This window comes from Chryseobacterium carnipullorum, assembly GCF_003815695.1.
Taxonomy (GTDB): domain Bacteria; phylum Bacteroidota; class Bacteroidia; order Flavobacteriales; family Weeksellaceae; genus Chryseobacterium; species Chryseobacterium carnipullorum.
This window is the reverse complement of record NZ_CP033920.1, coordinates 3,024,198-3,081,868: the sequence shown is the minus strand read 5'-3', so window position 1 is coordinate 3,081,868 and position 57,671 is coordinate 3,024,198. Positions and strand designations below refer to the sequence as shown.

The 57,671-nt window shown below is 35.9% G+C and carries 55 protein-coding genes (2 of these 55 cut by a window edge); 18 read left to right on the top strand and 37 right to left on the bottom strand.

The annotated features are described in order from the left end of the window. The 8 genes from EG346_RS14125 to EG346_RS14090 form a co-directional block, all read left to right on the top strand. Positions 1–292, top strand: partial view of a glycoside hydrolase family 43 protein gene (locus tag EG346_RS14125; RefSeq protein WP_123879392.1) — the 3' portion only. 1,349 nt of this gene lie to the left of the window's left edge; 292 of the gene's 1,641 nt are visible here — the last part of the coding sequence; the start codon falls outside the window, past its left edge; the stop codon is at positions 290–292. A 75-nt stretch (positions 293–367) separates the two neighbouring features. Beyond that, the gene (locus tag EG346_RS14120) at positions 368–1,213 is read left to right on the top strand and encodes a rhamnogalacturonan acetylesterase (RefSeq protein WP_123879390.1); all 846 of its coding nucleotides are present in this window, start codon (positions 368–370) and stop codon (positions 1,211–1,213) included. 1 nt (position 1,214) lies between these two features. After that, positions 1,215–2,882 (top strand): glycoside hydrolase family 28 protein, encoded by a 1,668-nt coding sequence (locus EG346_RS14115; RefSeq protein WP_123879388.1) that lies wholly within the window; start codon positions 1,215–1,217, stop codon positions 2,880–2,882. A 95-nt stretch (positions 2,883–2,977) separates the two neighbouring features. Then, complete coding sequence (locus EG346_RS14110; RefSeq protein WP_123879386.1) at positions 2,978–3,892, top strand: alpha/beta hydrolase; 915 nt, start codon at positions 2,978–2,980, stop codon at positions 3,890–3,892. A gap of 147 nt (positions 3,893–4,039) precedes the next feature. After that, positions 4,040–5,008: a pectinesterase family protein gene (locus tag EG346_RS14105; protein ID WP_123879384.1), complete on the top strand. Its 969-nt coding sequence runs from the start codon at positions 4,040–4,042 to the stop codon at positions 5,006–5,008. Between the two features lie 149 nt (positions 5,009–5,157). Continuing rightward, positions 5,158–5,895 carry a rhamnogalacturonan acetylesterase gene (locus EG346_RS14100; RefSeq protein ID WP_123879382.1) on the top strand — a complete coding sequence of 246 codons (738 nt, stop codon included), beginning with the start codon at positions 5,158–5,160 and terminating at the stop codon, positions 5,893–5,895. A 140-nt stretch (positions 5,896–6,035) separates the two neighbouring features. Next, complete coding sequence (locus EG346_RS14095; RefSeq protein ID WP_123879380.1) at positions 6,036–6,377, top strand: cupin domain-containing protein; 342 nt, start codon at positions 6,036–6,038, stop codon at positions 6,375–6,377. Between the two features lie 515 nt (positions 6,378–6,892). Next, the gene (locus EG346_RS14090) at positions 6,893–8,008 is read left to right on the top strand and encodes a pectate lyase family protein (RefSeq protein ID WP_123879377.1); all 1,116 of its coding nucleotides are present in this window, start codon (positions 6,893–6,895) and stop codon (positions 8,006–8,008) included. Between the two features lie 256 nt (positions 8,009–8,264). On the opposite strand, the gene pelA is transcribed toward EG346_RS14090, so the two are convergent. The 19 genes from pelA to EG346_RS13995 form a co-directional block, all read right to left on the bottom strand. Continuing rightward, positions 8,265–9,284: a pectate lyase gene (gene pelA / locus EG346_RS14085; RefSeq protein WP_123879375.1), complete on the bottom strand. Its 1,020-nt coding sequence runs from the start codon at positions 9,282–9,284 to the stop codon at positions 8,265–8,267. 10 nt (positions 9,285–9,294) lie between these two features. Beyond that, positions 9,295–10,473 (bottom strand): BT3233 family polysaccharide utilization protein, encoded by a 1,179-nt coding sequence (locus EG346_RS14080; RefSeq protein ID WP_123879373.1) that lies wholly within the window; start codon positions 10,471–10,473, stop codon positions 9,295–9,297. A gap of 189 nt (positions 10,474–10,662) precedes the next feature. Then, positions 10,663–11,199 (bottom strand): hypothetical protein, encoded by a 537-nt coding sequence (locus tag EG346_RS14075; RefSeq protein WP_073334683.1) that lies wholly within the window; start codon positions 11,197–11,199, stop codon positions 10,663–10,665. Between the two features lie 43 nt (positions 11,200–11,242). Further along, complete coding sequence (locus tag EG346_RS14070; protein ID WP_123879371.1) at positions 11,243–11,929, bottom strand: hypothetical protein; 687 nt, start codon at positions 11,927–11,929, stop codon at positions 11,243–11,245. A 95-nt stretch (positions 11,930–12,024) separates the two neighbouring features. Continuing rightward, positions 12,025–12,882: a tetratricopeptide repeat protein gene (locus EG346_RS14065; protein ID WP_123879369.1), complete on the bottom strand. Its 858-nt coding sequence runs from the start codon at positions 12,880–12,882 to the stop codon at positions 12,025–12,027. Between the two features lie 140 nt (positions 12,883–13,022). Then, entirely contained in the window at positions 13,023–13,967 is a 945-nt protein-coding gene (locus tag EG346_RS14060) for a hypothetical protein (RefSeq protein WP_123879367.1), read from the bottom strand. A gap of 135 nt (positions 13,968–14,102) precedes the next feature. Then, positions 14,103–14,639, bottom strand: coding sequence for a hypothetical protein (locus tag EG346_RS14055; protein WP_123879365.1), 537 nt, complete (start codon positions 14,637–14,639; stop codon positions 14,103–14,105). Continuing rightward, a complete protein-coding gene (locus EG346_RS14050; protein WP_123879363.1) occupies positions 14,608–15,975 on the bottom strand; it encodes a hypothetical protein in 1,368 nt (455 codons plus the stop codon). Before EG346_RS14050 ends, EG346_RS14055 begins: the two co-directional genes overlap by 32 nt. Beyond that, complete coding sequence (locus EG346_RS14045) at positions 15,963–16,622, bottom strand: hypothetical protein (protein ID WP_123879361.1); 660 nt, start codon at positions 16,620–16,622, stop codon at positions 15,963–15,965. The genes EG346_RS14050 and EG346_RS14045 overlap by 13 nt, the downstream gene beginning before the upstream one ends. A 57-nt stretch (positions 16,623–16,679) precedes the next feature. After that, positions 16,680–18,314 carry a phospholipase effector Tle1 domain-containing protein gene (locus EG346_RS14040; RefSeq protein ID WP_123879359.1) on the bottom strand — a complete coding sequence of 545 codons (1,635 nt, stop codon included), beginning with the start codon at positions 18,312–18,314 and terminating at the stop codon, positions 16,680–16,682. A 2-nt stretch (positions 18,315–18,316) separates the two neighbouring features. Continuing rightward, complete coding sequence (locus tag EG346_RS14035) at positions 18,317–19,438, bottom strand: DUF2931 family protein (RefSeq protein WP_123879357.1); 1,122 nt, start codon at positions 19,436–19,438, stop codon at positions 18,317–18,319. Between the two features lie 93 nt (positions 19,439–19,531). Beyond that, the gene (locus EG346_RS14030; RefSeq protein ID WP_123879355.1) at positions 19,532–20,614 is read right to left on the bottom strand and encodes a DUF2931 family protein; all 1,083 of its coding nucleotides are present in this window, start codon (positions 20,612–20,614) and stop codon (positions 19,532–19,534) included. A 209-nt stretch (positions 20,615–20,823) separates the two neighbouring features. Continuing rightward, positions 20,824–22,683, bottom strand: a complete 1,860-nt coding sequence (locus tag EG346_RS14025; RefSeq protein ID WP_228425917.1) for a type VI secretion system Vgr family protein — start codon at positions 22,681–22,683, stop codon at positions 20,824–20,826. 260 nt (positions 22,684–22,943) lie between these two features. Then, on the bottom strand, positions 22,944–23,351 hold the full coding sequence (gene tssD, locus EG346_RS14020) for a type VI secretion system tube protein TssD (RefSeq protein WP_073334677.1): 408 nt from the start codon (positions 23,349–23,351) through the stop codon (positions 22,944–22,946). A 212-nt stretch (positions 23,352–23,563) separates the two neighbouring features. Next, positions 23,564–25,129 (bottom strand): ABC transporter permease/substrate-binding protein, encoded by a 1,566-nt coding sequence (locus tag EG346_RS14015; RefSeq protein WP_073334676.1) that lies wholly within the window; start codon positions 25,127–25,129, stop codon positions 23,564–23,566. Next, positions 25,126–26,046 (bottom strand): ABC transporter ATP-binding protein, encoded by a 921-nt coding sequence (locus EG346_RS14010; RefSeq protein ID WP_123879353.1) that lies wholly within the window; start codon positions 26,044–26,046, stop codon positions 25,126–25,128. Before EG346_RS14010 ends, EG346_RS14015 begins: the two co-directional genes overlap by 4 nt. Positions 26,047–26,055: 9 nt before the next feature. After that, entirely contained in the window at positions 26,056–27,228 is a 1,173-nt protein-coding gene (egtB, locus tag EG346_RS14005; protein WP_123879351.1) for an ergothioneine biosynthesis protein EgtB, read from the bottom strand. Positions 27,229–27,548: 320 nt separating this feature from the next. Further along, a complete protein-coding gene (egtD, locus tag EG346_RS14000; RefSeq protein ID WP_123879349.1) occupies positions 27,549–28,532 on the bottom strand; it encodes an L-histidine N(alpha)-methyltransferase in 984 nt (327 codons plus the stop codon). A gap of 237 nt (positions 28,533–28,769) precedes the next feature. Continuing rightward, on the bottom strand, positions 28,770–29,870 hold the full coding sequence (locus EG346_RS13995) for a calcium:cation antiporter (protein WP_073334672.1): 1,101 nt from the start codon (positions 29,868–29,870) through the stop codon (positions 28,770–28,772). 799 nt (positions 29,871–30,669) lie between these two features. On the opposite strand from EG346_RS13995, the gene EG346_RS25360 reads away from it, so the two are divergent. Further along, positions 30,670–30,801 carry a hypothetical protein gene (locus EG346_RS25360; protein ID WP_262484531.1) on the top strand — a complete coding sequence of 44 codons (132 nt, stop codon included), beginning with the start codon at positions 30,670–30,672 and terminating at the stop codon, positions 30,799–30,801. A gap of 157 nt (positions 30,802–30,958) precedes the next feature. Here the strand turns inward: EG346_RS25360 and EG346_RS13990 are convergent, their stop codons facing one another. Together EG346_RS13990 and EG346_RS13985 are read right to left on the bottom strand one after the other, a co-directional pair. Then, entirely contained in the window at positions 30,959–31,228 is a 270-nt protein-coding gene (locus EG346_RS13990) for a heme oxygenase (protein WP_073334671.1), read from the bottom strand. A gap of 322 nt (positions 31,229–31,550) precedes the next feature. Then, positions 31,551–32,111, bottom strand: coding sequence for a helix-turn-helix domain-containing protein (locus EG346_RS13985; RefSeq protein ID WP_228425915.1), 561 nt, complete (start codon positions 32,109–32,111; stop codon positions 31,551–31,553). 308 nt (positions 32,112–32,419) lie between these two features. Here EG346_RS13985 and EG346_RS13980 point away from each other — a divergent pair, with 308 nt between their 5' ends. After that, on the top strand, positions 32,420–32,860 hold the full coding sequence (locus EG346_RS13980) for a hypothetical protein (RefSeq protein ID WP_123879347.1): 441 nt from the start codon (positions 32,420–32,422) through the stop codon (positions 32,858–32,860). Positions 32,861–32,931: 71 nt separating this feature from the next. On the opposite strand, the gene EG346_RS13975 is transcribed toward EG346_RS13980, so the two are convergent. The 3 genes from EG346_RS13975 to EG346_RS13965 form a co-directional block, all read right to left on the bottom strand. Continuing rightward, positions 32,932–34,068 (bottom strand): 1-acyl-sn-glycerol-3-phosphate acyltransferase, encoded by a 1,137-nt coding sequence (locus EG346_RS13975; protein WP_123879344.1) that lies wholly within the window; start codon positions 34,066–34,068, stop codon positions 32,932–32,934. Positions 34,069–34,292: 224 nt separating this feature from the next. Next, positions 34,293–34,838 carry a hypothetical protein gene (locus EG346_RS13970; protein ID WP_123879342.1) on the bottom strand — a complete coding sequence of 182 codons (546 nt, stop codon included), beginning with the start codon at positions 34,836–34,838 and terminating at the stop codon, positions 34,293–34,295. Between the two features lie 373 nt (positions 34,839–35,211). Next, the gene (locus tag EG346_RS13965) at positions 35,212–35,712 is read right to left on the bottom strand and encodes a hypothetical protein (RefSeq protein WP_123879341.1); all 501 of its coding nucleotides are present in this window, start codon (positions 35,710–35,712) and stop codon (positions 35,212–35,214) included. A gap of 261 nt (positions 35,713–35,973) precedes the next feature. Here EG346_RS13965 and EG346_RS13960 point away from each other — a divergent pair. After that, positions 35,974–37,331 (top strand): IS3 family transposase gene (locus tag EG346_RS13960; RefSeq protein WP_394343264.1). Its coding sequence is split into 2 segments (ribosomal slippage): positions 35,974–36,309 and positions 36,312–37,331, totalling 1,356 coding nucleotides; the frame shifts between segments, so codons are not numbered across the junction. A 342-nt stretch (positions 37,332–37,673) separates the two neighbouring features. On the opposite strand, the gene EG346_RS13955 is transcribed toward EG346_RS13960, so the two are convergent. From EG346_RS13955 to EG346_RS13900, 12 genes are all read right to left on the bottom strand, one after another. Then, a protein-coding gene (locus tag EG346_RS13955; RefSeq protein ID WP_394343264.1) for an IS3 family transposase occupies positions 37,674–39,031 on the bottom strand; the annotation gives its coding sequence in 2 pieces (ribosomal slippage) (positions 37,674–38,693 and positions 38,696–39,031; 1,356 coding nt in all). Positions 39,032–39,103: 72 nt separating this feature from the next. After that, positions 39,104–40,912: an AAA family ATPase gene (locus tag EG346_RS13950; protein WP_123879339.1), complete on the bottom strand. Its 1,809-nt coding sequence runs from the start codon at positions 40,910–40,912 to the stop codon at positions 39,104–39,106. Next, positions 40,905–41,435 carry an ABC-three component system middle component 1 gene (locus tag EG346_RS13945; protein ID WP_123879337.1) on the bottom strand — a complete coding sequence of 177 codons (531 nt, stop codon included), beginning with the start codon at positions 41,433–41,435 and terminating at the stop codon, positions 40,905–40,907. The genes EG346_RS13950 and EG346_RS13945 overlap by 8 nt, the downstream gene beginning before the upstream one ends. Further along, positions 41,422–42,282 carry a hypothetical protein gene (locus EG346_RS13940; RefSeq protein ID WP_123879335.1) on the bottom strand — a complete coding sequence of 287 codons (861 nt, stop codon included), beginning with the start codon at positions 42,280–42,282 and terminating at the stop codon, positions 41,422–41,424. The genes EG346_RS13945 and EG346_RS13940 overlap by 14 nt, the downstream gene beginning before the upstream one ends. Positions 42,283–42,390: 108 nt before the next feature. After that, positions 42,391–43,748 (bottom strand): IS3 family transposase gene (locus EG346_RS13935; protein WP_394343263.1). Its coding sequence is split into 2 segments (ribosomal slippage): positions 42,391–43,410 and positions 43,413–43,748, totalling 1,356 coding nucleotides; the frame shifts between segments, so codons are not numbered across the junction. Between the two features lie 248 nt (positions 43,749–43,996). Then, positions 43,997–44,797, bottom strand: a complete 801-nt coding sequence (locus tag EG346_RS13930) for a hypothetical protein (protein ID WP_123879333.1) — start codon at positions 44,795–44,797, stop codon at positions 43,997–43,999. After that, complete coding sequence (locus EG346_RS13925; protein ID WP_123879331.1) at positions 44,794–45,933, bottom strand: site-specific integrase; 1,140 nt, start codon at positions 45,931–45,933, stop codon at positions 44,794–44,796. The genes EG346_RS13930 and EG346_RS13925 overlap by 4 nt, the downstream gene beginning before the upstream one ends. A 169-nt stretch (positions 45,934–46,102) precedes the next feature. Next, on the bottom strand, positions 46,103–47,488 hold the full coding sequence (gene mnmE / locus EG346_RS13920; protein WP_123879329.1) for a tRNA uridine-5-carboxymethylaminomethyl(34) synthesis GTPase MnmE: 1,386 nt from the start codon (positions 47,486–47,488) through the stop codon (positions 46,103–46,105). A gap of 284 nt (positions 47,489–47,772) precedes the next feature. Next, entirely contained in the window at positions 47,773–48,351 is a 579-nt protein-coding gene (locus EG346_RS13915; RefSeq protein ID WP_123879327.1) for an NAD(P)H-dependent oxidoreductase, read from the bottom strand. Then, entirely contained in the window at positions 48,348–49,373 is a 1,026-nt protein-coding gene (locus EG346_RS13910; protein WP_123879325.1) for a saccharopine dehydrogenase, read from the bottom strand. Before EG346_RS13910 ends, EG346_RS13915 begins: the two co-directional genes overlap by 4 nt. A 113-nt stretch (positions 49,374–49,486) precedes the next feature. After that, complete coding sequence (locus tag EG346_RS13905; protein WP_123879323.1) at positions 49,487–50,053, bottom strand: Crp/Fnr family transcriptional regulator; 567 nt, start codon at positions 50,051–50,053, stop codon at positions 49,487–49,489. Positions 50,054–50,514: 461 nt separating this feature from the next. Continuing rightward, the gene (locus EG346_RS13900; RefSeq protein WP_123879321.1) at positions 50,515–52,284 is read right to left on the bottom strand and encodes an aminopeptidase P family protein; all 1,770 of its coding nucleotides are present in this window, start codon (positions 52,282–52,284) and stop codon (positions 50,515–50,517) included. Between the two features lie 461 nt (positions 52,285–52,745). Between EG346_RS13900 and EG346_RS13895 the strand changes: the two genes are divergently transcribed. From EG346_RS13895 to EG346_RS13885, 3 genes are read left to right on the top strand one after another with little or no spacing between them, the layout of a single operon-like run. Beyond that, positions 52,746–53,183, top strand: coding sequence for a DUF6526 family protein (locus EG346_RS13895; RefSeq protein WP_073332808.1), 438 nt, complete (start codon positions 52,746–52,748; stop codon positions 53,181–53,183). A gap of 21 nt (positions 53,184–53,204) precedes the next feature. After that, the gene (locus EG346_RS13890) at positions 53,205–53,372 is read left to right on the top strand and encodes a phosphatidate cytidylyltransferase (RefSeq protein WP_073332811.1); all 168 of its coding nucleotides are present in this window, start codon (positions 53,205–53,207) and stop codon (positions 53,370–53,372) included. Between the two features lie 9 nt (positions 53,373–53,381). Beyond that, positions 53,382–54,488, top strand: coding sequence for a DNA topoisomerase IB (locus EG346_RS13885; RefSeq protein ID WP_123879319.1), 1,107 nt, complete (start codon positions 53,382–53,384; stop codon positions 54,486–54,488). A gap of 8 nt (positions 54,489–54,496) precedes the next feature. Here the strand turns inward: EG346_RS13885 and EG346_RS13880 are convergent, their stop codons facing one another. Further along, a complete protein-coding gene (locus EG346_RS13880) occupies positions 54,497–54,766 on the bottom strand; it encodes an integrase core domain-containing protein (protein ID WP_164466137.1) in 270 nt (89 codons plus the stop codon). Positions 54,767–55,392: 626 nt separating this feature from the next. Between EG346_RS13880 and EG346_RS13875 the strand changes: the two genes are divergently transcribed. The 4 genes in view from EG346_RS13875 to EG346_RS13860 are tightly spaced (at most 56 nt apart) and all read left to right on the top strand, a layout consistent with a single transcriptional unit that may run on beyond the window. Continuing rightward, complete coding sequence (locus EG346_RS13875; protein WP_123879315.1) at positions 55,393–55,593, top strand: hypothetical protein; 201 nt, start codon at positions 55,393–55,395, stop codon at positions 55,591–55,593. A 14-nt stretch (positions 55,594–55,607) separates the two neighbouring features. Further along, entirely contained in the window at positions 55,608–55,820 is a 213-nt protein-coding gene (locus tag EG346_RS13870; RefSeq protein WP_123879313.1) for a hypothetical protein, read from the top strand. 56 nt (positions 55,821–55,876) lie between these two features. Continuing rightward, positions 55,877–56,656: a GLPGLI family protein gene (locus EG346_RS13865; RefSeq protein ID WP_123879311.1), complete on the top strand. Its 780-nt coding sequence runs from the start codon at positions 55,877–55,879 to the stop codon at positions 56,654–56,656. Then, positions 56,649–57,671 carry the start of a carboxypeptidase-like regulatory domain-containing protein gene (locus EG346_RS13860; protein WP_123879309.1) on the top strand. 1,611 nt of this gene lie beyond the right edge of the window, so only the first 1,023 of its 2,634 coding nucleotides appear in the window; the start codon lies at positions 56,649–56,651; its stop codon lies off the right edge, out of view. The genes EG346_RS13865 and EG346_RS13860 overlap by 8 nt, the downstream gene beginning before the upstream one ends.

Here is a 57,671-nt window from a genome sequence, read left to right as displayed (position 1 = left end):
ACAGTTAAGAAGAGCTGAAAAAGCAGATAAAGGAGGTGAGGAAAAAATCTTATTTGAAACAAAATTAAAAGGAAACGAAGTTTATTTAAAAGTAAATATAAATGAGCCCAATGGCTTGTGCCAGTTCAGCTATAGTGAAAATGGGAAAAGCTTTATCAAAGCCGGCGACGTTTTTCAGGCAAAACCCGGGAAATGGATTGGAGCTAAAGTCGGGCTGTATAGCATAAGTACGGCGAAAGCACCCCGTGGCGGATATGCTGACTTTGATTGGTTTAGAATTACAAAAAATTAGATTAAAAAAATGATGGTGGCCATCACATATTTAAAAAGCTTTCTGCCTTTGCGATGACCAACAAATATATAAGTCATGAAAAAAAGAACATTTAAAATAGTTTCATTTTTATTCAGCGTTTTGCTGTTATCTGCCTGCCAGTCACAAAGCAATGTGCAACAGACGACAGCGAAACAGAATAAGAAAGTTACTCATATTTATCTTATCGGAGATTCTACCATGGCAGATTACACCGGAGATTATGATCCCGGAAAAGAGTATATGAAAGTCCGTTACCCCATCACAGGTTGGGGCCAGGTTTTTCAGCCATTTTTTGTCAAAGACAGTCTGGCTTCTCTGAAACCTGCGATGACCACAGATTCTGTAGCTGTCATCGACAGGGCCCACGGCGGAAGAAGTACGCGAACATTTTTTCAGGAAGGAAGATGGAGATCTGTGTACGATCATTTACAACCCAAAGATTATGTCATCATGCAGTTTGGCCACAATGACGGTTCGGAAAAACATCCTGAACGGTATATCAACATTCAGGGGTATAAAGAATTTTTAAGGTTATTTGTATCGCAGACAAGACAAAAAGGAGGAAACCCAGTTATTGTGACTCCTGTTGCCCGAAATTACCCATGGAAAGATGGAAAACTGGAAAATGTACATGGAGAATATGCGCAGGCCCCGATTGACATTGCTAAAGAAATGAATGTTCCTTACATTGATTTAAACAAATTATCAATGGAGTATTTTACCCAAAAGGGACAGGATTTCACTACCAATCATTATTTCATGAATCTTCCTGAAAACGTTTATGAAGCCTATCCTAAAGGGCAGAAAGACAACACCCATTTTCAGCCGGAAGGAGCGAAAGCGGTAGCCGCGATGGTCTATAAAGAATTTAAAAATGTAATTAAAACTCAAAAAAAATAAAATGAAGACGTCTCTTACAATTATCGGTTTAGCAGCAATGATGATCTTTTCAGGGCAAATCCAAGCTCAGAATCTGGATATTTACAGAAATATTGAGTTTAAAATGCCTCAGGTCGCAGAAACTTCTTTTGCCGCCAATACGGTTTCTATCACCCAATATGGTGGAATTACAGGAGGAAATGTGAAAAACACAGAGGCCTTTAGAAAAGCCATTGAAGACCTTAGCAAAAAAGGCGGCGGAAAACTGGTAGTTCCCCGCGGAATGTGGCTGACCGGTCCTATCGAATTGAAAAGCAACATCAATCTTCATGTAGAAGAAGGAGCATTCATTCTATTCAGCAAAGACAAAGAAGATTATCCTCTGGTGGATGTGAGTTTTGAAGGCTTAAATACCATTCGCTGCCAGTCTCCGATTTCTGCAAAAAATGCAAGCAATATTGCGATTACAGGAAAAGGGGTGATAGACGGAAGCGGCGATGCGTGGAGAGCGATTAAAAAGAGTAAGGTGGCAGAATCAGAATGGAAAGGAATTGTTTCTTCAGGCGGAATATTATCTTCTGACGGAAAAACATGGTATCCTTCTGAAAGTTACAAAAAAGGATTTGAAAGCAGTTCCAGCTTCAATGTTCCTGATAAAATCTCTAAAGACGATCTGAAAACCGTTAAAGATTTCCTTCGTCCCGTTATGGTAAGTCTGGTAGGCTGCGACAAAGTTCTGCTGGATGGCCCTACTTTCCAGAATTCACCAGCATGGAATCTTCATCCGCTGATGTGTACGAATGTCATCTTGAGAAATCTTACAGTAAGAAATCCCTGGTTCTCTCAAAACGGGGATGGTGTTGACCTGGAATCGTGTAAAAATGTTCTGATCTACGATAATACTTTTGATGTGGGTGACGATGCAATTTGTATTAAATCAGGAAAAAATGAAGACGGAAGAAAAAGAAATAGACCTACGGAAAATGTAATTATTAAAAACAATGTTGTCTATCACGGTCACGGAGGTTTTGTGGTAGGAAGTGAAATGTCGGGAGGAGCCAGAAATATCCATGTTTCCGACTGTACTTTCATCGGAACAGACATCGGTCTTCGTTTTAAAACAACCCGAGGAAGAGGCGGAATTGTTGAAAATATTTACATCAAAAATATCGATATGATTAATATTCCAACGCAGACGATTGGTTTCAATATGTTCTACGAAGGAGCATCGCCTGTTTTGGAGGAGGGACAGAAAAAAGAAGGCAATCAGGCTCCGGAAAAGGTATATCCTGTGACCGAAGAAACGCCTGTTTTCAGAAATATTTATTTTAAAAACATCAATGCAGTTAATTCTTATGAGGCGATCACTTTATTTGGATTGGCTGAAATGAATCTTAAAAACATCGTTATCGAAGATTCGCAGTTTGACACCAAAAAAGCCTTAACCATCGTTGATGCAGACGGTATTCAACTGAAAAATGTAAAGTTGAAATATTCTGAAGGAACGGGAGCGACCGTCTATAACAGCAAAAACATCGATCTTTCGACCGTAAAATTTGAATCTCAAAATAAGCCTGTTGTAAAAGTACTGGGAAATAAAACCGGATCCGTACTCTTACCAAAAGAAATAAGCAATAATAAAACGGCAGTTTCCATTGGAACAGAAGTCAATAAAAATTCAGTGAAATAGTTGGCGATCCCAAAGAGGTAAAAATGACACTTTGCGATTCCAAAACGAATATCATTAGTCTTAAAAAAATTGTATAAAAAAATTCCCACAAGCGAATGATTTTTAACAAAACACCTACTTATATTTCTATTTTTTTAATGGGAGGAATGGTAGCATTCGGTCAGGTTCAACGGCCGAATGCTTCTCCCTATACCAACGAATCGACCTTCGAAAAACTAAAAAAAAAGCATCCTTTCATTACGCCCCTGGAAAGACCTGTTCCAGCCAATATCGGGATTGATCAGAATGTAGAATATGCCAATATCAATAGACTTTCTTTAAAAGCTGATGTCTACTACCCTCTTGATACATCCAAAAAACATCCGGGAGTTGTAATGGTTCACGGTGGCGGCTGGATTTCAGGAAGCAAGGAAAATGAAAAGTATATGGCTCAGGAACTGGCAGCCAAAGGTTATGTTGCCATTGCCGTCGGTTATCGTCTGGCTGACGTAGCAAAATATCCCGGTGGCGTTGAAGATATTGAGCAAGCCCTTCAATGGTTAAAGAAAAATCATAAAAAATACGGTTTAAATCAGAAGAAAATAGCCGTTTTGGGAGAGTCGGCAGGAGCCCAGATCGCCACTTTGGTTGGGGTAAGATCAAAGAATAAAATAAAAGCAATAATCAATATTGACGGAATTGTTTCCTTCATTCATCCTGAAGCTGAAGAGAGCACCTATGCTTCTTATTGGTTAGGAGGTGATAGAAACGTTAATTTAAAAAACTGGACAGAAGCTTCTCCTTTAGAGTCCGTTAATAAAAATACACCACCCATCCTATTCATCAATAGCTCCCAACCCAGATTCCATGCGGGACGGGACGATATGATGAAAAAGCTGAAAAGCTATCACATCCTGACAGAATTTCACGAAATAAGAGATACACCACACTCCTTTTGGTCGGCAGAACCGTGGTTCACGGAAACATTGAATTATACAATTGATTTTTTAGATAAAGTCTTAAAGCAGTAATAACTATCATTCTAAACGCAAAGATTTATCAATAATAATATTAACCTTAAGGAACGAAGAATGCGACAAGTCGCTGATGAAGATTTACTCACTAAAAATAAACATGAAGAAAATCAAATCTTTACGTTAAAAATAACAACCCTGTTTATGAAAAAGTTATTCTTACTTCTATTCATTTCTATTGCTAATTTTCTTCTGGCAGGCAATGATCCTTACGTTAAAATTACTGTTGCAAAAGACGGAAGCGGAGATTTTACCTCTATCCAGAAAGCAATCAACTCAATAAGAGACTTAGGTCCTGCAGAAGCATTGATTTTCATTAAATCAGGCATTTATCATGAGAAAGTAGTGATTCCTTCTTCAAAACATAAAATCATTTTAGAAGGTGAAAATAAGGACAGCACTGTGATCACCAACAATGATTTTTCAGGAAAACAGGATGCCTTAAATGAAAAAATGACCACCTTCAATTCTTATACTTTATTGGTGATGGCGGACGATATTAAGATCAGTAATCTGACCATTCAAAACAGTTTGTGTAACGAAGGTCAGGCCGTTTCTCTTCATGTGGAAGGTGACCGTTTTGTGATCAGAAACTCCAACATTCTCGGTTGTCAGGATACCGTTTATGCGGCGACCAATCACAGCAGACAGTTTTTTGAAAACTGCTCTATTGAGGGAACGACTGATTTTATTTTCGGACAGGCAACAGTAGTGTTTAAAAACTGCACCATTAAAAGCATGGCCGATTCATACATCACCGCTGCTGCAACTGAAGCAGACAGAAAGTATGGATTCGTTTTTATTGACTGCCGGTTAACAGCCAAAGAGGGCATCAAGAAAGTATATCTTGGAAGACCCTGGAGACCGTATGCCAAAACCGTTTTCATTAACACAGATATGGGAAAACATATTCTTCCGGAAGGCTGGAACCCATGGAAAGGCGACAAAATGTTTCCTGATAAAGAAAAAACAGCCTACTACGCTGAATTTGGCAGCAAAGGCGAAGGTGGAACAACAGCAAAGCGGGTGAAATGGTCCCGTCAATTGACTCAAAAAGATTTGAAAAACTATACTTTGGACATGATTTTTGATGGGTGGAATCCCAATCAATAATTGAAATGTCTGGACTTTCGCTCAGCATGACAACGCTACAAATAAAACGCTAAACGATCAGAGCTCTAATAATGACTTCCCATTGAATTGTATAAGCAAAACCCACCATTTATATTGAATAAAATCAATCATGTTTAATTAAAAGTACAATGAAAAAACTTCTTCTGACATTTTATATTTTCTTCGCTGCGCTCTTATTTGCACAACAAAAACCAACCTTATTTTTAATTGGTGATTCCACCATGGCCAATAAGGAAAATCCTGATAAAAATCCTGAACACGGTTGGGGACAGATGCTTCCCCTGTTAATGACCTCAGGAATTGAAATCCAGAATCATGCAACGAACGGGAGAAGCTCCAAAAGTTTCAGGACAGAAGGCAGATGGGATAAAGTGATGAAACAGCTTAAAAAAGGAGATTTTGTGATCATCCAATTCGGACATAATGATCAGAAAATAAACGATTCCGCGCGTTTTACCAATCCTTATACGCAATACAGAGCGAACCTGGAAAGGTACGTGAATGAAACCAGAGCAAAAGGAGCCTATCCTATTCTGATAACTTCCATTGTAAGAAGAAATTTCAATGAAAATGGCGTTTTGGTGGATACTCATAAGGAATATCCACTGGTGGTAAGGATGGTGGGCAATGATCTGAAAGTTCCCATGGTAGACTTACAGTTATTGACAGAACAAATGGAAATTTCATACGGCCCGGAAAGTTCAAAAAAGCTGCATCTTCATTATAAAAAAGGGGAAGTTGATTATTATCCTGAAGGAAAAGATGATGATACGCATTTATCAAAATTAGGAGCAGAATCTATCGCAAAACGGGCTACCGTTTCTTTGAAGAATATGAAAACAGGTTTGGAGAATTTTATTAAATAATTTAAGATCTACTTCCCCACCGATTACACAGATCTTATGCAATTATCTGCGAAATTCGTGAGATCTGAGGGAAATTATTTTACAACGTACTTTTACTTTAATTCATAAACCTTTTGATAATTAACAAAAAAATCAACTAAATGAAATTTAAAAAAGAAAAATTCTTTGACGGTCATTCTGAATGGGAAGATCTTGGAGCAGGTGTTTCCAGACAATTTGTAGGATATAATGCTCAGGTGATGATGGTGATCGTGAAATTTGAAAAGGATGCCATCGGTACCTTGCATCAGCATTTCCATTCGCAGATTACGTATGTAGCATCCGGTATATTTGAGGTGACCGTGGATGGCGAGACCAAAATTTTACAAAAAGGAGATGGCTTTTTCGCTCAGCCCAATATTTTTCATGGCGTCAAATGTCTGGAAGAAGGACAATTGATTGATGCTTTTACTCCATTCAGGGAGGATTTTATTAATCCTTAAATAAAAGTCAATCACAGTATCTCATTTTATTCAGAAAATTTGTTGTTGCCATTAGAAATTACTCAATAAAGCTGAAAAATAACCTTAAAAACACTTCGACTTTGCTCAGTGTAACATTGCTAATACTATAGCGTTGGTGGAGTATTGTCAGTCTGAGTGAAGTAGAATAATTGTTTTGTAAAACATTAATAATCAACAACTTAAATTATATCCGTCAAAGAAAAAATGGGTTTATCCCATAATTTTTCTCATCGTAGCTTATAAAAAGTAAATACTGGTCCCACAGATCTCATGGATTTCACAGAAAATAACCTGTATAATCTGTAAGATTTGTGGGTATTTTATTTCTGGTAAGCTTATTTTAGTTATATTTTACAAATAATATAAAATGCAACCGATTGAACAATTACAATAAATAACATTATAATTATATAAATATGAATACATTAAAATATAAAATTATTTGATATCATATTAATAATTTTACATCAGTTAAATTACAATATATAAAAACTATGAAAAAAACCTTAAAAGCAATCCTGCTGACGGCGGCATTAAGTTCAGCTTTTGTATTGACCGGTTGTGGTCAGGAAGACCTTAAAACACAATTATCAGATAACCCAAATGATTTAAACCTGAAAAACTCCCTGGATGCAAAGGCGATTATACCATTGGCCAGTTGTGTTGCTCCAGGCTGGGCTTCTCAAAATGGTGGAACTACCGGGGGTGGAACTGCTGCTGAAACTACAGTAACCAACTATGCCCAGCTGAAAGCTGCCATTGAAAATACTGCAGTAAAAGTGGTGAAGGTGACAGGAACCATTACGATCACGACACGTTTATCACTACAGGATCAGACCGGAAAAACCATTTATGGAACCAGCGGTGCAAAATTGGTTTCTACGGATCAGACAAAGGATGGTTCAGGAATCATCAATGTTAAAAGATGTAATAATATCATTATCAGAAACCTGATCTTTGAAGGACCGGGAGCTTATGATACAGATGGCTGGGATAATGCCATTCTGGATGACTGCAGAAATGTATGGATCGACCATTGTGAATTCAGAGACGGTGTTGACGGGAACTTCGATATTAAAAACAAATCTGACTTTGTTACTGTATCGTATACTAAATTTCATTATTTAAAAGCTCCAAAACCAGGCGGTTCAGGAGGAACAGATGACCACAGATTCTCTAATCTTATCGGTTCAAGCGATGGCGCCACTGCTGATGCAGGAAAACTAAACGTCACCTTCGTTCGTTGCTGGTGGGCTCCGGGATGCAGAGAGCGGATGCCGAGAGTAAGATTTGGAAAAATTCATATCTTAAACAGTTACTTCAACAGCTCTGTAAGCAATAAATGTATTGCTGCAGGGGTACAGGCGAATATTCTTGTGGAACGCAATGTTTTTGAAAATGTAAAAGAACCTATCAACCTGATGAGTGGATTTACGGCTGTGACACAAACAGGAAGCATATTTACCAATGTAACAGGAAATACGGCAGGAAGCGGAACCTCATTTACACCTGCCTATTCCATCAATAAATTAGCAGCCTCAGATGTAAAAGCAGATGTAACCGCTAAAGCAGGTGCTACCTTAACAGGAAATATCTGTGATTCATTTTAATTAAAATAAAGGAATTTAAACACGATCTAAGAAAAACGACTGAGAAATGCTCAGTCGTTTTTTGCTTATTATGTAAAGATAAGATGTAAGATTTTAGATTTCAGATGTCAGACTTCAGATTGTAGATTTACAACTGTTTTACTAATATTGCATTGAGCTATTATTGGCTGTCCATCAGATCTATTCCAACCCATTCATTCTAAAGCTCTCAAACCCTTAAACTACTCTACATCCCTCGTACTCAAAAGAAAGCATATCAACCTCCAATTGTATTCTTCAATTTCCATTTCGGATATTCTTTGTCTATGAGTTTTTGTGGACTGTCACCAAACCAGCTGTAGCCGTTTCTTCTTTCTTCCGATACGTCGTTATAATTATATTTTACACTTCCGTCACGGTCGCCAAAAAGGGGTTTATTGGTATGGATATCGTAGAATCTTGCCCAGATCACAGAATTTTTATCTTCAGCTAAAACTCGTAGTGTTTTACCATTTTGTTTAGCAACATTATAACTGTAGCCTTCTATTTTATTGTCTTTAAACCATTCTATAGCTGCGTTGATAGACTTCTGAATTTCAGGAGTTGCAGGCTGCATCATTAAAAATCTGATGATTCCTACAGACTCTCCGGTTGCCAGAGAAATAGGCTCAAAAGCTCTGGCTTTGTCGGGCTGCAAAGTAATTTCATTGTATTGATCTGCCCATATAGACGGACTTCCTTTTTGCAAAACCTGGGTTTTTAAGATACATTCGATGCCTTTCTGAAGGGCGGTTTTTGATTTTTCCCTGAGTTTTGAATCCACAGCATCAAAATCACTTTTACCTTCTGCCACATTGTAAAGCACCGTCAAAGCATTGATCATGGCGTTGTCATTGTAGGTGACCTGCTTCCTGTACAGTCCCGTATTCGGATAGTATTGAGGAAAACCTCCATTGTCATACTGCATTAAAAGAAGGTAATGGATTCCTTTTTCTGCAGATTTCAGGTATTCGGGATTTTTTGTGGCTGCATAGGCTTTTATTAGTATATTTATTTCTCTGGACGTGGCATTGTTATCAATGGTTGCGTGATCATCCCCTGTTGCCTTTATTTTTCTTAAGAGATTTTTGTCAACCGGCATATTATAATTCACGACCGACTTATCATTCAGCTGCTTTCCCCAACCTCCCACCGGAAGCTGATAAAGCACTATTTTTTCCGCCAGCGTGTCTTTCATCTGCGCAGAAACAACCGTCGTAAAGCAAAGGGCTGCTATTGAAATTCCCGATTTTATCATGGTATAATTCTTATTTGATTTTAATAATGAGTGGATTCGATATCATTTCCGCTTTTTGCTGCAACATCAGTTCCCAGTCTTTTCTTGTTTTGATCTGCCCGCTTTTCTGCCATGCAAATCCGGCATAATAGATCCGTTTTTTTTGAGGTCTGGTCACAACCAGCAGATTGCTCTGATCCGGAGTTTCAGATTTAAAAGCTATTGATTTTTCAACGACTTCAGGATGTATTACGATTCCTTCCCCTACAAAGGCATCATCAATTTTTTCCCAGTGAAGATAGTACCCTTCTTTATCACTGAGTACAGTTTCTCCTTCATTTTTATGCAAACTGATTCCGATGGTATAATTGGGAACTGGCTTTTCAGCCTCAAAATAGGATTCAAATTTCGAGAAATTAGAGCCCAGATCTAAAGAAATACGTTTGGTTTCTTTGACTCCGTATTCACTCCAGGGATTGTAGGTTAGCTCAAAAACGGTTCTTAAGGGACCTTCGGCTATGGTTTTAGCAGTAACAAAATTTTGGGAAACCTGAAGGCTGTCTTTCGTCCATATCCCGATTCCGCCTGTGCCGCGACTGTTTCCTACGTGATAGGGATCATATCCTTCTTCTCTTGTATCTCTGTGGTAAAACATGGGATCGGTAAGATACCCTTTGTACCATTTATTGATAACCGGCAGATCAGTCCGCTTCAGCCAGATATCCACTCCACTGGAAAGAGTACTGCTTTTAATTCCCTGTAAGGCTTCCTGCTGACCTTTCGGACCATAGACCCTGAAAGCAATTTTATCATTTTCCCAGGCATAGTCGTCTACACGCTCCGGGACAAGTCTTGAATAGGTAGAAATCCTGCTTTCGGGAATCGGAACACTTCCGTCAACAGAAATGCTGTATCGGTTGATCTTTTTTGCCCCGATAACAGCCTGAAAAAGCAATTCATCATCTTTCCCGTCGGAATCATTATCAATCCACTGAACCGGAAGCACTTTATGATTGCTGTCTTTTATTCTGATCTCATTTTTTCTGTTTTCTTTCATCAACGCCTTCAGCTGATGTACAGGAATGGCAACGACTTCATTTCTAGAGAAATTCAATGTATTCTTTACTTCAATCCGGGTTTGGGAAGTTAAAGAATGAGCATTCACAATGCAATCGATTGCGCAAATAAATCCAATAATACATTTTTTCATAGAGATTGCGGTTGTTTCCTCAAAAATAGAAAATATTTTTAAGTAAAAGATGCTACCTGTTCAACATTTTAAAATATTTGGAGACTTGTGTAAGAATGCTTTGAGTTGGGCGAGAATAATTGCTTTTTTGTTTTAAATAAAGAATTATAGTAGACTCCAGATAAGTAAAGATAATATGTCTATAAAAATTTATTCAAGATTTTTTTTTGAACATCTCATCAAATATTTCTTGTTATCTAATAACTTTTCCTGAACATCATCAAAACTATTTTTCTTCAAAGAAAACCTGATGTTTTTCGGTATTTTATATTGACATCTTTCTGTCATCAATCTCTCACTTAAAGGATTGGTTCTGGAACTTAAAATGTCAGTTAAAAACCAATCTCTTTTTACTGTATTATAGCTAAAAGTCAATAAATCAAAGTCAAGGTATTTTGGTGCGTAAGTAAATTTAATATTGATGATATTCTTTATTATTTTTACATTTAAACCTCCTGCTTCCGCATGATAGTTTGAGAAAAAAAATATTGAATCTTTTTTGTTTACAATTGGTTTACCATACTCAAAAATCAACTTATTGGTAATGGAATCTTTATAAATAATATCCTGACTTTTATCTAAATTCAAATCCTGTTTAGCGATCATCTGATATTGGGCGTTGCTAAAGAGAGGAATTAGCACAAGCCAAATTATGTTACTTTTTTTTAGAGATACACAATTCATCATATTTAAAATGCTACAATATGATATATATATAGTTCTTTCGTCACTATTTCCCATCTTTAACAATGATGAATTTCTCTTCATAAGACTCAAAAGCACTGTCTTTTACAGAAGTGATTATTTTTTCAAGATTTTTATTATGATAATAATAATTTCTCTTATAACTAAAAGATGTATCGAAGTATTTTGCCTGAAATTCTATTTCATCCAGTCTATTTTCTTTCCTTTTTATTTTAGCTGATGTTATGGTTGAATTATCTGGCCAATATGGAAGTTCGTTATTTTTTGGAAGCATGAAATCACACCCATTGTATCCTTCTTTGGTATGTTTACAGTTTTCTTTGATCATGCGTTCGATTTCCAAGTCTTTTTTGAGAAAATTGAAATTAGTAATTGGAACTTCATCGATTGAAAATGTATTTTCTGATGCAACGATATCTGAGAGTTTGCTATAGTAATTGATATATTTAATATTTCCGGTAGTAATTCTTTTTTTCTGTTGATCATTATACTTAAATTCCTTTACTATCAAGTCATTTTTATCTCTAGTAAATACTAAAGAATCACTCTTTATCGAGCTACCATATACTCTTGCGTATTCACTGCTCATATGAAAATAGTGAACTGTTTGAATATCATTGTTACTCAAATAAATTACTTTGCCATCATGGTGTTGAGATTGGCAGTTAATATAAAAAAAGAATAGGATCAGATATAGATTACTTCTTTTCATTAGGCTTCTTTTTTCTTGTTTTTAATTCTTTCCAAAAAAATGTCAGACTAGAGAATAAAAATAATTACTAGTTTAATGATGGCTCTTATCATTTTTTATTTTATTCTATCCTTTGCATATTGTGGTATTTTATTAAGATCCTTTTTTTGAGATTTCATTAAAGATAAATATTCGCTGTAATTGGTTTTTGCTTTGACATTTTCTCCTATACACCAATAACTATCTGCCAGATTAAGGTAAGCAACTGCTCTGGAAGGGAATTTCTTAATGATCTGTTGCAATAGTTCAATAGCCACTTTTTGATTTCCATTTCTAGAAAGGATATAGGCTACATTATTGTAATCATCCAGATTAGCTTTAGATAACACAAATTTATTTTTAAAATCGAACAACATTGAGTCGTTAAAACTGTTTGAAAGTATAGGATAATTAGATAAATCTGTATAAAGTTTTTTTAAGTCTTTGTAAGTTTTCACAATACTTTGACTATCAAAAAATGTTAATGATTTAAAACCTTTTGAATCAACTTCAAGAGTTTCTGGGTCTATATCTTTAATTGGGAGATTTATATTTTTAGTTAAAATTTTAATACTCTGATTTTCACATTCTTGACAGGGGTTATAAAAATTAACGTTCTTTATAAACCAGTCTTTTTTATAAAAAATATTGATTGTACCATACAAACCTCTGTCTCCACTATAATATACCGTTATCTCATAAGAATTTGAATATCCAATTTTTATATTTGTGAGCGCTGTGATTTCAGGTAATTCAAAACGACCTGAAGTTTTATTCCCAAAATGAATATTTAAGAATCCTTTTTCCAGCAAAACCGTGTCCTGGAGGTTATCACAATCCAGATCATAATAATGGCTCTGAGATGAAGTAAAGCCCCAAACAAATAAACAGAAAATTAACGCAAATTTCGATATGTTATTTTTTAATTTTATCACTTCTCTTATTTATTTTTCTTTTTTTCTGTGTATTTTTAAATCATTTACTCCTTTAGACTTTCGATGAAAGAACTCTGTCCTATGAAATCACAGGAATGATTAATCATAAAAAATAATGGCATCTTTTTTATCTCCTTATCCTATTTTGATGATATCATTTTTGAAATATGATCCGATGTTAAAATAAATTCTCTTGAAGGAAAACTTTTATAGGAGATCGGTTTAATTTCATATCTGGTTTCTTTTCCTATTCCTACCTGAAATGATGTTACTTTTTCTTCATAACTATTTTTGTTAATATCTATGAGAATTTCACTATCCGTAATAAGCCTGCTTTCCGCATTGGTATGCTTTTTATATTTAAAAACTCCTTTATTGGAAGATACAAGCTTTTTCTCTAATTCCTTATCTCCTTCTGTAGATTCTTTTAAGATATACCTGGGTACCCCTACTTCATTATATGAAAATTTTACATTCCATTTATCCAGATAATCACTTGCCTGTGTTCTGTAAGATTCCATATAGCCTTTTATTATTCTAAAGTCCTTGTGTCTGTATTTTTCGTACGATGAAATGTATTTTAAATCATCTAGGTTATAATTTATTAAAAAATCATCTAAAAAGTCAATAAGAGCAGGGATATTTAGATGATCTCCAATATTTTTACGGACATATTTATAGTAAGAATTGTTTAAATAAAAGATGTCCTTATCCCCTATTATAACAGTCTTTTCCTTATCACTGAATGCAATATTAAGCTTGGTACTATAACTTTCATTTTTATACGTTAACAAAAGAATATTTTGATTCTTAGTTAAAGTACATAAACTGGGAACTGTTTTTTCTGATATCGGAAAGTCATTAAAATCATAGAATGCTATACTGTCTTTTTTGGTATTGAGGATGTAAATTAAGTTATTCGTACTTACTTTATCTTTCTTATCAATTCTCCGGTCATCTACATATTCTCCCTTATCAATAGTTTTATTCATGATATGAGTTATGGTATATGATTTTGGTGCCTGTGCAAAAGTGTTTGCATGAAAGGCCACCAGAATGAGTAGTATATATGTTAAACTTTTCATTGATTACACTTTTTCTTTTTCCAAAAATTATAATAAGCCAAAAGATCACTTAAAATATATTAACCTGCTCTTTCCTTAACGACTTAAGAAGTTAAAATAGAGATTGTTTCCAATGATTAAAACTCTGCTTAAAATTTATTCAAGATTTTTTTTTGAACATCTCATCAAATATTTCTTGTTATCTAATAACTTTTCCTGAACATCATCAAAACTATTTTTCTTCAAAGAAAACCTGATGTTTTTCGGTATTTTATATTGACATCTTTCTGTCATCAATCTCTCACTTAAAGGATTGGTTCTGGAACTTAAAATGTCAGTTAAAAACCAATCTCTTTTTACTGTATTATAGCTAAAAGTCAATAAATCAAAATCAAGGTATTTTGGTGCGTAAGTAAATTTAATATTGATGATATTCTTTACTATTTTTACATTTAAACCTCCTGCTTCCGCATGATAATTTGAGAAAAAAAATATTGAATCTTTTTTGTTTACAATTGGTTTACCATACTCAAAAATCAACTTATTGGTAATGGAATCCTTATAAATAATATCCTGACTTTTATCTAAATTCAAATCCTGTTTAGCGATCATCTGATATTGGGCGTTGCTAAAGAGAGGAATTAGCACAAGCCAAATTATGTTACTTTTTTTTAGAGATACACAATTCATCATATTTAAAAAATAATTTTAGATTTTTGGTAAATTCTTTTCTTTCTTTTAATCCATATGGATTTTTTACTTTTCCATTTATACATTGTGAAACCTTTAAAACATCATCTTTATCTGCAACAAGATTAATATTTTCTCCTGTTGGTACAGTTTTGCCAAGATTCTCCCAGTACCATCCTGCTGAATCAAAAGCAAAATATAAATTACTTGCAATAAGCGAAGCTGAGTCTACATCTACGATTTCGATAACTTTTTCTTTAATTGGTTTTCCTTTTGTATTTAAGACCTTCTTGCCTTTATCATCAACTTTATCCTTGTAATAAATATATTTTTCTTTGTACAATGGTTTCCGATCAAATAGTTCATCAATTTTCTTGGTATTTAATAGTCCAGGCTCTTTTTCCAAAACATATGAAAAGTATTTTTTTTGTGTTTTCCTCCAAGTTAGCTGAATTATTCCTCTCCCTTTATATCTTGGCCCATCTCCTTCAACAGTATGTTCCATTGCCTTTGCGTCACTATGATTTCCAGGATTATATTTCTTTCCAGAAGAATATTCTAATGTAGTGCCATATCTTGATGATTCATGATAAGACTGTGCTAAAAAATGAATTTTCCTAATACAAGTATTAATATTATGCTTTTTCATCATACTGTTAAGCTCTTCACATAATCTTTTATAAGTTTTATCAGATTCGGATAATGTACAATTCTCATCATAAAACAGAGAAGTTGTCTTTATTTTCTCTGTTTCTCTAAGCTTCTTAATAATTGCTTTTATATCATCCTCTGTAAAATCTCTGTCACAATAACATTTTTCATCATATTTCTGCTCAGGTACCGGTGCCCCCTTCGCAGCAACACTTTCAGGTTCGTTGACCTGTCCTGATGTTATAAACTCTATCTTTCCGGTTTCAGGGGGTATATTACCCGGCATTTTGCCTGTCCCTGGTAATGTTGATTTTTTTAATAAAACATAATTCTCCTGTACTTTAGCGGTCCCAAAATCCTGCCATTCTGTGAGGGATATCATCTGAAAGCCATCATAAAATTTAAAATTGGGAATCTGCTTTTCTACAATTGTTCCGGTAAGTTTCCCTTGTGTGGTAGGTACATCAGTTAAAACTTTAAATTCACCTAAATGAGCATTGAATTTAATCTTTGCTCCATGTATTGCCAACAGCAATCCATCTTCAACTTTATCCTTTTCCTCATTTTTCGCCCGTTTCTCCTCCATTTTCTGGCTATTCGCAGCCTTAATCTGATCGCTGTCCTGTGCTGTCCCCTCAGTTTGAGTTTCCGGAACGGCACCTTCTGTATCTTTATCTAGCCTATCCATAGTAATGAATGTTTTAAATGGGTACTATTTTTTTTGATTTCTATAAAACCTTCCTCATAATGATCTCCTTTGAATACAAATAATCCTCTGAAGTGATCAATTTCTGTTGGGTCAAGATTTTCAGGAGTAAGGGTTAATGTTATTTTTTCTCCTTCTTTTACAGGGGTCATGATTTCTGTAAATCCATCTGAAGATTCTCTCTTTCGCCTGGTATCAAATGACTGTAACAGGCCATTGAAAAGCAATCCAAACATATGGTAACCGCCTAAAAAATCGATGAGCCTGCTTTCATCCTCAAGGACACCGCTGATCTGACTGAAATAATTATCTATGACTTCACCCCTGTGGGTTTCTGAAAGTCTGGCCGCTATTTTCATCCATCGTAAGCGAAGAAAATTAAGGTTATTCACTTCAACAATATTTCCTTCCTGATCAACAGTTAATTCCAACTCATCAAATAAATAACTGATTTGTTTTAAAAATTTCCCCATGGCATTATCATCATCAGAAAAAATGAAATCAACGACTAAAACATGATATTTAAAATGGTCTTTTTCATTTCCTAAATGATAAACCTCAGCTATTCTCACATAATTTTTTTCTTTACAGTAAGAAGTATCAGGATTAGAAATAACAAGCGTTTCCAATCTATAGGTTTTGCTAGAATTTTTTAGAGGATGTTTCAATATCAATTTGTTTATCGTTTAAAACTCCATTCTTTTTCGGTCATCAGTGGGTGAATAGGCAAGACTATCCATTAATGTATTAATTTTCGCAGATCGGTGTAGATATCTATTCTTCAGTTTTCTAAGAAGATAATCAGACTTATAGGCTGTAACCACTACTTCTTCGAGTTGTTTTGCAGAAACTGCCTGATCAGCAGCTGTTGCTACAGGGGCCTCTATATTGCTTTCTTTTTCAATTTCCGATTCTTCTTGATGCTTAAAATTTCCTTTAAGCGTCCAGCTTTCATTCTTTTCTATAATATGATCTTTCATGTATGCTTTTACCTCATCTAAGAAAGTATCATTCAAAGCATAATCTGCCATAACTTTTGGATAGAACAGGAAATTATCATCTTCATTAAGATAAGGCAAAGCGTAATCACACATAAAATGAAGTGGAATAAAACTGTATCCTCTATACAGATAACGGTTTCCTGTAAGGGTGTATTTCCAGTGTGCTTCAATAGCCAACTGATCTCTTTTAAACCAGCCGTGCTCTATTAATTCATCTCTAAAAGCGTCTAATGATCCTGAAAAATAAGCTTTTTCAAGCCAAACGTATTCTTTTTCAGTAACCCCTTCTATGGGATCGGGTTGGTAACCGCTTGCACTGATTTCCGCTGCAGACAATACATCATGATTGTAGCTTCCCCCCACATCACTGTGTACACCTGGAAAATTTCTTTCAATACCTGATTTAAGGTCTACCGCAAGGAATCTTGTCAGGGAAAAATTTTCCCGATGCTCATCAGCAGCTGTAAAATGTACAGCCTTTCTCGGGGAACCTAGCTCATGCAAATGGAGTTCGTTCACTTTCTTCTGAAAGCTAGGAATGAGAAGACATGTAGGATCATACGAGGCTACTGTATCATAAACCCCTATAAATCTAACATTAATGGTCATGGAATCTACCAGTTCACGAGCTAATCCTGCTTTTAAAAGTGCCGTGCCTAGGTGTCCAAATTTAGGAAGTACTCCATCTTTCACCCATGATTTTTCGATGGACATGAATTCACTTGTCTCGTGGTCTACATCAATTCTTCCTGCTCCCTGTACTGGCGGATAATAAGCTTTTGGTGCATATGTTCCCATCTGTAAGTTATAGGCAAAGTTTCTTGCTGCTGCTGCACCACGGCTAAATCCGAAAATATCAACAGTTAAAATAATTTCATCAATATCATCTTTAGACTTATCTTTTCTATCTTTCACATTTTCGGCCAGGGTTTTACATCCATTTCTTACCTTTCCTACCACACCCGTTTTCCCACGACCATATTTAAAACCGCCTCCTTCATCATCTGCTTTGTCGATGGTAGCAATACCTTCTACATAAAATGAATAGATATCTCTTTTCGTACACATATACTTCCTTGCAATGTTGGTAAAATCATTACCAAAACTATTATCATCCTTAGCATACTTTTCAAAAATTCGTCTTTCTTCTTCCGTCGCAGAAACATTACTGAATTCTCCTTTCCTCTGAACCTTCTTGCGTATTTCGGTGTTTTTTAGATTATTTCTGGTTCCATCGAAGAATATTCCACAGGTAATCTTTAAAGTTCCCGGTGGATCTGGCAACGGATTGCCCGTATTATAAACAAAGGTTTTACTCATGGCTAATCTTTGTATTTAGTTTTACGTACCATTATTTTACTATTTTTCAACCAAACCTGCTTCTCTCCGCTTACTAACTTTACAGAAGCAGAGGTTTTAGGAATATTAACGGTAATCTGTAATTCAATTTTAGCATTAGGATCATCAGAAGAAATTTCCTTAAAGGCAGGAAAAATTTCCTTTTCATCAAATTCTATATTACTGACATATCGATATCCGTCAGCACCGTCTATCCACAAAATTTTAATATCATTTGCAACAGCTCTTTTCTTAAGGGTATTCCATTTCAGTTGATTGGAAATAATACGATTATATTTTTCTGCCAGAATTTCGCAAAAGGTTATTTCCATTTCACCATTGTAATGAAAATAAGTAACTTCTTTTGTTTTTCCATTATCTGGTAGTTCAACCTGTACATTCCAATTATATTCTTCTCTATAGCTGTCCCACAATCCGTATGGAATCGGCTTGCCTTCGTTTGCCTTAACCACTTCCGCCGGAACAATTCCAAATTCATGTATAATTTTACGTTGGTATTCAGGATCAAACATATTTTTCTGAGGTCCCGGGCTTAAAGCATCTATTTCAGACTGCGGTATGACTATTTTCTTGCTCTGATACCTTCCTATTTCCACCTGTCTTCCCGGTCCGGAAAGCCAAAGCACAACCAAACCACCCGGCGCAAAGCCTACAATAATCTTGTCGTAATTTTCTTTCCTTGGATTTGGATTATCTCCATTGGAAGGGGTATAATAGCCGTTTTTAAAAAGATCAGTCATTTTCCCGTTATCCAGATCGGTGTCGATTTCATAAAATATTTTTTCAGCATAGGAAACCCAAATGACATGCAGATGATTGGGGACATTTTTTTCTCCATTATTCATCCCTCTGTTTGCTTCCCCCCATGATCCACCAGTTGTTCCACTATACAAACTAGTAAATTCCCCGTTTGCGGATTCCAATCCCCCGCGATAAACATCAACGGGATAACCTAAAGGGGCTGAGGTAGCATCTAGCCATTCATATTTTGTCATTGCTTTTGTTTTTTGAAGGTCTTTCTTTTCCTGACACGAGATCTGAATAAAGAATAATAAGCTTAATAAATATTGTACTAATTTTTTCATTGTTTAAAAAAATTATTCTTGAGATGCAGTTCATCTATAGGAGGAACAGCATTACCTGTATTATACACTAATGTTTTTCCCATAATTATCGTTTTAGAAAACTTCTACTTTATCTGCTTTTATAAAAGCTACTTTACCATTCTCGCCTCTTAGTTGTATCGTAAAATGGCTGTTTGCTTCATTTACTTTAATCACAATATCAGCTTTAGTTGAATTCGGATTTTCTCCAAATACAGCTTTAAATGCTTCGAAGCTGGATTTTTCATTGAGATCACCATTTGCTCCATACTCCTTGTGATCACTGCCAATAAAATCAAAAACTATTCTTGTTGGCATTGCTCTTTCTGCATTTTGAGCCACAGAAATTTTTGCAGCGTCCAGTTGTTCTTTCTCTCCATTGATCATGTCGATTCCAACATCGGTTAAAGGGTTGAGCGCTGCTTTTTCCGGAAGTTGAAAAACAGGCTTCCAGCTGTACTGTATTCTATAGATATCCCAAATCCCAAATGGAATGGGTTTTCCTTTATTTTCTTCTCTTATTTTTTCAGGAATCACTTTGCCATTGTTAAAGACCTCATCAAGATAATCTTTTCTCCAAAAACGGTTTTCATGGCTATCCAGTTTTGCAATTTCCGATTCCGGAATCGTTACTTTTTTTCCCTGATAGCGCCCTACTTCTTTCTGAACACCTACACCAGCGACCCAAACCACCACTACTCCACCAGGGGCCATTCCAACGCCAATTTTATCATAATTTAAATGTTCCGTTTCTCCACTTCCGTTGGTGACCTTTACTTCATATCCTTTGCTGAAGTATGCTTTTAGTTTTGCAGTATCAATAGGAGTGTCTATCATATAAAACTGGTTTTCCATGTAAGACATCCAGATAAAATCCAGACGGGCAGGAAGGCTTTTAAAACCATTCCCCATTCCATGATTGATAGCTCCCCAGATATTTCCGCCGGGAATGATCCCAAAATCTAATCCAACCCACTCTCCGCCTTCGCATTCCATTCCTCCTTTATATACTTCCATCGGATATCCGGAGGAAGCAGAAGTCCCCTCGGTCCATTCATATTTTGTCATGGCTTTTGTTTTTTGATGCTCTTTCTTTTCCTGACACGAGATCTGAATGAAGAATAATAAGCTTAATAAATATTTTATTGATTTGTTCATTGTTTAGGAAAATTATTCTTTACTACCTTACTATTACTGGGCTTCTTTTCTAATTTATTTTTTTCTTTTTTATAAGTCCTAAATTTCTGATTGTTTATCCTGTTTTGTAATTAGATTCGCCGCAATTAATTACTGATAAAAACACCTAAACATATTATATACCTCATGTGCAGCGAATGTTGATTTTAGTCTCTGAATTATATAAGTTTTTACCCTTTATTCACCTTGGCATCTATTTTCCCAAGCATTTTGGCAACACCGGAACTCTGTAATAAAATATCACCATTCTTGGCGTTATGGGTGGTTGTAGAAGTGGTCTCTTTCAAATCCCCCGTTATATTGATGGTTTTATTTTCATTGACGGTCTGTTTATAATTCTTTGAAGTGAACTGATGATTGTTTATAATATTAATGGCATTATCATTTCCAACACTTGTTTTCATATCTTTTCCTACATTAATACTAAGATTCTCACCCGCATTGAAGGTCATATTTTTGGGAGCAGTAACGACGATATTCCCAGCTCCGTCCATGAAGTAATTGTTGCCGCTCGGATCGATAATATTGACACTCCCTTCTGCATCATTCATTAAAATTCTGATTCCGCTTCTGGTTTGTATTGATTTTAAATGATTATCAACCCCGCCTCCTAAAGCGGTCCCGCCATGAAACATTCCTCCCATCACGAAAGGCCTGTCCGGATGGTTGTGTACAAAACCTACCATTACCTGATCGCCTACTTCGGGTATGGCTACATATCCTCTGTTCTGGCTGATCTGATCTGTACCTCCTGCATCCGGAGCCATCATCCGGATAAAATTGGTAGTATCATTCATCTGCCAGTCGAATCTCACCGTTACCCTGCCCTGTCCCAGAGGATCAGTATTGGATATTACGGTGGCAATTTGCGGCTGTGCAATGGGTACAACAAAATCGGGCTTTGGGATATATCCTGTATCTGAAGCTATTGCTTCGAATTTCCCGGTATAGTTTCCTAAGGTATCCACTTCATGGGTAACTTCGGTCATCATCAGTTTTGTAAAATAGGCCGTCTGGCTGCTATCAGTTTTCCGCATTTTAATATCAGCGATACATCCCGGATATAAAAAAGGCAGCGTTGTTCCTCCCGATACCGTAAAGACTTCTACAGCCCTGCTTCCTGATGTGGAGGTCTGGGAAATGACCACATCCATATCGGTGGCCGCTTTTATCGGGGCAACCTGCAAAGATGGTGTTTTGAATATCCCTTCATTGTTCTGATAGGCGGTTTTTGCTAAATTCCCCACATGCTGGATAGGGGTTTCCCCGGAACTGAGCTTAGTATTGGAACTGCTGTTATAGCCATAAAAACTTGGTTTGATATGGACGGCTTTCAGTTCAACACTCACGTCGGAAACACTGCTTCCATAGATCAGCTCAAAGGCTTTATTTTGGGGAGGCATATTTCCGAAGTGCAGAATTTCACCATCGTAATAAAACTGCTCTCCATAAGCTTCTGCCATTCTGCAAAGATAATTGTAGTGTGTTTCTTCATACTGGGCACTGTAGAGGATTTGGGAAGAGGCCTTTGCATTGATCTTTACATCAAACCTGCTGCTTTCGATTCCCTGCTTGATGATATCCGTTGCGATGATGCCCATATTTACGGGTTGCGCTCCCCCAAAACTTTGGGTATGAGGAGCAGCGTCCAGTAAGATGGTGGGGCTGTAACCTTTCAATACGATGTTTCCAAGACTATGATTTTCCTGGCTAAACGCTACTTTTGTAATAACCCCGACAAAAGTTCTTTCAGGACTATTTTCAACGTCTTTATAGGTAATGGTTACAGTTAATCTTCCTCCTAAAAATTTGTTAGCTTCTTCAAGCTCATGATTTTGTTTCTCAGACAGGGTATCATTGGCAAGGATAAGTTCAAATTCATGATGCTTTCTTACACTCTGCTGCATCCGGAAATGTTTAAAATGCCTGATGATCTTACCATCAATCACAATATCCAGTTTCACCACACGGTTGATTCCAGGAATATTATTCTCTGTAATCTTGTCAGAATTTGGAATATTTTTATCCATAGTATTTAATGTGTTTTGGGGTTCTTAATTTTTAAAAAAAATTAATAAAATATACAGATACTCTATAAAATTAAAAGTTTTACTGGTACAAAATCATATAATTGGATCTATTTTTAAATTATTAATAGAAACATGAAAGATCCTATTAATTAATATCAAAGCAGCCATCTTTATCATAGACAAAAAAGGCAGAACGGCACTCCTACCGCCGGATACACCATTCTGCCTGATATTTTTTTAAAATATAAAAAAATTATGCTCTACGAAGTAGGCCATTCTGCCTTGTAAGAAGAATTACCCAGGTCGATAAGCTCTGCACTTACAATGAAACTTACGTACATACTGTTTTCATCTACTGCATCGAAATCTACTTCGTGCTGAATCACATATCCGTTTTCCCACTTCAAGGTAGTGAGCGTTCCTTCTTCATGAGATTTGTTGAATGTTACTTCTCCTGTTGTAGGTTTGTATTTTCCGTTAAGAAGACTTTCCAGAATGTCTGACTTTTCTGTAGCTTCTACTGTAATTTTGATGAGTGCATTCGATGGATCTGATGCTACTCTTCCGGATACGTCTGTGGAACGGGACACGCTATAATTAAGTCTTAGTAATTTCTGCCCTTCGCCACCGTTGAATTTAAGAATTCCTCTTGAATTTTTGTCTGCCATAATTGGTCAATTTTAAATATTAATATTCTGTGATTTGATGTTCCTTATTTCACCAAATATAGAATATTAAACTTACAAAAAGGACGTTTATCAATAAATATGAAAAAGTGTAGTAGTACTACTACTAACAATCGTTAGGTTTTATTAATATTGTAAATCAGATATTTACATTAAAAAAAAGAAAATCATACTATGGATCGTAGGTAATGTATTTACTTAACCTCAAAATATTTTTTAAGGTCCGATATACTTTTTACTCTGAGTTCTTCAGCCTGTTTTCTGCGCATCATCAGGGCATAGGAATTATTAAACCCAAGCGGTTTTAACCATTGAATGCCGTACTGTTGTTGAAATTCGGAATTGACATACTGATAGGTTTTATCGGCACTTTGGGTCACGGTCTTAAGGGTTTGTTCTGTGGGTTTTAAAAGGACCAAAAGTCCTGTTCCGGTATATTCCGGATAGAAATCTATGCCGTCATTCATCAAAGCATCAAAACATATTTTGGTTCCGCCCAGCCCTGTTTTGGTTTCTACTTTGTAATCGGTGTAGCCTTCAATCAGCATTTTATACATTTCGGTGAGAATGTATTGTTCACCAAAGATCTTTGAACCGATTTTTACGGTTCCTGAGCTGCCATTTCTTGAGTTTTGGTATAATTGATTCTTAACTAAAAAATCTCTGGCTATTTTTTCCGGTGTCTGATTGAGGTAATCCGATTTGTAATTCAGATCGGTCATGATAGAGTCATTGAATTTACCGGCAAGAAGATTCAGTGTTTTTTCAAGGTCCGGAAATTTCTTCAGCGTTTTTGTCTTTATAATGGGTGCTGCAAAATAAGGTGGAAATATTTTCTTATCATCATCCAGAACGTACAGATCAAAAGCTTTAATTCTGCCATCTGTAGAATAGCCGCTGATGAGATCAAGTTCCTTTTCGTAGGCTGCTTTGTACATAATAGCATCATTGACCACAACGGGATTTACATTCAGTCCGTACACCGACCGTAATCCCAGATCACCATCCTGTCTTCCCATAAACTCAGGGGTAAAACCTGCTTTAATCGTATTGCCTGAAACTGAAGTGAACAAATAAGCTGCTCCCAAAATGATAAGGAAGGCCGGAACCACATACTTTAGTTTTTGAAACAAGCGGTATCCTGATTTCTGTACCACCGCAATTGTCTGATCAAGCAAAATAGCCAGTAATGCCGCGGGAATGGCTCCTGCAAGAATCATATTGGTATTATTCAGAGAAATTCCGCCAAATATAAATTCTCCCAAACCACCTGCTGCAACGAATGACGCTAATGTAGCAACTCCCACATTGATTACCGCTGCCGTTCGTATTCCTGCAATAATGACGGGCATTGCCAAAGGAAGTTCAACTTTAAAGAGAAGCTGGCTTTTATTCATTCCCATCGCTTTTGCCGCTTCAACGACGGTTGAGTTGACGCCTGTAATTCCGGTATAGGTATTTCGGATAATGGGTAGAAGGGCATAAATGAGCAGAGCAACGATAGCGGGTTTAGCCCCGATTCCAAAAGCGGGAATCATGAACCCTAACAGGGCAATACTGGGAATCGTTTGTAAAATACCGGCCACCCCCAGCACCGGACTTGAAAGTTTTCTTTTTCTGGCAATAAGGATCCCCAAAGGTACCCCAACGATGATCGCCAGAATTAATGACAGAAAGGTAAGTCCCAGATGCTGTACCACCTGAGTGAGTAATTTTTCCTGCTGTTCTATGATAAACTGCCAAAGACTTTGCTGCTTCATACGATCTGTAATTTTCTGTACTCATTGAATGCCTTGATGAGGTTTTCGTAATATCCTGTATTTTTATGATCCGAACTCAGTTTCTGCAAAGCATTCCAAACACTGGTTTTTTCGGTAAAGCCAAATGTTCTGTGTGTATTTTCTGAATTTAAAAATGCCCCCATCTCTTTCAGTGTGGCAATTTTATATTCCAGTAAAAGTCGGTTTTCAGTAAAAAAGTCGCTGACAAAGTTGTTCTGCGGGCGATAAAGCATTTCTTTTGGAGTTCCTGTCTGAATAATTTTCCCTTTATCCATTAAACAGATCCGGTGTCCCAATTCGAAGGCTTCCTGTACGTCATGCGTCACAAGTATAATCGTCTTATTTTTAAGTTCTTCCAGTGATTTAAATTCTGAATGAATATCTGCTTTCGTAATATTATCCAAGGCTCCAAAAGGCTCATCCATCAGCAAAACGGGCGTGTTGGCGATCAAAGCTCTGGCAATCCCTACTCTTTGCTGCTGCCCGCCACTCAGTTCATTGGGAAACCTTGAAAGTACATCGTCGGAAAGATGAAGTTTATGCAGAAGTTCTTCTGTTCTGCTTTCTGTTTTTTTCTTATCCCATTTCAGTAATTCCGGAACTACTGCAATGTTTTGTTTGATGGTATAGTGAGGAAATAAGCCGGAATGCTGCATCACAAAACCGATTCCCATGCGCAGTTCTTCTGCTTTTTGATCTAGTATATTTTTACCATCGATTAAAATAGCTCCGGAATCTGATTCTATGAGCCGGTTGATCATTTTCAGGGTGGTTGTTTTGCCACAACCGCTGGTTCCCAGAAGCACCAGGATCTCCTGATCATGGGCCTGAAAAGAAATGTGGTCAACGGCTGGTTTTCCGTTAAATTTTTTCGAAACTGATTTAACTGTAATCATAGGCAACAATTATTGGGCAAGTCTGATCCCTGTCAACTGCCATTTCAGGCTGGTCTGGAAAAAATTACGATATGTATTTCTGCTGTGTCCCGGAGGCGTTGCATCGGAAGCTCCACGCAAAACCGTTTGATTGACCATAAATTTTCCGTTGTACTCTCCCACTGCTCCCGCTTCTTTTTTAAAACCAGGATACGGTAAATAAGCCGAATTCGTCCATTCCCAGCGATTCCCCCACTCGAAATGTCCGGATGCAACTTCCCATTCTGCTTCAGTGGGTAATCGCATTCCTTTCCAGGAGGCAAAAGCTGAGGCTTCGTAGAAATTGATATGACAAACAGCTTCATCCGGATCTACTTCCTGTAAGCCATTTAAAGTATAATGCATCCATTTCCCATCTATATGATGCCAATACAAAGGAGATTGTGCATTATTCTGCTTTACCCAGTCCCAGCCTTCAGCGTGCCAGTGCTTAAAATCTGAGTAACCGCCAGCTTCCATAAACTGAAGATATTCTCTGTTGGTGAGCAACTGGTCTGCTATTTCAAAATCATTGAGAAAGACTTTATGCCTTCCCAATTCATTGTCAAAACAGAAGCCTTCTCCATCAAAACCTATTTCATAAACGCCTTCGGAAAAACGGATCATTTCGGTATTTCCTATCTTCTTTTTATTAAAAGCAGGTTGTTTTGTATAGGCCGGAAAAAGTGGATTGTGTCCTAAAATATATTTGATATCTGTGATCAGTAACTCCTGATGTTGCTGCTCGTGATTAAGTCCCAATTCCAGCAGTGGTTCAACGTCTTCCGTCAGGAACTTACTTTCAAGAAAGGCCTTCATATGATCGTCTACATAGTTCCGGTATTTGTAGATGTCTGAAACGGAAGGGCGGCTGAGATTTCCCCGGTCGGTACGGATGACTCTTGCGCCGATAGTCTCGTAATAGCTGTTAAAAACAAAATTATATTGTGGATCAAAAACTTTATAATCAGGGAAATTGGGTTCTAAAATGAACGTTTCAAAAAACCAGGTGGTATGCCCCAGATGCCACTTGGGAGGACTTACATCTACGATAGGCTGTACCACATAATCCTCAATCTCCAGAGGAGCACATATTTCTTCGGAATACTTTCGGATACTGGTATATCTTTTTACTAAATCTGATGTCGTTATTTCTGGGGTCATGTTCTTTAGTTTTAATAAGTTAATTGGATCAGATAACAAATTTGATTGACGGAACTATGGTTTTTTAACTGAAGATCACTAACAGATAAACATCTGTCTGATGGATCTACGGATGATTTTGCTTTTTTTAGTTAACGCAAAGTTTTAGTTAAATAAAATTCAGTTTTGAGGTAAGCAAAGATGGCAACGGTGTCGCTGATGAAGCTTAATGGCTAATCATCCGTTTTCTTTGTTTATGCAATATATCCTTTGCGTTAAAAATATATTTTCGTTTTATGATCTGTGAAATCTGATGAATTTGTGGGAAATTTAATTTACCGTTACTTTACCTCCCAGGCAACATCTACGAACCATCTTTTGGAGTCTTTGATCTCACCTGCTGACAAAAATCCGGATTTTTTTCTTAGTTCTTCTATTTTCTCCGGTGAAAACTTCTGGGAAATCTCCATGTCAATCAGTTCATTTTCTTTGAATGAAATGCTGTGATCATCTATGGTGACTTTCTGATCTTTAAGACTCACCAGATAACTCTTACAGGCTCCGCTCACGGGATCATAGGTCTGATAATGCTGAAACTGATCTGTATCAAAATCAGCATCGAGTTCTGTATTGATCCGGGTGAGAAGATTAAGATTGAATGCCGCTGTAATTCCTGCTTTATCATTGTAGGCATTTAAAATGGTATGAGGATTTTTCTTCAGATCAAAACCTATCAATACTTTATCTCCGGAGGTTAAATTTTGGTTTAAATCGGAGCAGAATTGATCGGCTTCTCCGATATCCATATTCCCGATATTGCTTCCTAAAAATAAAATCACCTTCCTTCTGTGGGACAATGCTGCTGCTTTCTGAAGCATCTGGAAATATTCGCCTTCAAGAGCAACTATTGGTAAATCCGGAATTTCATGACTTAATTTTTCATTTAATATGGAAAGAATATTACCTGAAATATCAATAGGCATATAGGTGAAATTGATTCCCTGTTCAACAAGATATTGAAGTAGAAAGGTTGATTTCATCGCATCTCCGGCACCCAGCTCAATCAAATCGAACGGCTCGTTGTCAGAAATAATTAATTGGGCAAGCTCTGGGGTTTTATTTTGGAAGATATCAAGTTCACATTTCGTGAGATAGTATTCAGGCATTGCCATGATTTCCTGGAACAGGCGGTCTCCGTTTTTATCGTAAAAATATTTTGAAGATAGCCTTTTCGGATTGCTTTTCAAGCCTTCCAAAACATCCAAACGAAAACCGTCAATAGGAGTATTTTCAACCTTGGAATATGGGTTTAGCTTTAGATTCATATGTTTTAATTTGTGTGGGTTTGTAGTTACCTACAACTATCTTGCCGCTCCAACATTGAATTCTATAAAAGTATTCCCTCTGTGATTTCATTAATTTAAATATACGGTAAATTTCTATACGCTACTGATCAAAGGATACCACATTTTTGAGTTTAATCATGATTTCCGGAACCATTGAGTATGGATTATATTTGAAGTCAGCTCACAGCAACCAACTCTGTACTCGTAAAAGGTAATTCAGGGAGCCAGGGTGGTAAAAAGATAGAGAAGAAAGATAGACAGCAGAACAAAACCCTGCATAATATTCGTCTTTCCTGTGGCCAGTGAAATCGTGATAATAAATAAGGACAGTCCCAAAAGAACGGTTGATTTTATATTAATTCCCAGCGTCATTCTAAAATCTGCCATTACCGAAGCTACTGCTACGACCGGAATACTGAGCCCAATACTTGCTAATGCAGATCCGAATGCAAGATTAAGGCTGGTCTGCAGTCTGTTATTGTACGCTGCTCTGATGGCCGCAATGCCTTCCGGTAAAAGAACAATACCGGCAATAATAATTCCGACGATAGATTTCGGAGCACCTGCTCCAACAACGAGGGCATCAACATCTTTTGAAAGGTATTTGGCCAATACCACGACAATTCCCAGGCACAAAACCAAAAGCACAATACTAAGCATCGTTACTTTCAGAGAAGGTTTTTCAGGAAGGATTTCCTGGTCCTCTGTTTCAAGATCATCTTTAGGTTTGGGGGCAACAAAATAAGCGCGGTGCCTGATGGTCTGTACCATAGTAAAACCTATGTATAATGCCAGACAGGTGATTGAAATGAAAATAAGCTGAAAGGAAGTGTACTCGCCATTATCATGACTGATGGTATAGTTGGGAAGAATGAATAAAAATGCTATGATGGCAACTAAGGTGATCATCGCTGTACTTACCCCCTGCAAAGTAAATACCTGGACCTTATACCGGATGGATCCTACAATAATGCAAATTCCAATAATTCCTGTAAGAATAATCATGACCGCCGCAAAAACGGTGTCTCTTGCCAGGCTTATGGTTTCCAAACCTTTTGCACTCAGCATGATGGAAATAATAAGAGAAACTTCGATCACGGTAATGGCAAACGCCAGCAATAAAGTTCCGTAAGGCTCTCCTACTCTGTAAGCAATGGTCTCCGAATGATAGACTGCTGCTAAAACAGACCCTATTAGGAAAAAACTAAGGAGTATAGAATACAGATGACCTGTCATCGTGTAATGTGCAAAATAAGCAAGCCAGGCAAGTACCGGAATCAGTATTGTCCATCCTACGAGGTAAATCTTTTTTTTCATAAATTTTAAACATTTGACCACGACTGAAGTACGATCTTCCAGGCTTTATTTATTGTGATAAAGTCAGTTCCGGAATCTTCTCAAACGCACAGAACTGCATTCTTACAGATATAGATTGAGCAAAACTGTATCTGATTGATGAGAATGAATGATCGTGCGAATTTTTTTGTTATCCCTATCATAAAAAAGAACAGATACCCGGAAAGGTTGCTGTCCTCTTTTAGCTAAAACCTTAAAAACATATTTACTATTTTTCGGGTTATTAAGCTCTATTTTTTGCCTTATTCAATATCGGATCTGAAGGTTTTAACCGAAAAAAACAGCTTTCTTTTCTTCCTGTATTGATGAGGATTGATCGATGTCAATGAAGGATAATTGTGGATTTATTCTGATCCAAAGATCGTTTTTTTAAAACATAATATCCTACACTCTTCCGGAACAAACTTACATCTATCCCACTTTTTTAAAGATTAAAAAAATGACGAGTGTTTGTTTTTCAATGGTTTAGAGAATAAGGGAGAAATTCAGCAGAGAAAATTTATGTTATAGCAATTTCAGGTCTGTAATTTTCAAATTCCGGAGGAAACATCATTTGACGGCCAAGATTTCATCTTGATGTTCTGAATAGCTTCATCATCCTTATCAAATTGAAAAATCCTTTACTCCATAAGGCGGCTATTTTTTTTAAATCAGGATAGGCAATTGTGAATATCTATGATTTATGTAACAAATGACCAGACTCTTGCAAGCTGTTCCATTTTTAATCCGTGACCTTTACATTCAATCAAAATTGTATACAATGGCAAAAGAGAAAGACGGAAAAAAGAAGACAGACAAAACAGCTCCCTTAAAAACCGCAAAAGAAAAACGGGAAGACAAGGCTACCAAGAGAAAGGATAAAGAGAGTGAAAGCAGAAATGCCACCAGTTAAATAATACTGGATTGAAAGAATAAGATGAAGTCAGATGTGAAGGACAAAGCAAGCAGGTCTGTCCTTCCCGCTCCCAAAATATTAAGAACAAGACAGACAACCATAATTTAGCCAACGGACCTTGATCAGACGGTGAAATTCATAATACCGCTTGTTTTCAGAGAATATCATCCTCGCCAACAGCGGTAACAAAATAATGGTCAATCGTTTCGTCTGCGTCTTCGCACATCTTCAGCAGATCATCCTGTGAACGATCTTCCAAATTACAATCATCCTGGGTTTCAATGATAAACTCGGTTACTTTTTCGGTATCCATTAAATCATATTTCATTAAATCATTTAAAGTTTCCAATCCGTAGCTTTCCTTGAAAAAAGGAATTTTAAGGGAAATGGTATCTTTAAACTTAAAGAGATGGATTGTTTTCATTATTTAAAATATTGTAGTGTTCGTCTATACTGCTTCAACCGGCACAACCTATAAAAAGAGATAGAGACCTTTAAGCTTCTATCCCTTCTTCAAAACTCTCTTTGAAAGAGGAGTGGTGAAATATTAATTTCCTATTTAGTTGTGATGATTTCTTACTGCTTTTTAGTTTTGGCTTTATCTTATCCTCGTCAAGTTTCATGTTTTGTGATGGTCTCCGTTACGAGGATTATTTGATGAAGTTTAGCAATGACTGTACAAAATTGGGATTTCTTTTCCCGATGATGTTACAGATGAGTAGATTAATCTTACATTTATCACACCTTTAAAGGTCTTCCAGATTATTTTTACGTTTAAGTCCCAGCTGTTTGTAGAAAGACGGAGAAAGTCCTGTGATTTTTTTGAACTGGTTGGAGAGATGGGCGGCACTGCTGTAATTCAACTTATAAGAGATCTCCGTAAGATTAAGTTCGTCATACAGTAAGAGTTCCTTTACTTTTTCAATTTTATTGATGATGATATAATGCTGTATCGTGATGCCTTTCACTTCAGAAAATATATTCGCCAGATAGGTATAGTCGTAGCCCAGTTTTTCACTGATATAGTCTGAGAAGTTTTCTTTGGGGAGCTCTTCATAATAGTGGATCATTTCGGTAATTACATTTTTAATTTTTTCGATCAGAATACTTTTTTTATCATCTAATAATTCAAGACCTGATTTCAACAATTCCCTTTTTAAAATCTCCCGCTGCTCATGGGTAATGTCTTCCAGCAAATCAACCATACCAAGATCCACCACAGCATGCTTAATACCCAGATTATTAAGCTCTTCATGCACCATCATTTTGCACCGCAGGCTAACCATATATTTTATGTACAACTTCATTTCATTCAAAGTTACGCATTAAAATTTTGAGGATCAGAATATAAAGACCCGGCATTCTTTAATGAGCGAAGAGAAAATAGAAAAAGTAGTGACCCTAACTCCTTTATTTTCATTTTGTATATTTGAAATGCAGTAAAGAAGTCGATGCATTTTGTATCATGTATTGATCACACTTAGCGGATATTTTATAAGCTTCAAATACAGAGTATCAGTGTTGTCAGTCTGAGCGAAATTAAAAATCCCTTTTTTAATATTAATATTCAATTATTGATACTCCTGATACACAGACTCATTTAAAAAGTAAACCCATGCCATTTGATCCCTCTCTATTCACTGAAAAATTACGTCACCGGGACTACGATTTCCTGATCCCAAAGAAAAATATTTCTGAAATCATTTTTAATGGAGATGAGATTATCCTTGTAATGATTAAAGTACAAAAAAGTGAGATCCCTGATTTTACTTCGTTGATCATTTCAGCGATGGGAACTTCGGGATTAGATGAATGGGAAATGCAAAACTGCAGCATCATGGCGACCGATGAAAAATTAATGCTGCAAAAAACAGACGATTTTCAGATCTACTGGAAGCTTGATTTAGCCATTGAAACTTATCTGGAAGGAGACCTTCAGTATCTGTATGAAGTGGATACTGATCCAAGTAAAAAAGGGCATGGCAGTGAAATGTGCTACGCGATTGAAACCACAACTTCCTTTATCTATTTTTATACGAGCCATTTTTACTACTAGTAATGGCAGGTGATGTTTAAAAATAGTTATGATCTTTGATTTCAACACTGAGAACGCCTGTCACTGTTTCATTAAAGCATTTCGCCATACTTCATTTTATTCATCAGCGGATTAGCGTACATCACCAAGAAAAATTCTTTTGAAACGGCATCAGAAGGATCGATTCTCATTTCAAGTCTTCGGACAAACAGCTGTTTTTCCTGTTCTGTATATTCTGAGGCATAAGTATCCGTATTGTGAAGGAGGTCGTAAGCGATAAACTTGGTCGGCCACAGTTTATAGTTTTGTATGATCGAATCATCAATGATCTGGGCCATTGCCTGTAACTGCTTATTTTTGTTTTCAAAGTTCACGGCAATATCATCCAGTTCTGTATCCAGTACATTTCCTGCATGCAGATGAATGCGTTTCTTTTGACCCAATACTCCACTCAGCATGGTCATAAAATCTTCATCCTTCCCTTTGATGTATTCCTCGTCTCTGTGTTTGGCAAGAAGCTGAGGCATTTTTAAAGAATCGGTAGGATCATATTCATAAGAGATCGATATCGGAACGATCTTCAATGTTTTAAAATAGTCAGTGAGTGAAAGATCTCCGGCCGCCATCGCAAGCATTTTTAAAACGCCCTGCTGGGTAGCATCATTTCCGTCTTTGGTACGGCCTTCACGCTGAGCGATCCAAACGGAACGCTTTTCAACATGTAGTAGCTGCTCAATATATTCGGACATGATCTGGGAACTTTTCAATTGTTCACGAATCGGCAAACCTCTCTGAACTAAAAAGTTGCGGTTCAGTTTCGCCAGTACATGCAAAAAGGTCTTTTGCACAAGGTTGTCTCCTATCGCAGAAGACGTCATGATCAACTTCTTGTCAAGTAAAACCAGATTCAGCAGTGAAGTATCTAAAACAATATCTCTGTGGTTGGAAACGAAAAGATAGGGTGTATTTTTATCTAAGTGATCAAATCCCGAGGTCGTTAAGCCCTCAGAACTCTTCGCCAGAATCTGACGAATGGTATGGGCAATAAAATTGTGCTGAAAATCACTTATCGAATGAATACTCTTAAACTGTTCCCTCCAGACCTGCTTATCAACATCAGGAAAAGTGAAACTCATCAGTGCGGTCATCATAGGATCACGGGCTATTCCCCGTAACGCTTCATTCACTTCATGATCATAAAAAGGCCTGATTTCATCGAACTTCGACATGTAATTATTTAAAATTAATACTATTTTGCAAAAGAACAAAAATTTATTGAGGAGACCTTACAATGTTTGTTAAAGTATACCCTTTACCTGTATAACAATCTATATGTTCTACATATCATTGAAATTTTTACTGTAAAAATAAAGAGACAGACTGTTTTGATGGGTTTACCTAAATCCTGAGCCTATCATTTTAAAAATATCATCCCGTTTCCTGAAATAAATCTTTATTTTACTTTCTCCAAAAGATACAATTTAGCCCCTGAAAATGCCAGTTTAGGCATCAGGTTTCCTTCCAGCACCATGGTCTTATTATTGACATCGATCACGGAAATATAATTGTTGGAATTGTATTCTATATAGTTTTCTTTTTCTTTGGTGACCGGGTTTTTCCCGAATTCCATGGAATATTTTACCCAATCTTCTTTTTCGGAACTGCAGTGTACAGGTTTGAATTTCGATTTTTTAGCCTTGAAAATAATCTGATCAAAACCTTCCGTACAGTCTGAAGTAAACGAACTTTCCGGATTCTGGTCATTGGTAAAGTCTTCAAAAGAACCTTTGTACGCGCCCACTACTTTCCAGGTCCCGTCTACACGATCTTCATCTATTTTCCCTTTGGCTTTGCTTACCGCCCAGCTGATCCCATTTACCGTTCCTTTTACGGCTTTGTAACTTACATTAACAGCTCCCTTTACGACTTTAGCCGCCGTGGAAACCACGCAAGAGTGTAATACAAAAACCACTGAAGCCAGGAATACTACTTTTTTCATATTGTGAATTTTATCGATACGAAGATAGGTTTTTTGAAAGTGACAATGAAATTTCAAAAAGCAACCCTTAAAAAGCTCCTGAATAGCTGCAGACCATTCCAAAGGGTCTCCCAGTATTTGTATAAGCCTCTCCAGGCTTTTCTAAAGAACCTTTCACTACTTACTGAAGTGTCTTTACCCCCTTGCGTAAGGGGGTAAAGACGGTTGTACAACTACCTTTGGAGACTTGAAAACTGCCGGCAGACGGTTATGCAAATACATCGTGACGGTTATGGCATACCCGAAGGGGTTATGGAAGGGCATAAAGGTATATTTATAAAAAAGAGCACGTTTTCACGTGCTCTTTTATTCAATTATTTTTTCAGTATTATTTCTATTTACTGTCGGTATCTGTAGATTGAGGAGGGACATCGGTTGGCTGGGTCGCTGCTACAAAAAACTGTTTCATATCTTCATAGATCACATTGGTACCGGGTACATTCTCCCCGGAAAGGAATTTTATATTCCGGTAAAAGCTGATGGAATTGTGATAGTTATCATGATCCAGCAATACTTTGGTATCACCAAGCTGTTCTACGATGGAATCCAGGAGCTGAAGCCTCTGCTCAATCTGTTCCCTGGCGGCATAATCCCTGTCGAAGTCAGGTTTATCCAGAAAACCGGGAACGTGCTGGGGATATTGTTCCATATAGATTTTGGCCTTGTTCACAAAGAGTTTGTTCTGCTCAGCAATCCTTCCGTATTGCTGCCTCAGATCTGGGGTAAGGTTGATGGTTTTTCCCGCAAGGGCGGTTTGGATGTCCTGAATTGCCTTATCAATGGTTTCCAGTTCTGCGTTTGTAAAGCTTACGCTGATTAAATTGTCTAGTGCCATAATTTGTGTGTTTGATGTTTAACTACATCAAATATAGCAAGTATATAATTCGGAAAAACAGTCAGTTAGCAATTTTTCAGCAGGCTTTCGTCAGATAGTGGAAACAGAATAATAAGGTTTATATTTTTGAAAATTTTGATGGAAAAAAGATTGTACAGGAAGGGAAATATAGAATTTTAATTCTTGTAAATCGTCAGCAAAAAGTAGACATTAGATATTAAAAAGTTAAGGAGTGTTTTCATAAAAAGAGTAATTTTAATTATGGCAACACCGAAAAAGAAACCGACCGAGAAATTCGTAAAAGATATTCGGCAGAACACCCGCAGAATATTCACTGCAGAGCAAAAGATTTTAATCGTGATGGAAGGTCTTCGAGCTGAGACTTCCGTAGCCGAACTTTGCAGGAACCATAATATTGCACAGTCGCAGTTTTATGCCTGGAACAAGGAGTTTATGGAAGCAGGAAAGAAGCGTCTCAATGGAGATATTGCTCGCGAGGCTACGAGTGATGAAGTATCAGATCTGAAGAAGGAAAACGCACGTTTGAAAGAGATCGTAGCTGATCTGGTCGTTCGCTATGATATTGTAAAAAAAAGTTTAGACAGGCTGGATTAATCGATAAATACAGGAAATATATGAGATTATCAGCAGCCGAGAAATACGAGATCATTCAAACGGTGACCAGGAGTGAAATCGGTGTGAAGCGAACCTTGGAAAGTTTTGGAATCGCCAGAAGTAGTTTTTACAAATGGTATAAAAGCTACCTCGAATACGGCTATGATGGCTTGGAAACTACGAAAAGAACAAACCATAGACAATGGAACAGCATTCCTGAAAGACAGAAAGATCTGGTGGTAGAGATCGCTTTGGAACACACCGAATTGTCTGCAAGGGAACTGGCCTACAAAATTACCGATGAGCAAGGTGTTTTTATTTCAGAATCCAGTGTTTACCGTATTTTAAAGCAAAGAGACTTAATCCCGGCACCGAATCATTTTCTTCTTTCGGCAGCAAATGAGTTCAAAGACAAAACTGAATTTGTGCATCAAATGTGGCAGACAGATTTTACCTATTTCAAGATCATTGGCTGGGGATGGTACTATCTGAGCACGATTTTGGACGATTATAGCCGCTACATCATTCACTGGGAGCTGTGCGACTCGATGAAGGCCGAAGATGTGAAACGAACGGTGGACACGGCCATTAAAAAAGCGAAATTAAAGACCAAAGCTAAACCGAAACTGCTCTCAGATAACGGTTCCTGCTACGTCTCCAGTGAACTGAAAACCTATCTTAGAGATAATGTAAAGATGAAGCAGGTTCACGGAAAACCAATGCATCCGCAGACCCAAGGTAAGATTGAACGTTATCACAGAACTATGAAAAACGTAGTGAAACTCAATCATTTTTATCACCCCGAGGAACTCATCCAAGCACTGGAGAAGTTTGTAGAAAACTACAATAACAAGCGCTATCACGAGTCGATAAATAACCTCACTCCAGCAGATGTGTACTTCGGAAGATCAGAACAGATTTTGGAAAAAAGAAAGCAAACAAAAGCGGAATCCATCCGAAAAAGAAGACAAATATATAATCAACAAAAATTAGTAAGTTTATAAACCGAAAATCCTCCTTAAGGATTTAAACTAAAATGTCTAAGTTGGTTTGAAGACGTACAGTGTCGTACAAAATTCTATTCTTGATATATTAAAATTAAAAACAACAGAAATTAGTGTAACTGTTGATGATAGTAGTATTACAACTAAAATTATAGATAGAGGAATATTAATATATAAAATTAAAGAGAAAAATAAATATCATCCCTTTATTAATAGCCTTCAAATAAATCTATATTTTTTGAATAGAAGTGCAAAAATTAATTTTAAAAATAAAATGGGGATATGTACGTCTTCAAACCAACTTAGACATTTTAGTTTAAATCCTTAAGGAGGATTTTCGGTTTATAAACTTACTAATTTTTGTTGATTATATATTTGTCTTCTTTTTCGGATGGATTCCGCTTTTGTTTGCTTTCTTTTTTCCAAAATCTGTTCTGATCTTCCGAAGTACACATCTGCTGGAGTGAGGTTATTTATCGACTCGTGATAGCGCTTGTTATTGTAGTTTTCTACAAACTTCTCCAGTGCTTGGATGAGTTCCTCGGGGTGATAAAAATGATTGAGTTTCACTACGTTTTTCATAGTTCTGTGATAACGTTCAATCTTACCTTGGGTCTGCGGATGCATTGGTTTTCCGTGAACCTGCTTCATCTTTACATTATCTCTAAGATAGGTTTTCAGTTCACTGGAGACGTAGCAGGAACCGTTATCTGAGAGCAGTTTCGGTTTAGCTTTGGTCTTTAATTTCGCTTTTTTAATGGCCGTGTCCACCGTTCGTTTCACATCTTCGGCCTTCATCGAGTCGCACAGCTCCCAGTGAATGATGTAGCGGCTATAATCGTCCAAAATCGTGCTCAGATAGTACCATCCCCAGCCAATGATCTTGAAATAGGTAAAATCTGTCTGCCACATTTGATGCACAAATTCAGTTTTGTCTTTGAACTCATTTGCTGCCGAAAGAAGAAAATGATTCGGTGCCGGGATTAAGTCTCTTTGCTTTAAAATACGGTAAACACTGGATTCTGAAATAAAAACACCTTGCTCATCGGTAATTTTGTAGGCCAGTTCCCTTGCAGACAATTCGGTGTGTTCCAAAGCGATCTCTACCACCAGATCTTTCTGTCTTTCAGGAATGCTGTTCCATTGTCTATGGTTTGTTCTTTTCGTAGTTTCCAAGCCATCATAGCCGTATTCGAGGTAGCTTTTATACCATTTGTAAAAACTACTTCTGGCGATTCCAAAACTTTCCAAGGTTCGCTTCACACCGATTTCACTCCTGGTCACCGTTTGAATGATCTCGTATTTCTCGGCTGCTGATAATCTCATATATTTCCTGTATTTATCGATTAATCCAGCCTGTCTAAACTTTTTTTTACAATATCATAGCGAACGACCAGATCAGCTACGATCTCTTTCAAACGTGCGTTTTCCTTCTTCAGATCTGATACTTCATCACTCGTAGCCTCGCGAGCAATATCTCCATTGAGACGCTTCTTTCCTGCTTCCATAAACTCCTTGTTCCAGGCATAAAACTGCGACTGTGCAATATTATGGTTCCTGCAAAGTTCGGCTACGGAAGTCTCAGCTCGAAGACCTTCCATCACGATTAAAATCTTTTGCTCTGCAGTGAATATTCTGCGGGTGTTCTGCCGAATATCTTTTACGAATTTCTCGGTCGGTTTCTTTTTCGGTGTTGCCATAATTAAAATTACTCTTTTTATGAAAACACTCCTTAACTTTTTAATATCTAATGTCTACTTTTTGCTGACGATTTACACATCAATGAGTTTAGTTCTTTCTATATTTATCTTGGAGATAATACTTTTCTCTATTTCAGCTGATTTAGAAGTCAAATCTTTAATTTCTTTTTCAATATCATCAACTATTTTCTGTTGTTCAACAATCTTTAAAGCTCCTAATCTTTCTAAATCAATTTTTGACAATATCTCTTGGAATGAATTAAAAGTTGTCTTACACAAAGGGCAATCTGAACTTTCTGTTTTAATTAGATAACCTTTACCATACATTATTACTTTATCTAGATCATCATTAAAGCTGAGTAGCGTATTTAATTCATTCTTTTCTGATGTTAATTTGCTATTAAAATCGATAAGTTTATTGGTTATGATTTCAAATTCGTCACAAAAAGCCTTTATATCAATATTGGCATTTAAAAGTGTATTTGAAAAATTTTTTTTATCAATTATTAAAGAATATGATTGATTTAGCTCTTGTAATTCGTTAATCTTTTTATTATTTTTTTCAAAATGTTCTTTGAATTCAATTAATTCCTGTTTACGCTTTTCTAAATTGTCATAAGTAGATTCAAATTCAGAAAATACTTTTTGAAGATCCTTCTCTTTAGACTTCTTATCTGAAAGAACTGAATTGTGTTTTAGCAAAGATTCATTAAAATTAATTATTGAATTTTGTGCATACTTTTTATACTCTAAAAATTTAGAATTTTCTTTTAATAGGGTTTGTTCAACTAATCTTAGTTGGTTTATTTTTTCTACATCTAATAAATAATTATCTAAATGATTTAAAAGAAAATGATAATCTCCAATTTTTACTTTTAAAATTTCAATTTCTTTTAATATTTGACCTTCAAGCTCTTTCGATTTACGTAGATTTAAATAATTTGATTTTCTAGTTTGAAGCTGTTTTACACTAGCTTCAAGAGATTTTAACTTACTTGTACTATTTATATAATTCTCAACTTCTTTAATTAAGTAATCAAGATCACTCTTCGTTTTTTCAAGATTCTCAATATCTATGTGAATCTGTTTAATATTTCTAGAGTTTTCTTTATGAATTTTATCAAAATTCTCTTTTGAAATACTTTTATCTATTTTTTCAACTGAATATTTTGTAAATTTAGTATAGTCTACCTTAGTCAATTTATCAAGCCATATATTTACTTTAGAAATATTCTCTTCATTGCCATTAAGTTTTGCAAGTTCCTCGTCATTTTTTTTAATAGAAAAATCAATAGACTCTCTTTTTTTATTTAATGTTTTAAGTAAATCAGATAATTGCTTCAATCTCTCAGTTGCTTCAAAACTCTGAGGCCAAAAATCTTTTAATTCATTAAATCTTTCTTCAGGAGTTTTGAATCGTAAAAAACTATCAATTTGATCTTGCGTTAAAACATTACTAGATGGCAAAGCACTAAAATCAGAAGTAATTGATCCATCGGATAAATTGCCCTGACGATAATCGTTATAATAGATTGTACCCGGTTTTTTATATCTACTTACTAATTTTCCGACAAATTGACTATTATCAAGTTCAATATTAACTTTTCCCTGGATTCTTTTTTTATAACTATCGCTATTAGTTAACAAAATAGTATTTTCTGTTTCACTTTTGATAGCTTTTTTTGTAAAATCATTTTCAAATCTTTTTATTTTATTACTAAAAGTCCACTCAATTGCATCAAAAAATGATGTTTTTCCATAACCATTAGGAGCATATATCGCCACTAGATTCGCTACGTAATCTTTTTTCTCCAGATTAAACTCTGAGGTTCCCTCATATATCCTAAAATCAGAAATTTCAATTTTTTTAATTTTACTCATGATCTAAAGTATTTATTAGTTCTTCTGCAGTTAGTTGTTTACCTAAGATTGCGATGACTTCATCATGCTCTTTATCTACTAAAAAGGTATCGACAGAATCGCTCGCAAGACTCCTCCTACTAATTGTAAAATTAAATAGTTCTTCATCAATTATAGAAATAACCTCGTCATCACTAAGTTCTTTCTCCAAATCATCATGAATAATTTTCCGAGTAGAAAACTTATCTTGCTCAATCAATTGTTTTGTCACTTCATCAATCTTATCTTTTATAAAGAAAAACTGGTAAATATTCCATCTTTCTACATTTTTTTCTAAGAATTGACTTTGGAAGTAGATTGCTATATAATCTCTAAGCTCCTCATGAACTTTTAATAGCTCATCCTTATCTGAAAATTGAATAGAGAATATATAAATATTATACTCCTTTTCTTCTTTAATCCAACATTCAAGTCCTTCAAATGTTATGCTATCATCTTTCTCTTTTAACGAAGTTATTATGTGATTTGCTTTATTTAATGGCATCTTCAAAAATCTTTTTTAAATTGATACTAACATCAGCTAATGAATTGCTATCTATGACAGCTCTATTTATTTGATTCAAACTAAGAGCTCCGATTTTTATATTTGGAATACTTGGCCCTGAATGTTCAGGATTACTTATATCAACTACAAGTTTATTTGTATTACCAAACTGATCTATATTTGAATTGAAAATATTACAGGTGTGCTTTGCAATTTGATTCTTTTTATTTTCATGAATAGACATTTTAGCTATATTGAAATAGTTTTTTTCTTCAGTTAAGTAAAAATTAAGATATAATTCGATAGGTACGTCTCTTTTGCGACTGAAGATTCCAAAAACATTAGATAGTTCTTTTGATGTTACATTGATACTTATATGATTTGCGTCACTATAATCTCCTTTAAGTATTTCAACGTATGTTAGTATTTGTATCCAACCTTTCCATAGTTTATCATTAACATTTTTATCCTTTCTTAAATGTTTTATTAGTTCTTTTAAATCCAAATTTTTCTTTGGATAAAATATATCATCTCTTTTTGATTCAATGATAACCTTTGGGGAAAGATTATTAATTGGATTATTCGATTCTACCACGCACTCGCTCTCTCTATCACCAAAACCTACAAATACATCATTTTTAAATAAATCAAATGATACAATTTGATCATGCTTTACATTGATGCCATTTCTCTCTAAAAATGTTTTAGCCTTTCTTATACTCACAGAACTAAGATTACGAACTGCCTGATACTTAACAATAGATGTAACCTGGAAATAATCGTTAACTACAGCAGATCCTGAGAAAGCATTATAATTAGAGTTTTGTGCATAATTTAATATGCTCAAAGAAACATCTTGAATTAAGTTTTGACCTTGTATTTCTCTATCTATTGATTGTACGTCTTCAAACCAACTTAGACATTTTAGTTTAAATCCTTAAGGAGGATTTTCGATTTATAAACTTACTAATTTTTGTTGATTATATATTTGTCTTCTTTTTCGGATGGATTCCGCTTTTGTTTGCTTTCTTTTTTCCAAAATCTGTTCTGATCTTCCGAAGTACACATCTGCTGGAGTGAGGTTATTTATCGACTCGTGATAGCGCTTGTTATTGTAGTTTTCTACAAACTTCCCCAGTGCCTGGATGAGTTCCTCGGGGTGATAAAAATGATTTAGTTTCACTACGTTTTTCATCGTTCTGTGATAACGCTCGATCTTACCTTGGGTCTGCGGATGCATTGGTTTTCCGTGAACTTGCTTCATCTTTAAATTATCTTTAAGATAGGTTTTCAGCTCACTGGAGACGTAGCAGGAACCGTTATCTGAGAGCAGTTTCGGTTTAGCTTTGGTCTTTAATTTCGCTTTTTTAATGGCCGTGTCCACCGTTCGTTTCACATCTTCGGCCTTCATCGAGTCGCACAGCTCCCAGTGAATGATGTAGCGGCTGTAATCGTCCAAAATCGTGCTCAGATAGTACCATCCCCATCCAATGATCTTGAAATAGGTAAAATCTGTCTGCCACATTTGATGCACAAATTTCGTTTTGTCTTTGAACTCATTTGCTGCTGAAAGAAGAAAATGATTCGGTGCCGGGATTAAGTCTCTTTGCTTTAAAATACGGTAAACACTGGATTCTGAAATAAAAACACCTTGTTCATCGGTAATTTTGTAGGCCAGTTCCCTTGCAGATAATTCGGTGTGTTCCAAAGCGATCTCTACCACCAGATCTTTCTGTCTTTCAGGAATGCTGTTCCATTGCCTATGGTTTGTTCTTTTCGTAGTTTCCAACCCATCATAGCCGTATTCGAGGTAGCTCCCGTACCATTTGTAAAAGCTGCTTCTTGCAATTCCAAAACTTTCCAAGGTTCGTTTCACGCCGAGTTCACTTGTGGTTACCGTTTGAATGATCTCGTATTTCTCAGCTGCCGATAATCTCATATATTTTCTGTATTTATCGATTAATCCAGCCTGTCTAAACTTTTTTTTACAATGTCATAGCGAACGACCAGATCAGCTACGATCTCTTTCAAACGTGCGTTTTCCTTCTTCAGATCTGATACTTCATCACTCGTAGCCTCGCGAGCGACATCTCCATTGAGACGCTTCTTTCCTGCTTCCATAAACTCCTTGTTCCAGGCATAAAACTGCGACTGTGCAATATTATGATTCCTGCAAAGTTCGGCTACGGAAGTCTCCGCTCGAAGACCTTCCATCACGATTAAAATCTTTTGCTCTGCAGTGAATATTCTGCGGGTGTTTTGCCGAATATCTTTTACAAATTTTTCGGTGGGTTTCTTTTTTGGTGTTGCCATAATTAAAATTACTCTTTTTATGAAAACACTCCTTAACTTTTTAATATCTAATGTCCACTTTTTGCTGACGATTTACAATGCTTTTCAATTCGGTTCAGCTTGTGAAGGATGATTTCGTTTTCCATTGCTTTACTATTTTAAAATTTGTGTGGCAAAGGAAAACAAATGACAATGTCATTAAAATACTCGGATAGTCAAAACACCTTCTAATAAAGGTTTTTACAGTATAAAATTTGAATATGGCTGATCTATAAGACAAAATTGGTGTATGCGCTATTTAAGCTGCCATACGGAATTTGAGAAACTTCCCCTTTCTCATACTTTACAAAGTTTGCTATAATAAAGTTCATTAAGCTTTTTCTTTTTGCCCTATCAAATTTAATATCACCGCTTTCTGAGATTATGTGTAACAAAGAAAACAATTCGGTGTAAGTAATAACATTCTTTCCCGATGTTCCAACCCATTTTATTTTATCACCAGGTATGTTTCCATTCAATAAAGCTTGTAAATCATTTACTGAACTTTCTTCAATATTTTTACTATTCAATCTTATAATCTCACTTATTTCTGTCTCACTAAGTTTCCGAATAGAAATATTCTGATTAACTAAATTTTTGATCTCAGGTAGAAGTGCAGATTCAAATTTTTTAGTCCAAATTAGTTTCCCAAGCATAGCGGCTCCTACCACTAAATAAAACATTATTGACAGACGATAGAAAAATAACACATATTGATTGGGGATTGAAATATCTTTCAGCATCATCAGTAAGATAGCAAAATAAATAATGTAGATGAAAATTCGAGGTCTTTCGATCCGAGCAATCCACCAATCACGATCGAGACAAAAGAAATAATAGAGAATCCATTTTATGTTTACTCTACAGAAAGGGTAAAGAATAAAAACAATTAAAACTAGCGCAATTACCTTAAAGATAGGAACCCTGAAGTTGAATGGAATAAGATAGACTCCCATCAGAGTTATCAGCGAGATAACAAATGAAACTAGAATTAATAAGGAAGGTCTACTTTCAATGTTTATTTTCATCATATCTCAATATTTAATTCTGGAATAATCTCTGCTGCTTCTTTCATTTTGCTATCCACAATTTTTGCATAGATCTGAGTGGTCCTCAATTCACGATGGCCTAATCTTTTTGAAACTGTGTAAATATCTGCGCCATTTTCCAGAAGTAAAACAGCATTCGTATGCCGAGCTGAATGAAAAGTAATATGTTTGGGAACAGCAGCACGATTGCACCAACGGATAATTTCTGTATTGTAAGTCATCCCATATTTCAAACCCTTGAAAACTCTTTCTTGTGGATCTTGTCTTTCGCCTAACAATTCTCTTGCTTGTTTTGATATATAAAGATATTCTACACCATCTGTTTTTTCTTGTCGGAAATTAACTCTTGAAATATCACCTTCATCACGAACTTCTTTCCATGTCAGAGAATTTATATCTGACCAACGTAATCCTGATAAGCATGAAAAAAGAAATGCTTTCTTCAAAACAGGATATTTACATTCTGCTTTCGCTAGCCTTTGTAATTCATCAAAAATCAGATATTCTCTTTGGCTTTCAGCTTGTTCAAATGATTTTATTTTTGACGCATAATTGATTGTCAAATATCCATTATCGAAAGCACTTCGAAGTGCAGCCTTAAATTTATTGAAATATGAATATTTGGAATTTTGAGAAAGTGGAATTTCACTTTTAGTAAGAGCATCTTTCTCAAAATATCTGTGAACTTTTTTGACGAATCTCTCATCAATTTCATCGAAAGTCATGCTTTTAGAAACAATCTTTTTGAGATGTTGTAAAGTAGAAAACCAGTTACCGTAATTATTGGAAGAATCTTGTAATCGTTTCTCATCTGTTAACTCCTCAAAATATGTTAAAAAAGTTCTTTTACTTTTTACGGTATCTTTCAAGTCGTAACGCCCCTGGACATATTCAGCTTTTTTGATTGCCAAAATACTTTCTGCGAGAACCAAAGTTTCTTTATTTTCTTTTTTTTCATTAGGCGTTTTTGGTTCGGGATGCAAATACAGTTTCAAGTACTCGAAATCACGCAGATGAATTCTTTTTCCTTGAACATTTGTCGATGAACCTTTGTAATACTCAATGAAAAGACTAATCCTTCCATCAGCTAAATTTTTCTGTTTTAAAGTGATATTCATATATTTTATTTGAGGTGTACATTTGTACACCTTTAAACTAATTTTCTTAGCTCAAGGTGTACAACAGGTGTACAAATATATAAATAAACTCTAAAAAGAGAAAATAAATTTTTTATAAATATCTGATAATCAAATAAAAGAAAGAAAAAGAAACCAAAGAGAAGCTAAATTATTTCCCGATACAAAACTTAGAAAAAATATTCCCCAGCACCTCATCATTCGTCACTTCACCGGAAATTTCTCCAAGATGTTCCAAAGCATTTCTCAGCTCGTAGGCCAGCAATTCTGTAGAGATCCGGAAAGAAATGGCTTCTTTCACTTTATGGGTGGCGTCCAGGGACTTTCGGAGAGCTTCAAAGTGTCTTTGATTCGTAATAACGACGTTATTTTCCTGAGACTTTAACTGCTCAACGTAAGAGGACAATTCGTTTTTAAGATCCTGGATATTTTGGTTTTCTACCGCAGATATTCTGATAAAATCAAAATCCTGGGCGATTTCGTTTCTGAAAATATCTTCTACCGCTTCATATTTCGGAGGCAGTACTTCGTCAATTTTTGTAGCACAGATAATAAGTTTCAGATCATCTCTCTGCAAAGATTTTATCATGTCAATATCTTCCGAATAATCTTCTGTAGCGGCATCTGCAAGGTAAACCAGGATATTCGCATTTTCGACCTTCTCTTTGGCTTTTTTCACACCGATTGCTTCAATTTCATCCACGGTATCACGCAGTCCTGCCGTATCAATCAGACGGAAGGCATGACCTTTAATGTGCAAGATCTCTTCAATCGTATCTCTTGTAGTTCCGGCAATATTACTGACAATGGCTCTCTCTTCTTTCAATAAGGAATTTAACAGCGTTGATTTTCCTGCATTCGGCTTTCCGATGATGGCCACCGCAGTTCCGTTTTTAATGGCATTTCCGTATTGGAAACTATCGATAAGAGAGTCTAATTTTAATTCAATTTTATCCAATAACCCGTTAAGCGCTGACCGGTCTGCAAACTCCACATCTTCCTCTGCAAAATCCAGTTCAAGTTCGATCAGGGAAACAAAATTCAGAAGATCCGTTCTCAAGACCGATATTTCATTGGTAATTCCTCCTTTCAGCTGATTGATCGCTACTTTCCGGGACGCTTCATTTTCAGAGGCAATCACATCTGCGATAGCTTCCGCCTGCGAAAGGTCTATTCTTCCGTTAATGAATGCACGAAGGGTAAATTCACCCGCTTTCGCCATTCTTGCCCCGTTTTGGGTCAAAGTTTCCAGAATACGTTTTCCGATATGCGGGGAGCCGTGAAAAGCGATTTCCACAGAATTTTCTGTAGTAAAGCTTTTCGGAGCCAGGAAAATAGAAATCATCACCTCATCAATCGCTTCTTCCCCATCCATAAAATAACCGTAATGAATGGTATGAGACTTTTGCTTTTCCAGATTTTTACCCGGAAAACTTTTCTGGACAACCTTTAAAGAATCGTCTCCTGAAACTCTGATAATCCCTAAAGCTCCTACTCCATTGGCCGTAGCCAGTGCGCAAATCGTATCCTTATTCATTTTGCAAATTTAAGGTTTTTCATGCTAATGTGTGACAGCGTTTTTTATACAGATTGTCTATGGCTTTGATTGGAGCTTTTGGGATTTTTATCCATTATCAGATTCCCTGTTGTCAATGACTAAAGTTTTATCATATTATAACTCTTAAGCAATACGATCAATTAATGACCATCTGTGATTTTTAAGAGTGCTATTCGTATTTAAAAGCTGTTGGAAATTAAATTCACCTTCACGGCCAATTTATTATGAGATCGCTTCGGCACTTCGTTCCCCGCAATGAAAATTTACTGTTGTCTTTTGCCGAGTTCTCTCAATTTTTGAAGCCATTTCACACGCTGTTCATCCGTAGAATTTCTTATAATTCCGATATAAGTTACTTTCACCGGTGTTACACCACAAAATTCCAGCGTTGATTTTTTCAGCTGATTCACACTTGGTCTTCCATAAAGAAGCCAATAATACCATCCCGGCTGATCCAGTGTCGTGATGATATGGCCTGTTTTCCCTTTCAGCAGTTTATCCCACCAAACCGAATTTTCTCTATACTGGTAAGCAAATCCCGGAAGGAAGAGCCGGTCTATAAAACCTTTCATCAATGCAGGTAAACCGCCCCACCATACCGGATGAATCCATACCAGATGATCTGCCCACTGTATAATCTCCCAGGCTTTCAGCAAATCAGGTTCCAACTCCATTCTTTTCTGGTATCCGAAATGAAGAATAGGATCAAAATTGAGTTCAGCGATGGTAATCACTTTTACTTCAGCTCCCGAATTTCTGGCTCCTTCCTGATAAGCTTCTGCTATTCCAAAATTAAAAGAATCTCTATTCGGATGCCCGTTGATAATGGCTATTTTTTTCATGATACAGATTGTATGTTGATGGTTTCATAGGCTTTAAGCTTGTCCATCAATATTGATGGCTGATGCAACTGATGACTGAAATACACTTTGTTTTCATGGGGACTCATAAGCAGCTCTTCTGTATGCAACACCGCAGAAAGTGCGGTTAATTCTGCCTGTCCTTTTGTGCTCTGCAGACTTAACTTTCTTACTTCATTATTACTCTTGACAACGATTTCAAAGACACTTTGGTCCCCCTTTCCACTTGATCCGAAAATCATTCGCCTTTCCTTTAATGACAAAATATTGAAAAGTCTTATTTTTTGGAAGGCTCCCAAAAGCCACGTGATGAACTTTGAATTGTAAGTCATCTTAACACTCACATTAGGGACGTTTTCAATCTGATTTAAAATATATAAATCCGGTACATCAAAGTTATAGGCTTCTCTGGTCCCAATGCCAAAAGAAAAATTAAAGTTTTCAGAATCTAAAAAATGTTTGATCGGAACCTGTCGGTTATTTTGATACCTGATAAACGGCTTTGCCACATTTTCAGCCATAAAATGAGCGGAACTTTCACCGGCAAGATCTTTCACCGAATAATACACAAAAAGTTTCACTTCCTGAATGTCGGCAGCCTTATCTGCAATGGTTTTAGCAAGCCCGTTCACAATGCCTCCCATCCATCCGGAACTGAATACAATCCTGCTCTGTACGTCTCTGTTTTTGGCAATGCTGTATGCTCTCACAAGGTCAGGAGTAGGTTTGGTGATATCCAGATAATCGATTTTATTTTCGATGGCAAACCGGAGAACATGATCTTCTTTATCATTGACCGAAAGAATGATCAGATCTATTTTATTTTCCTTAATAATGTGAAAGGTTTCCGGATGAGTCACATCAATTTTCAGATCACTTCCTGTATTTTTACCTTTCCTCCCTCCAACGAAAACAGACAGATGAGGATTTCTTGATTTTAAAATTCTGATCATCGTTTTTCCTACCAGACCGTTTCCTCCAATAACTAGAATATTATGCTCCATATATTTTTTTTTTACAAAATTATAAAGCTACCTATTCAGGCTATAGGACAAATGTCCAAAAAAACAATCCCTTTCCAGTTATATTTTATGATTACAAATGATGTCAATTTTATTTACAGCGTAACTTCTTTTCTGATCCGGCTAAGGTGTCGTTGGGTAATTCCCAGATAAGAAGCTAAATATTGCAGCGGAATTTTCTGAACATAATCCGGCTGATTCCCGAGCAGATATGCATAACGCTGTGCGGCACTGTCCCTCTGAAGCTGGAAAAACCGCTCCTCAAGCTCAAGATATTCCTGTTCCGCGATCATCTTCAAAAATCTTGTCCAGTTGAGATCCATTTTTATAAACTGATCGATGGCATCTTTCTTTAAAACCATAAGATGGGCATCAGTAATAGCCTGCATATTTTCTCTGCTGGGAGAATCTGAAATAAATGACGAGTAGCTGGCCATCAGCTGATTGGGAAATCTGAAACAGTAGGTCATATCTTTTCCCTCATCTGAAATATAATAGGAACGAAAAATGCCGGATACTATAAATGCTATTTCCCTGCATCGGTCACCTTCATGTACAAAAAATTCATTTTTATGTACTTTTCTGACTTCAAAAAGCTGCAGGAAATCACTGATCTCATTTTCTGAGAATACATTAAAACTGCGGAAAAAATCTTCTACCATGTTTTCAAATTATAATTCAGGAAGGTGATAAAGCCTACCGCGGGATGTTGATCGCGAAATTAAACAAATCATAGAGTATTTCAAAAATTAAGTGTCCCGAACGGTTCAAAAGATCTTAATGTCTGGTTTTTGATAAAAAAATAAAACCATTTCATGACGAAATGGTCTTACTGCTTTGAATTTACTAAGTGTATGAAGATATGAATGATGTCTTGTTACTGATGCAAAGATAGACCACCTGGTATTTGTTTTTGTCAGGGGAATCCCTAGAATTATATCCGTGAAAATACGGTTGTTTGGATAAAAAAAGCCCCGCAGAGACATCCGCAGGGCTTCAAGAATTTATCTAACAATTATTAATGTTCAATATATAAAATTCAATGGTTAAGGATTAATATTTTGAAAGTTCAAAAACTGACTATTTTCCATTCACCACCTACTGTTATTCACATTTCAGATCATTAAAGAGGGCTTACCAATTCCAGGAACCATTCTTTAACTTCTCCTTCAAGATAAGGGCCTATTTTTTCTTCACATGTTCTGTGATAATCATTCAACCAGGTAATTTCTTCTTGTGAAAGGATTTCTTTTACAATGGTATCTTTAAAGAACGGGCAGAATGTAAGGGTTTCAAATTCATAGAACGTTCCGTGAATTGTTTTTTCGGCTTCTTTTACCGCAATCAGGTTTTCATGTCTGATTCCATATTCTCCTTCAAGATAGTATCCCGGTTCATTGGAACAAACCATTCCAGGAAGAAGATCCTGAGGATTCATGTCTTTTCTGATGTTCTGAGGTCCTTCATGGACATTCATGAAACTTCCGACTCCATGTCCTGTTCCGTGGTTGAAATCTTTCCCTTCCATCCAGAGCGGAAGTCTTGCAATGGCATCCAGATGAACGCCTTTTGTTCCTTTCGGGAATTTAACCATTGATAAACGGATCAATCCCTGCAATACCAATGTAGAATTTCTTTTGAACTCATCAGAAACCGCACCTAAAGAAAGAGTTCTTGTAATATCCGTAGTTCCTTCCAGATACTGTCCTCCTGAATCTACCAGAATACTTGCATCATTGGTAACGTCTTTGCTTCCTTCACTTTTTGCAGAATAATGCATGATGGCACCATTATCTTTATAGCCTACAATACTGCCGAAGCTTTCTCCCACGAAATTGTCTCCTTCTGCGCGGAAACCTCTCAGTTTTTCGCCGATAGAATATTCATTCATGGCTTCTTTTCCTGCATTATGGGTCAGCCAGTAAAGGAATTTCACCATGGCTACTCCATCTCTTACCATCACTTTTCTGAATCCTTCCAGTTCGGTTTCGTTTTTCTGAGCTTTCATCAGATTACCCGGAACCGGAGCTTTTGTAAACTTGTTGTCTGCTTGTAAGGTTTCAAAAATCATCTGGTTACTGTTCGGAGAAACCAGTATATTTTCATTTTTAAATGCTTTCAGGTAATGGTAAAACTCTTCATAAGGCATCATTTTTACAAAAGATTCATCCATCTGCTTTCTTGCCTCCACTTCAAGTTTCTCCAGATCTGTGAACAGGACTGCATCATTTTTTGTAATAACGATATATCCTAAAAATACAGGATTGCTTTGTACATCACTTCCTCTTAAGTTGGAGGTCCATGCTACATCATCCAGACTTGATATAATATGAACGGTAGTTCCCTGATCTTCCATTTTCTGACGGATCGCCCCCAATTTGTCCGTAACTGATTTTCCAGCTCTTTCTACAGGATGTACAAAAATCGGATTTTTTGAAGGGGTTCCTCTGTCTTTCCAGATTTCCTTTAATAGAGGAAGATCTGTTAAACTTATATTTTTTGACTGCAGTTTTTGCGAAAGCAGTTCCCAATTGGCATTTGAAGTGGCTACGGCATTAACGGCTACTTTTCCGTTTTCAGGTGTTTCAGAAATAATCCAGTCTATATAATTGGGAGTTCCTTCCATTCCGTCTTTGAAAAGATCAATTCCGGAATTTTCCAGTTCAATGGCAGCCTGCGTAAAATACCTTCCATCAGTCCAAAGTCCAGCTTTGTCTTTGGTAATGACCACAAAACCGGCAGAACCCAGGAATCCTGACAACCATGATCTTTCCTGCCATTCTTCAGGCAGATATTCGCTCATATGCGGATCTGCGGAATATACTATAAATGCATCAACATTATTTTTATGCATCTCTTCACGAAGTGCAACAACTTTTTCCTTTGAAGTCATTCTTTTTTCTTTTTTAAACACCGAAAGTTACGAAAAAATTGAGGTTTAAAAATGAAATCTCAGGTCAATTTTCACTAATGATTGGTTATTCTTTCTTCATCAATGGATTTGATCTGTTACATTTTTGAGAATTAGCTGTTGAGAAAATTGTAGATTTTTCTTAGTTCAAAACCTATTAAAACCTGCGTTTTTTAAAGATAAATATGGATATTTTTAAAATACTACTCCTCTCCATTTACAGCATAAATAGGTATAATTGCCATTATTCCTTTTTTTTAAGAACCATCAAAAACGGATAATCATTTTGAAATAAATAATCCTGTTAAATAAAGAATTACATATTTTATGATTCGTGAAAAATAATCAGCAACATTGAATCTATTATACATTTACATACCACAAAAACAACATAATTGCTAAACATATGAAATTTTGGAAAGATAATTGCTACTATTCATCGTATGAGAGAGCAGAATTATAAAAATCACAGGAAATTTTATCCCCCACATCATTTCATTTACCTTCCGCTATTAATTGCGTTGGAAATTTATGGAATTTATAAAATCCGGAATGATCCTGAACACCAATTAACGTGGACATTGTTTTCAATCGTGATATTTCTGCTTTTCTACCTGGCTTTTATGACAAGACAGCATTACGCACTGGGACTTCAAAACCGAATGGTGATGCTTGAATTCAAACAACGTTATTTTGAGATTTTCGGAAAGCGATCTGATGAAGTGGCAGATCAGCTGAGATTTGACCAGATTGCTGCACTAAGGTTCGCCTATGATGATGAGTTCAAAGAACTTCTGAACAAAGCCATTAAAGAAAATATGTCAGGCGATGAGATCAAACGATCGATCAAAACCTGGAAAGCCGATAACCAAAGAGTTTAACAACACAAAAATATTTATATCATGAGAAAATTGACTTTATTCAGTTTAGCGATATTCACAATGTTGACACTAACAAGTTGTGAAGCAATAGAAACTATTTTTAAGGCAGGAATGTGGTGGGGAATTATCCTGGTCGTTGCGGTGGTAGTAGTCCTCTTTCTGATCTTTTCTCGGGGTAAAAACTCTTAACCATTTTGTATGGAGAAGAATACAGATCTGGAAATCATTTCTCACCTGAAGCCTTCAAAAATTATCAAGATCATGAAGGATCCTGAAGCCTCCGCAAAGGCGGTACATCTTGTATATACCTCCGATGCGGAAACGGCCGGGATTACCCGTAAGAAAACAGGAAAAAAGTATTCTTACTACAAAAACGGCGAAAAGCTTAAGGACAAAGAAGAAATTACCAGAATCAATAAGCTGGTCATCCCTCCAGCGTGGGAAAATGTATGGATATGCGCGCTAGATAATGGTCATCTTCAGGCCACAGGTTTTGATGTGAAAAGCCGAAAGCAGTACCGCTATCACCCATTGTGGAGTGCTTTAAGAAATCATACTAAATTTTACAGAATGCTTCAGTTCGGGTATGCACTGCCTGATATCAGACTTCATGTGGAGCAGGATCTTGCCATAAGAAATTTCGAGAAGAGAAAAATATTGGCATTAATTGTCAGTTTGATGCAGCGTACAAATATTCGTATTGGTAACAATGCGTATGAGAAACTGTACGGATCTTTTGGCCTTACCACTTTAAAGGATAAACATGTAAAAATTAACGGGCAAAAGATTTCTTTTTCATTTAAAGGAAAGAAGGGCGTTATGCACAATATCAACCTTAAAAGCAGAAGACTTTCAAGGCTTGTCCAGAAGTGTAAAGATATTCCGGGAAAGGAGCTGTTCCAGTATTTTGATGATGAAGGAAACCGCCATTCGGTAGACTCAGGAATGGTGAATGAATATATCAAAGAAATAAGCGGTGAAGATTTTACGGCTAAAGATTTCAGAACCTGGTCCGGAACCGTGAGTGCACTTATTGCTTTTAAGGAAATAGGCTATGCAGAAAACGATTCACAGTATAAAAAGAAAGTGAAAGAAGCTCTTGAGATTGTAGCCGAACATCTTGGAAATACCAGCACGGTCTGCAGGAAATACTATGTACACCCTCTGGTAATCAATCTCTACGAAAATAATACGATCAAAAAATACCTTGATGAATTGGAACAGATCGAGGAGAATGATGGAAAAGCCAGCCTTACACAGGAGGAAAAGCTGGTGCTGAAGATTCTTGAAAACGAGAAAATGTAGGATAGAAGTTATAAGATTCTCTCTATAATTTGGTTTTTGTTTTTATAAGTTTTCATTTTGATTTTCTTTTGTTGATGCATTTGATTTGGGGTTAAATAATGATTCGAAAAATGAGGTCGTAATTCATTATAAATTCCAATAGCTTCATTTACTATTTTTCTTTTGAGCGAAGTTTCAATATCATATTTATCGATATCAAATTCTTGTTTTAAAATACCATTCACTCTCTCTGCTACAGCATTTTCATAAGGTTTGGAAACAATGCTTTCCTGCTCCAAAAGAACAACAATACAACAGGTAGATTATGATTTAAAGGGGATGCTTGAAAACAAAGTAGAAGTTCAAAATCTTAAAATCAGCAAAATCTCTCCCTTTTCTGAAAACGGACAAGAATTAGATAGTGTTTGTTTTTATTTTGACCTTTTGTTTACCGAAGCTTTATTTTCAGAAGACTTCAAATTCAACAAGGGTATGAATGTATCTGCTCAAAACAATTTGTTTATATACAATAAATCAAACAGGTTGGTCGGTTTGAAGTTGGGAAGAACAATATTGAAACAAAATTAATATAAAACGCGACCAGTTTTGTCGTTTGTCTGCATTAAATTTGTCTAAAATAGGATTGAGGGCATGTAATATTTAAAATATTTCATCGTTATTTGAAAAATTGATTATATTTGACCTCCTTTAAAAAAACACAAATGGCTCCTTTTTCTTTCAAAAAAGCTATTTAAATATTTGATAATTAATAGTGGTTTGTTTTTATACGCAAATCCTTAAAGAATATATATTGCGCAATATAGAAAGGTTGGAAGTTACCGAAAACCCACCTCCGAAAGGAAAGTTCAAACATCTCTGTTGGTGTTTAACAAAATAAGTAGGAAATAGAAAAAAAATTATTCAAATGAAAAAATTAGCTTTATTATCAGCAATAGCTGTAAGCGCTTTTACTCTTAGCTCTTTTACAACAGTAAATGGAGAAACAAAACCTGTTAAACCACAAGGATACAAAGTTTACTGTGCTGACGGAAGTTACGCAGGTTCTTTTATATGTGATTGTAGAGCAGCTCAAGTACAACGTATTGCAGATTTAATGTGTAACTAAATTAAAATTTTTTTATGAAAAAAATAACAGTACTATCAATAGTAACAGGAAGTATTTTAGCTTTGAGTTCATTTACTGCATTAAATAATGTGAAAAAAGAAAATTCTAAACTCGTAAAACCTCAAGTATGGAGAGCATTATGTGCTGACGGTAGCGTTGGAGGAGTTTTTACATGTGATTGTTCACAAAAAAGAGCAAATGAAATCGCTCATGTAATGTGCAATTAAGATAACAAATAAAGGTTCTGTAATTTATTTTTATAGAACCTTTAAAATTTATTATTATGAAAAAAATATTTTTAATCAATTTTATATTACTTTCAATCTTTTGCTTTTCACAAAAAGGATTTGTAAGATATGGGTATTTTCACGCTCTTTCCATTGGAGATGCTAAAGCACCTGAAAGTGAATCATATTTGGTCTTTAATAAACAATCATCTTATTATGTTACCGCAAAAGAAAGTTTAGAAAAAGCGGCTGACAGGTCTGAACAAAAAACATTTACGAATGAAGAGGGAGGCGGCGCAATCTACAATGGTACTAAAATGAGTGAAGAGGGAGACCAAGTAGTTAATCATTTGTCAAAAAAAACAATGTGGTCTAATTTACTATATAAAAAACAAGTTTATGTAAAGGAAACTACGCCTACAATCAATTGGAAAATAGGAAAAGAAACAAAAAAAATAGGGAAATTTACCTGTAAAATAGCAACTGCTAATTTTAGAGGGAGAAACTATACCGCTTGGTTTACTCCTGAAATTCCATTGCCTTATGGTCCGTGGAAACTGCAAGGATTACCTGGATTAATTCTTGAGGCATATGATACAGGTAAGTTTGTATATTGGAACGCAAAAAGTATTGAATATCCTTCAAATACGAAAGAAGAAACAAAATACTTAGACATCCCTATAAAAGAGAAATTTTTAACATATACGGAATTTAAAAAATTCCAAAAAGACCAACTTAACAGACTTATAGAAAAAAACAGAATTGCTAAACAAAGCTATCCTGAAATACAGCTAGAAGGAGTTAAAATATCAGATATGTTTGTTGAGTGTGAATAAGACTGAAAAAATATTTTCTATCATTCTTTTTTTTATGTTTTCATTTTCATTTTCACAGGAAATTATCATAAAAGGAAAAGTAACAGATAATCAAAACAGAGGCATTGAAAGTGCTTCTGTTTTAATATTGGATAATAATGACGAAACAATTGCTTATTCTTTTTCTGATGAAAAGGGTTATTATAATTTAAACTTTGATAAAAAGGGAATTAGTGGCATGGTAACATTAAAAGTCTCTAGTTTAGACCATACACCAAAAGAAATTAAAATTAACCAAGAATCTGCAATATTAAAAGATGTTGTACTCGAAGACAAAATTGAAACGATAAAAGAAATAATACTTGATGGGAAAAAAGTAAAAATAAATCAAGATACTACATCTATAAAGGTAGCAAGTTTTGGAAATAAGACAGAACAGACGGTAGAAGATATTTTAAAAAAACTGCCTGGTATTGAAGTTTTAAATGATGGTTCTATTAAAGCTCACGGAAAAAAAATTAAAAAGCTTCTTGTAGAAGGAGAAGACCTATTGGACATAAACTACAAATTACTATCTAAAAATCTTGATTCTAAAGTATTAGACGAAGTTCAAATTATAGATAATTTTGAGGACAACCCAATTTTAAAAAAATTAAACAACTCAGACAAAGTTGCTATTAATCTGAAATTAAAAAAAGGGCTTAAAAATGTTTGGTTTGGAAATGTCACCTTAGGAAGTGGCGTATTATCTGAAAACCGATGGAAAGAAAGTCTAAATTTAGGATTATTAAAAAAGAAAATTAAACTATTCTATTTTGGAGATTATAATAACCTTGGTGAGAAAGCAACAGATTTAATAACAACTAATGTATTGGAAAATAATCAATTCGGAAATGACCGTTTTGAATATAAAACAAAATCTTTATACAGCATTGCCAATAATGAGCCTCAGTTTTTTTCTAAAACTCAAAGCATTTTCAATAATGCTTTTTTAAATTCATTGAGTTTTACAAGCAAACTTAAAGAGAATCTATCT

Bases quoted from the DNA above. Each gene is read 5' to 3' on its own strand.
- EG346_RS14055 (WP_123879365.1), bottom strand. From the start codon at position 14,639: ATGATGAATTGTGTATCTCTAAAAAAAAGTAACATAATTTGGCTTGTG.
- EG346_RS13910 (WP_123879325.1), bottom strand. From the start codon at position 49,373: ATGGAGCATAATATTCTAGTTATTGGAGGAAACGGTCTGGTAGGAAAA.
- EG346_RS14015 (WP_073334676.1), bottom strand. From the start codon at position 25,129: ATGAAGCAGCAAAGTCTTTGGCAGTTTATCATAGAACAGCAGGAAAAA.
- EG346_RS13890 (WP_073332811.1), top strand. From the start codon at position 53,205: ATGAGAAAATTGACTTTATTCAGTTTAGCGATATTCACAATGTTGACA.
- EG346_RS13975 (WP_123879344.1), bottom strand. From the start codon at position 34,068: ATGTCGAAGTTCGATGAAATCAGGCCTTTTTATGATCATGAAGTGAAT.
- EG346_RS13980 (WP_123879347.1), top strand. From the start codon at position 32,420: ATGCCATTTGATCCCTCTCTATTCACTGAAAAATTACGTCACCGGGAC.
- EG346_RS14040 (WP_123879359.1), bottom strand. From the start codon at position 18,314: ATGAGTAAAACCTTTGTTTATAATACGGGCAATCCGTTGCCAGATCCA.
- EG346_RS14070 (WP_123879371.1), bottom strand. From the start codon at position 11,929: ATGAAAAGAAGTAATCTATATCTGATCCTATTCTTTTTTTATATTAAC.
- EG346_RS14060 (WP_123879367.1), bottom strand. From the start codon at position 13,967: ATGAAAAGTTTAACATATATACTACTCATTCTGGTGGCCTTTCATGCA.
- EG346_RS13930 (WP_123879333.1), bottom strand. From the start codon at position 44,797: ATGATGAAAATAAACATTGAAAGTAGACCTTCCTTATTAATTCTAGTT.
- EG346_RS25360 (WP_262484531.1), top strand. From the start codon at position 30,670: ATGGCAAAAGAGAAAGACGGAAAAAAGAAGACAGACAAAACAGCTCCC.
- EG346_RS14025 (WP_228425917.1), bottom strand. From the start codon at position 22,683: ATGGATAAAAATATTCCAAATTCTGACAAGATTACAGAGAATAATATT.
- egtB (WP_123879351.1), bottom strand. From the start codon at position 27,228: ATGACCCCAGAAATAACGACATCAGATTTAGTAAAAAGATATACCAGT.
- EG346_RS13885 (WP_123879319.1), top strand. From the start codon at position 53,382: ATGGAGAAGAATACAGATCTGGAAATCATTTCTCACCTGAAGCCTTCA.
- EG346_RS13905 (WP_123879323.1), bottom strand. From the start codon at position 50,053: ATGGTAGAAGATTTTTTCCGCAGTTTTAATGTATTCTCAGAAAATGAG.
- EG346_RS13970 (WP_123879342.1), bottom strand. From the start codon at position 34,838: ATGAAAAAAGTAGTATTCCTGGCTTCAGTGGTTTTTGTATTACACTCT.
- EG346_RS14095 (WP_123879380.1), top strand. From the start codon at position 6,036: ATGAAATTTAAAAAAGAAAAATTCTTTGACGGTCATTCTGAATGGGAA.
- EG346_RS14090 (WP_123879377.1), top strand. From the start codon at position 6,893: ATGAAAAAAACCTTAAAAGCAATCCTGCTGACGGCGGCATTAAGTTCA.
- EG346_RS13995 (WP_073334672.1), bottom strand. From the start codon at position 29,870: ATGAAAAAAAAGATTTACCTCGTAGGATGGACAATACTGATTCCGGTA.
- EG346_RS13915 (WP_123879327.1), bottom strand. From the start codon at position 48,351: ATGAAAAAAATAGCCATTATCAACGGGCATCCGAATAGAGATTCTTTT.
- EG346_RS14030 (WP_123879355.1), bottom strand. From the start codon at position 20,614: ATGAACAAATCAATAAAATATTTATTAAGCTTATTATTCTTCATTCAG.
- EG346_RS14075 (WP_073334683.1), bottom strand. From the start codon at position 11,199: ATGATGAATTGTGTATCTCTAAAAAAAAGTAACATAATTTGGCTTGTG.
- EG346_RS14010 (WP_123879353.1), bottom strand. From the start codon at position 26,046: ATGATTACAGTTAAATCAGTTTCGAAAAAATTTAACGGAAAACCAGCC.
- EG346_RS14035 (WP_123879357.1), bottom strand. From the start codon at position 19,438: ATGAAAAAATTAGTACAATATTTATTAAGCTTATTATTCTTTATTCAG.
- EG346_RS13895 (WP_073332808.1), top strand. From the start codon at position 52,746: ATGAGAGAGCAGAATTATAAAAATCACAGGAAATTTTATCCCCCACAT.
- EG346_RS13875 (WP_123879315.1), top strand. From the start codon at position 55,393: ATGAAAAAATTAGCTTTATTATCAGCAATAGCTGTAAGCGCTTTTACT.
- EG346_RS14080 (WP_123879373.1), bottom strand. From the start codon at position 10,473: ATGAAAAAATGTATTATTGGATTTATTTGCGCAATCGATTGCATTGTG.
- EG346_RS14115 (WP_123879388.1), top strand. From the start codon at position 1,215: ATGAAGACGTCTCTTACAATTATCGGTTTAGCAGCAATGATGATCTTT.
- EG346_RS14105 (WP_123879384.1), top strand. From the start codon at position 4,040: ATGAAAAAGTTATTCTTACTTCTATTCATTTCTATTGCTAATTTTCTT.
- pelA (WP_123879375.1), bottom strand. From the start codon at position 9,284: ATGATAAAATCGGGAATTTCAATAGCAGCCCTTTGCTTTACGACGGTT.
- EG346_RS13925 (WP_123879331.1), bottom strand. From the start codon at position 45,933: ATGAATATCACTTTAAAACAGAAAAATTTAGCTGATGGAAGGATTAGT.
- EG346_RS13900 (WP_123879321.1), bottom strand. From the start codon at position 52,284: ATGACTTCAAAGGAAAAAGTTGTTGCACTTCGTGAAGAGATGCATAAA.
- mnmE (WP_123879329.1), bottom strand. From the start codon at position 47,488: ATGAATAAGGATACGATTTGCGCACTGGCTACGGCCAATGGAGTAGGA.
- egtD (WP_123879349.1), bottom strand. From the start codon at position 28,532: ATGAATCTAAAGCTAAACCCATATTCCAAGGTTGAAAATACTCCTATT.
- EG346_RS13865 (WP_123879311.1), top strand. From the start codon at position 55,877: ATGAAAAAAATATTTTTAATCAATTTTATATTACTTTCAATCTTTTGC.
- tssD (WP_073334677.1), bottom strand. From the start codon at position 23,351: ATGGCAGACAAAAATTCAAGAGGAATTCTTAAATTCAACGGTGGCGAA.
- EG346_RS13945 (WP_123879337.1), bottom strand. From the start codon at position 41,435: ATGCCATTAAATAAAGCAAATCACATAATAACTTCGTTAAAAGAGAAA.
- EG346_RS13870 (WP_123879313.1), top strand. From the start codon at position 55,608: ATGAAAAAAATAACAGTACTATCAATAGTAACAGGAAGTATTTTAGCT.
- EG346_RS14110 (WP_123879386.1), top strand. From the start codon at position 2,978: ATGATTTTTAACAAAACACCTACTTATATTTCTATTTTTTTAATGGGA.
- EG346_RS14120 (WP_123879390.1), top strand. From the start codon at position 368: ATGAAAAAAAGAACATTTAAAATAGTTTCATTTTTATTCAGCGTTTTG.
- EG346_RS13985 (WP_228425915.1), bottom strand. From the start codon at position 32,111: ATGAAGTTGTACATAAAATATATGGTTAGCCTGCGGTGCAAAATGATG.
- EG346_RS13950 (WP_123879339.1), bottom strand. From the start codon at position 40,912: ATGAGTAAAATTAAAAAAATTGAAATTTCTGATTTTAGGATATATGAG.
- EG346_RS14100 (WP_123879382.1), top strand. From the start codon at position 5,158: ATGAAAAAACTTCTTCTGACATTTTATATTTTCTTCGCTGCGCTCTTA.
- EG346_RS13990 (WP_073334671.1), bottom strand. From the start codon at position 31,228: ATGAAAACAATCCATCTCTTTAAGTTTAAAGATACCATTTCCCTTAAA.
- EG346_RS13965 (WP_123879341.1), bottom strand. From the start codon at position 35,712: ATGGCACTAGACAATTTAATCAGCGTAAGCTTTACAAACGCAGAACTG.
- EG346_RS14050 (WP_123879363.1), bottom strand. From the start codon at position 15,975: ATGGATAGGCTAGATAAAGATACAGAAGGTGCCGTTCCGGAAACTCAA.